The sequence below is a fragment of the Pseudomonas sp. QS1027 genome, from assembly GCF_002814235.1.
GTDB lineage: Bacteria > Pseudomonadota > Gammaproteobacteria > Pseudomonadales > Pseudomonadaceae > Aquipseudomonas.
This window is the reverse complement of record NZ_PHSU01000008.1, coordinates 228,507-285,461: the sequence shown is the minus strand read 5'-3', so window position 1 is coordinate 285,461 and position 56,955 is coordinate 228,507. Positions and strand designations below refer to the sequence as shown.

The 56,955-nt window shown below is 59.5% G+C and carries 50 protein-coding genes and 3 pseudogenes; 23 read left to right on the top strand and 30 right to left on the bottom strand.

What is annotated here, in order from left to right:
• Positions 1-48: 48 nt before the first annotated feature.
• The gene (locus tag CWE01_RS09730; protein ID WP_100940308.1) at positions 49-1,569 is read right to left on the bottom strand and encodes an aldehyde dehydrogenase family protein; all 1,521 of its coding nucleotides are present in this window, start codon (positions 1,567-1,569) and stop codon (positions 49-51) included.
• A gap of 350 nt (positions 1,570-1,919) precedes the next feature.
• Here CWE01_RS09730 and CWE01_RS09725 point away from each other — a divergent pair, with 350 nt between their 5' ends.
• Positions 1,920-2,585: a response regulator transcription factor gene (locus CWE01_RS09725; RefSeq protein ID WP_100940307.1), complete on the top strand. Its 666-nt coding sequence runs from the start codon at positions 1,920-1,922 to the stop codon at positions 2,583-2,585.
• 5 nt (positions 2,586-2,590) lie between these two features.
• Here the strand turns inward: CWE01_RS09725 and nahK are convergent, their stop codons facing one another.
• Both nahK and nosP read right to left on the bottom strand, forming a co-directional pair.
• Positions 2,591-5,233: a hybrid sensor histidine kinase/response regulator NahK/ErcS' gene (nahK, locus tag CWE01_RS09720; protein ID WP_100940306.1), complete on the bottom strand. Its 2,643-nt coding sequence runs from the start codon at positions 5,231-5,233 to the stop codon at positions 2,591-2,593.
• Positions 5,163-6,326 (bottom strand): nitric oxide-sensing protein NosP, encoded by a 1,164-nt coding sequence (nosP, locus tag CWE01_RS09715; RefSeq protein ID WP_100940305.1) that lies wholly within the window; start codon positions 6,324-6,326, stop codon positions 5,163-5,165. The genes nahK and nosP overlap by 71 nt, the downstream gene beginning before the upstream one ends.
• 248 nt (positions 6,327-6,574) lie before the next feature.
• On the opposite strand from nosP, the gene yiaY reads away from it, so the two are divergent.
• On the top strand, positions 6,575-7,723 hold the full coding sequence (gene yiaY, locus CWE01_RS09710) for an L-threonine dehydrogenase (RefSeq protein WP_100940304.1): 1,149 nt from the start codon (positions 6,575-6,577) through the stop codon (positions 7,721-7,723).
• Positions 7,724-7,784: 61 nt separating this feature from the next.
• On the opposite strand, the gene CWE01_RS09705 is transcribed toward yiaY, so the two are convergent.
• The 3 genes from CWE01_RS09705 to nspC all read right to left on the bottom strand — a co-directional run bounded on the left by CWE01_RS09705 (position 7,785) and on the right by nspC (position 11,585).
• Positions 7,785-8,969: a sugar transporter gene (locus tag CWE01_RS09705; protein WP_100940303.1), complete on the bottom strand. Its 1,185-nt coding sequence runs from the start codon at positions 8,967-8,969 to the stop codon at positions 7,785-7,787.
• A 246-nt stretch (positions 8,970-9,215) separates the two neighbouring features.
• The gene (locus tag CWE01_RS09700; protein ID WP_100940302.1) at positions 9,216-10,460 is read right to left on the bottom strand and encodes a saccharopine dehydrogenase family protein; all 1,245 of its coding nucleotides are present in this window, start codon (positions 10,458-10,460) and stop codon (positions 9,216-9,218) included.
• Between the two features lie 27 nt (positions 10,461-10,487).
• On the bottom strand, positions 10,488-11,585 hold the full coding sequence (nspC, locus tag CWE01_RS09695) for a carboxynorspermidine decarboxylase (protein WP_100940301.1): 1,098 nt from the start codon (positions 11,583-11,585) through the stop codon (positions 10,488-10,490).
• Between the two features lie 341 nt (positions 11,586-11,926).
• On the opposite strand from nspC, the gene CWE01_RS09690 reads away from it, so the two are divergent.
• Positions 11,927-12,250, top strand: coding sequence for a low molecular weight protein tyrosine phosphatase family protein (locus CWE01_RS09690; RefSeq protein ID WP_256579335.1), 324 nt, complete (start codon positions 11,927-11,929; stop codon positions 12,248-12,250).
• A gap of 112 nt (positions 12,251-12,362) precedes the next feature.
• Here CWE01_RS09690 and CWE01_RS09685 read toward each other — a convergent pair whose 3' ends face one another.
• Both CWE01_RS09685 and CWE01_RS33555 read right to left on the bottom strand, forming a co-directional pair.
• Positions 12,363-13,496, bottom strand: a complete 1,134-nt coding sequence (locus CWE01_RS09685; protein WP_100940299.1) for an alpha/beta hydrolase — start codon at positions 13,494-13,496, stop codon at positions 12,363-12,365.
• A 182-nt stretch (positions 13,497-13,678) separates the two neighbouring features.
• Positions 13,679-13,783 (bottom strand): annotated as a pseudogene (locus CWE01_RS33555) (TetR/AcrR family transcriptional regulator); the annotation flags it as partial.
• Between CWE01_RS33555 and CWE01_RS09675 the strand changes: the two are divergent.
• Positions 13,774-14,610: pseudogene (locus CWE01_RS09675) on the top strand (AraC family transcriptional regulator); the annotation flags it as partial. The pseudogenes CWE01_RS33555 and CWE01_RS09675 overlap by 10 nt on opposite strands.
• 44 nt (positions 14,611-14,654) lie before the next feature.
• Here CWE01_RS09675 and CWE01_RS09670 read toward each other — a convergent pair.
• From CWE01_RS09670 to CWE01_RS09655, 4 genes are all read right to left on the bottom strand, one after another.
• Positions 14,655-14,831, bottom strand: a complete 177-nt coding sequence (locus CWE01_RS09670; RefSeq protein ID WP_100940298.1) for a DUF2474 domain-containing protein — start codon at positions 14,829-14,831, stop codon at positions 14,655-14,657.
• Positions 14,818-15,834 (bottom strand): cytochrome d ubiquinol oxidase subunit II, encoded by a 1,017-nt coding sequence (gene cydB, locus CWE01_RS09665; protein ID WP_100940297.1) that lies wholly within the window; start codon positions 15,832-15,834, stop codon positions 14,818-14,820. Before cydB ends, CWE01_RS09670 begins: the two co-directional genes overlap by 14 nt.
• Positions 15,835-15,849: 15 nt before the next feature.
• Entirely contained in the window at positions 15,850-17,271 is a 1,422-nt protein-coding gene (locus CWE01_RS09660) for a cytochrome ubiquinol oxidase subunit I (protein WP_100940296.1), read from the bottom strand.
• Between the two features lie 93 nt (positions 17,272-17,364).
• Positions 17,365-19,689, bottom strand: a complete 2,325-nt coding sequence (locus CWE01_RS09655) for an FdhF/YdeP family oxidoreductase (RefSeq protein ID WP_100940295.1) — start codon at positions 19,687-19,689, stop codon at positions 17,365-17,367.
• 415 nt (positions 19,690-20,104) lie between these two features.
• On the opposite strand from CWE01_RS09655, the gene moaA reads away from it, so the two are divergent.
• The 5 genes from moaA to moaE are packed head-to-tail and all read left to right on the top strand — an operon-like array spanning position 20,105 to position 23,253.
• The gene (gene moaA, locus CWE01_RS09650) at positions 20,105-21,103 is read left to right on the top strand and encodes a GTP 3',8-cyclase MoaA (RefSeq protein WP_100940294.1); all 999 of its coding nucleotides are present in this window, start codon (positions 20,105-20,107) and stop codon (positions 21,101-21,103) included.
• A gap of 38 nt (positions 21,104-21,141) precedes the next feature.
• Positions 21,142-22,041 (top strand): bestrophin family protein, encoded by a 900-nt coding sequence (locus CWE01_RS09645; protein ID WP_100940293.1) that lies wholly within the window; start codon positions 21,142-21,144, stop codon positions 22,039-22,041.
• A 13-nt stretch (positions 22,042-22,054) separates the two neighbouring features.
• Complete coding sequence (gene moaC, locus CWE01_RS09640; protein WP_100940292.1) at positions 22,055-22,549, top strand: cyclic pyranopterin monophosphate synthase MoaC; 495 nt, start codon at positions 22,055-22,057, stop codon at positions 22,547-22,549.
• Positions 22,546-22,797: a MoaD/ThiS family protein gene (locus tag CWE01_RS09635; RefSeq protein WP_100940291.1), complete on the top strand. Its 252-nt coding sequence runs from the start codon at positions 22,546-22,548 to the stop codon at positions 22,795-22,797. Before moaC ends, CWE01_RS09635 begins: the two co-directional genes overlap by 4 nt.
• A 3-nt stretch (positions 22,798-22,800) precedes the next feature.
• Entirely contained in the window at positions 22,801-23,253 is a 453-nt protein-coding gene (moaE, locus tag CWE01_RS09630) for a molybdopterin synthase catalytic subunit MoaE (protein WP_100940322.1), read from the top strand.
• A gap of 35 nt (positions 23,254-23,288) precedes the next feature.
• On the opposite strand, the gene glp is transcribed toward moaE, so the two are convergent.
• Both glp and moaB read right to left on the bottom strand, forming a co-directional pair.
• Positions 23,289-24,494, bottom strand: a complete 1,206-nt coding sequence (glp, locus tag CWE01_RS09625; RefSeq protein WP_100940290.1) for a gephyrin-like molybdotransferase Glp — start codon at positions 24,492-24,494, stop codon at positions 23,289-23,291.
• Positions 24,491-25,030 (bottom strand): molybdenum cofactor biosynthesis protein B, encoded by a 540-nt coding sequence (gene moaB, locus CWE01_RS09620; protein WP_100940289.1) that lies wholly within the window; start codon positions 25,028-25,030, stop codon positions 24,491-24,493. Before moaB ends, glp begins: the two co-directional genes overlap by 4 nt.
• A gap of 352 nt (positions 25,031-25,382) precedes the next feature.
• On the opposite strand from moaB, the gene CWE01_RS09615 reads away from it, so the two are divergent.
• Positions 25,383-26,279, top strand: a complete 897-nt coding sequence (locus CWE01_RS09615; RefSeq protein ID WP_100940288.1) for a LysR family transcriptional regulator — start codon at positions 25,383-25,385, stop codon at positions 26,277-26,279.
• On the opposite strand, the gene CWE01_RS09610 is transcribed toward CWE01_RS09615, so the two are convergent.
• Complete coding sequence (locus CWE01_RS09610) at positions 26,276-29,170, bottom strand: EAL domain-containing protein (RefSeq protein ID WP_100940287.1); 2,895 nt, start codon at positions 29,168-29,170, stop codon at positions 26,276-26,278. The genes CWE01_RS09615 and CWE01_RS09610 overlap by 4 nt on opposite strands.
• Positions 29,171-29,472: 302 nt before the next feature.
• On the opposite strand from CWE01_RS09610, the gene CWE01_RS09605 reads away from it, so the two are divergent.
• Positions 29,473-30,177, top strand: a complete 705-nt coding sequence (locus CWE01_RS09605; protein WP_100940286.1) for a hypothetical protein — start codon at positions 29,473-29,475, stop codon at positions 30,175-30,177.
• A gap of 92 nt (positions 30,178-30,269) precedes the next feature.
• Here CWE01_RS09605 and CWE01_RS09600 read toward each other — a convergent pair whose 3' ends face one another.
• Complete coding sequence (locus CWE01_RS09600) at positions 30,270-30,980, bottom strand: helix-turn-helix transcriptional regulator (protein WP_100940285.1); 711 nt, start codon at positions 30,978-30,980, stop codon at positions 30,270-30,272.
• A 131-nt stretch (positions 30,981-31,111) separates the two neighbouring features.
• Between CWE01_RS09600 and CWE01_RS09595 the strand changes: the two genes are divergently transcribed.
• Complete coding sequence (locus CWE01_RS09595; protein ID WP_218274279.1) at positions 31,112-32,599, top strand: MFS transporter; 1,488 nt, start codon at positions 31,112-31,114, stop codon at positions 32,597-32,599.
• 13 nt (positions 32,600-32,612) lie between these two features.
• On the opposite strand, the gene CWE01_RS09590 is transcribed toward CWE01_RS09595, so the two are convergent.
• Together CWE01_RS09590 and CWE01_RS09585 are read right to left on the bottom strand one after the other, a co-directional pair.
• Positions 32,613-33,011 (bottom strand): putative quinol monooxygenase, encoded by a 399-nt coding sequence (locus CWE01_RS09590; RefSeq protein WP_100940284.1) that lies wholly within the window; start codon positions 33,009-33,011, stop codon positions 32,613-32,615.
• Between the two features lie 134 nt (positions 33,012-33,145).
• A complete protein-coding gene (locus CWE01_RS09585; protein ID WP_100940283.1) occupies positions 33,146-33,583 on the bottom strand; it encodes a hypothetical protein in 438 nt (145 codons plus the stop codon).
• Positions 33,584-33,888: 305 nt separating this feature from the next.
• Here CWE01_RS09585 and CWE01_RS09580 point away from each other — a divergent pair, with 305 nt between their 5' ends.
• The 5 genes from CWE01_RS09580 to CWE01_RS09560 all read left to right on the top strand — a co-directional run bounded on the left by CWE01_RS09580 (position 33,889) and on the right by CWE01_RS09560 (position 39,440).
• Positions 33,889-34,524, top strand: a complete 636-nt coding sequence (locus CWE01_RS09580) for a 4Fe-4S dicluster domain-containing protein (protein WP_100940282.1) — start codon at positions 33,889-33,891, stop codon at positions 34,522-34,524.
• Between the two features lie 10 nt (positions 34,525-34,534).
• Entirely contained in the window at positions 34,535-36,193 is a 1,659-nt protein-coding gene (locus CWE01_RS09575) for an FAD-binding protein (RefSeq protein WP_100940281.1), read from the top strand.
• Between the two features lie 10 nt (positions 36,194-36,203).
• Positions 36,204-37,454 (top strand): NADH-quinone oxidoreductase subunit F, encoded by a 1,251-nt coding sequence (locus CWE01_RS09570; RefSeq protein WP_100940280.1) that lies wholly within the window; start codon positions 36,204-36,206, stop codon positions 37,452-37,454.
• Between the two features lie 57 nt (positions 37,455-37,511).
• A complete protein-coding gene (locus tag CWE01_RS09565) occupies positions 37,512-38,963 on the top strand; it encodes an anion permease (RefSeq protein ID WP_100940279.1) in 1,452 nt (483 codons plus the stop codon).
• 78 nt (positions 38,964-39,041) lie between these two features.
• Positions 39,042-39,440, top strand: a complete 399-nt coding sequence (locus tag CWE01_RS09560) for a hypothetical protein (protein ID WP_256579333.1) — start codon at positions 39,042-39,044, stop codon at positions 39,438-39,440.
• A 79-nt stretch (positions 39,441-39,519) separates the two neighbouring features.
• Here CWE01_RS09560 and CWE01_RS09555 read toward each other — a convergent pair whose 3' ends face one another.
• Complete coding sequence (locus CWE01_RS09555; RefSeq protein ID WP_100940278.1) at positions 39,520-39,717, bottom strand: DUF1737 domain-containing protein; 198 nt, start codon at positions 39,715-39,717, stop codon at positions 39,520-39,522.
• 273 nt (positions 39,718-39,990) lie between these two features.
• Between CWE01_RS09555 and CWE01_RS09550 the strand changes: the two genes are divergently transcribed.
• Complete coding sequence (locus CWE01_RS09550) at positions 39,991-40,587, top strand: flavodoxin family protein (RefSeq protein WP_100940277.1); 597 nt, start codon at positions 39,991-39,993, stop codon at positions 40,585-40,587.
• Between the two features lie 45 nt (positions 40,588-40,632).
• Here the strand turns inward: CWE01_RS09550 and CWE01_RS09545 are convergent, their stop codons facing one another.
• On the bottom strand, positions 40,633-41,538 hold the full coding sequence (locus CWE01_RS09545) for a LysR family transcriptional regulator (protein ID WP_100940276.1): 906 nt from the start codon (positions 41,536-41,538) through the stop codon (positions 40,633-40,635).
• Positions 41,539-41,694: 156 nt separating this feature from the next.
• Here CWE01_RS09545 and CWE01_RS09540 point away from each other — a divergent pair, with 156 nt between their 5' ends.
• A complete protein-coding gene (locus CWE01_RS09540; protein ID WP_256346880.1) occupies positions 41,695-42,078 on the top strand; it encodes a DoxX family protein in 384 nt (127 codons plus the stop codon).
• A 45-nt stretch (positions 42,079-42,123) separates the two neighbouring features.
• On the top strand, positions 42,124-42,996 hold the full coding sequence (locus tag CWE01_RS09535; protein ID WP_100940274.1) for an NmrA family NAD(P)-binding protein: 873 nt from the start codon (positions 42,124-42,126) through the stop codon (positions 42,994-42,996).
• 147 nt (positions 42,997-43,143) lie between these two features.
• On the opposite strand, the gene CWE01_RS09530 is transcribed toward CWE01_RS09535, so the two are convergent.
• The 7 genes from CWE01_RS09530 to CWE01_RS09500 form a co-directional block, all read right to left on the bottom strand.
• Positions 43,144-44,367 (bottom strand): MFS transporter, encoded by a 1,224-nt coding sequence (locus CWE01_RS09530; protein ID WP_100940273.1) that lies wholly within the window; start codon positions 44,365-44,367, stop codon positions 43,144-43,146.
• Positions 44,368-44,411: 44 nt separating this feature from the next.
• The gene (locus CWE01_RS09525; protein ID WP_100940272.1) at positions 44,412-45,695 is read right to left on the bottom strand and encodes an ATP-grasp domain-containing protein; all 1,284 of its coding nucleotides are present in this window, start codon (positions 45,693-45,695) and stop codon (positions 44,412-44,414) included.
• 13 nt (positions 45,696-45,708) lie between these two features.
• Entirely contained in the window at positions 45,709-46,959 is a 1,251-nt protein-coding gene (locus CWE01_RS09520) for a hypothetical protein (RefSeq protein WP_100940271.1), read from the bottom strand.
• Positions 46,959-48,002: an iron-containing redox enzyme family protein gene (locus CWE01_RS09515; protein ID WP_100940270.1), complete on the bottom strand. Its 1,044-nt coding sequence runs from the start codon at positions 48,000-48,002 to the stop codon at positions 46,959-46,961. The genes CWE01_RS09520 and CWE01_RS09515 overlap by 1 nt, the downstream gene beginning before the upstream one ends.
• Complete coding sequence (locus CWE01_RS09510; protein WP_100940269.1) at positions 47,999-49,411, bottom strand: homocitrate synthase; 1,413 nt, start codon at positions 49,409-49,411, stop codon at positions 47,999-48,001. Before CWE01_RS09510 ends, CWE01_RS09515 begins: the two co-directional genes overlap by 4 nt.
• Positions 49,408-50,433: a PLP-dependent cysteine synthase family protein gene (locus tag CWE01_RS09505; RefSeq protein WP_100940268.1), complete on the bottom strand. Its 1,026-nt coding sequence runs from the start codon at positions 50,431-50,433 to the stop codon at positions 49,408-49,410. The genes CWE01_RS09510 and CWE01_RS09505 overlap by 4 nt, the downstream gene beginning before the upstream one ends.
• Positions 50,434-51,220: 787 nt before the next feature.
• On the bottom strand, positions 51,221-51,679 hold the full coding sequence (locus CWE01_RS09500) for a metallophosphoesterase family protein (RefSeq protein WP_100940320.1): 459 nt from the start codon (positions 51,677-51,679) through the stop codon (positions 51,221-51,223).
• A gap of 708 nt (positions 51,680-52,387) precedes the next feature.
• Between CWE01_RS09500 and CWE01_RS09495 the strand changes: the two genes are divergently transcribed.
• Complete coding sequence (locus CWE01_RS09495; protein WP_100940267.1) at positions 52,388-52,705, top strand: hypothetical protein; 318 nt, start codon at positions 52,388-52,390, stop codon at positions 52,703-52,705.
• A 681-nt stretch (positions 52,706-53,386) separates the two neighbouring features.
• On the opposite strand, the gene CWE01_RS09490 is transcribed toward CWE01_RS09495, so the two are convergent.
• Positions 53,387-54,289 (bottom strand): LysR family transcriptional regulator, encoded by a 903-nt coding sequence (locus CWE01_RS09490; RefSeq protein WP_100940266.1) that lies wholly within the window; start codon positions 54,287-54,289, stop codon positions 53,387-53,389.
• Positions 54,290-54,408: 119 nt separating this feature from the next.
• On the opposite strand from CWE01_RS09490, the gene CWE01_RS09485 reads away from it, so the two are divergent.
• Both CWE01_RS09485 and CWE01_RS09480 read left to right on the top strand, forming a co-directional pair.
• Positions 54,409-55,017, top strand: coding sequence for an FMN-dependent NADH-azoreductase (locus CWE01_RS09485; protein ID WP_100940265.1), 609 nt, complete (start codon positions 54,409-54,411; stop codon positions 55,015-55,017).
• Positions 55,018-55,053: 36 nt separating this feature from the next.
• Complete coding sequence (locus CWE01_RS09480) at positions 55,054-55,641, top strand: NADPH-dependent F420 reductase (protein ID WP_100940264.1); 588 nt, start codon at positions 55,054-55,056, stop codon at positions 55,639-55,641.
• A gap of 16 nt (positions 55,642-55,657) precedes the next feature.
• Here CWE01_RS09480 and CWE01_RS33845 read toward each other — a convergent pair.
• Positions 55,658-56,221, bottom strand: a pseudogene (locus CWE01_RS33845) (diguanylate cyclase); the annotation flags it as partial.
• Entirely contained in the window at positions 56,191-56,928 is a 738-nt protein-coding gene (locus tag CWE01_RS09470; RefSeq protein ID WP_100940263.1) for an ABC transporter substrate-binding protein, read from the bottom strand. The pseudogene CWE01_RS33845 and the gene CWE01_RS09470, both read right to left, overlap by 31 nt.
• Positions 56,929-56,955 lie beyond the last annotated feature (27 nt).

Genomic DNA, 56,955 nt, shown 5'->3' with positions numbered 1-56,955 from the left:
GCCTGGTTCCTGCCGTTTCAAACGTTTGCCGGTGAAAGGCTCACCGCCTCAAAAGAAGCCCAGCGGATTGATGTCGTAGCTGACCAGCAGGTTTTTGGTCTGCTGGTAGTGGTCGAGCATCATTTTGTGGTTTTCACGGCCGACACCGGACTTCTTGTAGCCACCGAACGCGGCATGCGCCGGGTACAGGTGATAGCAGTTGGTCCAGACACGACCGGCCTTGATCGCCCGCCCCATGCGGTAGGCACGGTTGATGTCACGGGTCCAGAGACCGGCGCCCAGGCCAAATTCGCTGTCGTTGGCAATCGCCAGGGCTTCCGCTTCGTCCTTGAAGGTGGTCACGCCCACGACCGGGCCGAAGATCTCCTCCTGGAACACGCGCATTTTGTTGTTGCCTTTGAGCAGCGTCGGCTGGATGTAGTAGCCGGTGGACAGATCGCCTTCCAGGTGCTCCGCCGCGCCGCCGGTCAACAGCACCGCCCCCTCCTCCTGAGCAATCTTCAGGTACGAAAGAATCTTGTCGTATTGCTGCTCCGACGCCTGGGCACCGACCATGGTCTCGGTGTCCAGGGGATCGCCACGTTTGATCTTGGCGATCTTCTTCAACACCACGGCCATGAACGCGTCGTAGATCGATTCCTGGATCAACGCCCGCGATGGGCAGGTGCAGACTTCACCCTGGTTGAAAAACGCCAGCACCAGGCCTTCAGCGGCCTTCTCGATAAACTGTGGTTCGGCCTGCATGATGTCTTCGAAGAAAATATTCGGCGACTTGCCACCCAGCTCCACCGTGCTCGGAATGATGTTCTCGGCCGCACATTTCATGATGTGCGAGCCCACCGGAGTGGAGCCGGTGAACGCGATCTTGGCGATACGCTTGCTGGTGGCCAGGGCCTCACCGGCTTCGCGGCCAAAGCCATGGACGATATTCAAGACACCCGGAGGCAGCAGGTCGTTGATCAGCTCGGCGAAGATCATGATCGACAGCGGCGTTTGTTCGGCCGGTTTCAGCACGACGCAGTTGCCCGCCGCCAACGCAGGCGCCAGTTTCCAGGCCGCCATCAGCAGCGGGAAGTTCCACGGAATGATTTGCCCCACCACACCCAGCGGCTCATGAAAATGGTAAGCCGTGGTCAGTTCGTTGATTTCGGCGGCGCCGCCTTCCTGGGCACGAATGCAACCGGCGAAATAACGGAAATGGTCGGCCGCCAGCGGAACATCGGCATTCAGGGTTTCGCGCACGGCCTTGCCGTTGTCCCAGGTTTCGGCGACGGCCAGCACTTCAAGATGCTGTTCAATGCGGTCGGCGATGTTCAACAGGACCCGCGAGCGATCCTGTGCCGAGGTCTTGCCCCAGGCATCGGCAGCGCCATGGGCGGCGTCCAGCGCGAGTTCGATATCCGCGGCGGTGGAACGAGGGAACTCGGCAATCACTTCACCGTTGATCGGCGAGGTATTGGTGAAGTATTCACCATTGACCGGCGCGATAAACTCACCGCCGATGTAATTGCCGTAGCGTGGCTTGAAAGAAACAACAGCGCCTGGGGTGCCGGGTTGCGCGTAAATCATGGTGGAGGCCTCTTTGCGGGTCGTTGTCTGTGGGTCGCACACGCGATGAACAGAGGTTAGAGAGCCCGCGCCACCAAACGAATGCGCCCTTGGCAGGGGTCACCTTGTCATTTAGTCGTAATTTGGCCCCCCGGAAAAACCGCAAACGCGCAACACCTCGTACTTTAGTAGGGGTTTACCTGACTATCGTCGCATTCACAAAGCCTGGGCAGTGGCATGTAATGCCGCCACTACAAGAACGGAATCGCCCTTATGCCGCAGCCCCCGCACCTCATGCCCTGACCCCTTTCCCTGAACAACCGATATGCCCCGCCGCCACACCGCCATCAACAATAAATAGGTGAAAGGCCATGTACAAAATTCTAATTGCCGATGATCACCCGCTGTTTCGTGAAGCCATCGCCAATGTGATCAGCGACGGTTTTCCAGGCAGCGAAGTGCTGGAAACCGCCGACCTGGAGAGCGCGCTGGCACTGACCCTGCGCCATGACGACCTCGACCTGATTCTGCTCGATCTGAATATGCCGGGCATGTACGGCCTCAATGGCCTGATCACGCTGCGCAACGAGGCGCCCACGATCCCGGTGGTGATTGTGTCCGCCGAGCAGGACAAGCAGATTGTGCTGCAAGCCATTATGTATGGTGCGGTGGGCTTTATTACCAAGTCTTCGCCACGGGTGCAGATGACTGAAGCCATCGAGCAGATCCTCAACGGCAATGTCTATCTGCCTTCGGACATCATCCACGCACAAAAGACCGACACGCGGCGCAGCATGAACAGCGCACCCGGCTTTGCACCTGAGTTACTGCAGTCCCTGACCCGCAAGCAATTGCTGGTCCTGGAGCGGATGACCAAGGGCGAGTCGAACAAGCAGATCGCCTACACCCTGGAAATCGCCGAAACCACCGTCAAGGCTCATGTCTCGGCCATCCTGCGCAAACTCAAGGTGCATAACCGGGTCCAGGCAATTCTCAGCGCCGGCGATATCGATTTCAGCGCCTACCTGCGACGCTGATTTGATCAACCTGCCGACGGGTTGCCCAGCAGATGGCTGATCGCAGTTTTGAGTTTCATCGGCCGCACCGGTTTGTGCATCAAGGTGTGGCCCAACTCACGCATTTGCAGCTTCAGTTCGTTGCTGTAGTTGGCCGTGATCATCAGCGCCGGCAAAGGTAGGCCACGTCGGGCGTTGATCGTGGCCACCACATCGACACCGTTCTGGTCATGGTCCAGGTGATAATCGGCAATCAACAGGTCGGCGTCGCACTGAGAGTGCTCCACCTGCCGCGCCAGGTCCTGCTCGGACAGCGCGGTGACAACCTGACAGCCCCAGCTTTCCAGCAGCGTGCGCATCCCCGCGCAAATCGTTGCGTCATTGTCCAGTACCCAGATCCGTGCCCCACGCAACCGCTCGAGCATGGGCTCAGTCATGGATAACTGGATCTGTGGCTTGGGCGCGCAGAGGGTTATCGGCACCTCGACAGCGAACATCGAGCCCTTGCCGGGGGTCGAGCGGACGCTGATCTTGTGCCCGAGTATTCCGGCGATCTTTTCGACAATGGCCAACCCGAGGCCCAACCCGCGATCCTGATGGGGCCGTTGCACGTCGCCACGTTTGAACTCCTGGAAAATCTCCTCCAGCTTGTTCTCGGCTATCCCGATACCGGTGTCCCAGACCTCGATGGACAGGTGATGGCGATGGCGGCGACAACCCAGTACCACGCGACCCTGGGTGGTGTATCGGATGGCGTTGCTCAGCAGGTTGCGCAGAATCCGCGCCAGCAACTGGATATCACTACGCACAAGCGCCGAGCAGGGCACGAACGCCAGGCGCAAGCCCTCGCTGCTGGCCGCTTGCGCGAACTCGACCGCCAGGTTTTCCAGCAGTTCGCTCAGGGCAAACGGCGCGATATCGGCCTTGATCACCCCGGCATCCAGCTTGGAGATGTCGACCAGCGTCCCGAGCAGATTCTCCACGTCTTCCAGCGAATTACTGACATTACGCACCAGCGTTGCGTTGGCCTCCGGCTCGCGGCGCTCCAACAAGGCACTGGTAAACAGGCGGGCAGCGTTGAGCGGCTGAAGCAGATCATGGCTGACGGCAGCCAGAAACTTGGTTTTCGACAGGTTGGCCTGCTCGGCTTCGAGCTTGGCTTCACGCAGGCGCGACTCGACCCGACTGCGCTCGTCGATCTCGCGCAGTAGCTGGCTGTTCAGGGTGGTCAGTTCGGTCGTGCGTTCGCGGACGCGCTGTTCAAGGTTCTGATAAGCCTGGTGCAGCGCTTCGGCGGTACGGCGGCGTTCGGTGATATCGCGGATCAACACAAAAATGCCGACCACTTCACCATTGGCCAACCGATTGGGCACATAGGAGCGCAGCATGTAGCGCTCCTGATTGTTGATGTTGATTTCGGGGCATTCGAAGGTCACGCTTTCCCCCGCCAGGGCCCGCTCGACATAGGTTTCCAGGCGCTGGTAATGCTCTTCGCTGTGGACCTCGCGCAGGCTCTGTCCGAGCATCACGCCACGCGGCCAGCAGTACCACTGTTCATAGACCTTGTTGGTGAACTCATAGACCAGATCGGCGTTCAGGTAAGCAATGAGCGCCGGTACATGGTCGGTGATCAGGCGAATCCAGCGCTCGCTCTCGCTGAGGGTTTCAGCGTGCTGGTAGCGTTCGGTGATGTCCGTGAAGGTGTTGACGAAACCGCCGGTGGGTAATGGATGGGTACGAATTTCCAGCACCCGCCCATCGTCCAGCCGTTGCTCCCGCTCATGGATCACCCGGCCGTTGGCGTCGCGGCTGGCCGGCGTCAACAGACCCAGTTCACTGTCGGCGATCACCTCGGAAAAAAGCCTGTGGGGGGCAACCGGGGCCAGCCCGCTCAGCTCCAGAAAACGACGATTCCACAGCTCCAGGATCCCCTCGGCGTTGACCATCGCGACCCCCTGGGACAGGTTGTCGACGGCCCGTTGCAGCAGGTGCGACTTCTGCGCAACGGCTTGCTCGCGGCGCATGGTTTCGCTGAGTTTGACTTCGGTGATGTCGGTAAACAGGATCACCCGGCCACCCTCGCGCGTCGGCCGCTCGCTGACCTGCAACCAGCGGCCATCATTCAGGCGATACAGCAGGTGCTCGTCGGCGCTCTGACGTGGCTCTTCAATAAACAGCCCGGTACTGGTCATCAGGCGCTTGACCTCCGTCAAGCGCATGCCGCCGATGATCCGTACCCGGCTGTTGGCCCAAAACGCCTTGAAGCGGCTGTTGAACAGCACGATGCGCTGGTCCTCATCGAACAGCACGAACGCATCGGAAATACTTTCAATGGCATCGACCAGATGTTGATGGGCCGTTTCCGCCCGCAGGCGCGCATCACTGAGAAGATTATTGCTGGCCTTGAGTTCGGCCATGGCCTGGTTCAACGCATCGGTACGCTCCCTGACCTGCTCGGCCAGTACCACCGAGTGCTGAAAGGCCGCATAGGAATCATTGCCACGCGCGGTGCCGGACTCGACCCGTTCAATCAGCGCCGTATTGATCCGCCGCAGCTTCTGGTTATCCCGCTGCAGTTGTTCGATCTGCCCAAGCAGCTCAGCGGGAGATGACTGCACGGCTGCGTCCGATGGCGACACCGGTGAAGGTCTGGTTGATGTGCATGCCATTGAACTGCTCTCCGTAGGTGTTGAAACCTATCACCCGCTGCTCGCGCAGGAAGGCGCCGATCTGCTGGACACTGCCGTCGTCTTCCAGCTCCAGGCGCCGTAGAAAACAGTCGCAGCCGATGGTCAGCAGCAACGACCCCAAACGCTCCTGCAAGCCGTCGAACAGCGTCTGCAGGTTCGGCAGCAAGGGGCCAGGCGTCATGGCCGTGAGTACGATGCCGTTCTCCACCGCACAGTAAAAGCTCAAGCTCAGGTCATGATTGACCTGTTGAATGGCCCTGACGTAGTACTGATCGTTGATACGAACAGCCAGCGGGTGAGCGGCAAAAATCTGGTGATTGAGCTCCGCCACGGGCACCCCGATGAGCTGCGCATATTCCTCGGCCGCAGGCTCGGCATTGAGCTCGTAAACCCGGCGCGTGCCACTGTCGGCGCGCGTGACCACCAGCTTTTCCCCACGCGGCAAAATGTGGTGCGTCGTGAACACTTCGAAGTCCAGCCAGGTATTGACCAACAGCACCACGGCCGCACCGCTGTGGAATTCGCCGCCGAAGTACACATGGGTATGGGTCAGGTAGTTATCGTCTCCGGCAGAACCGCCGAAGTGAGGGATATCGCCCAGGGCTGCGCTCAGCGCGGCCAGGACCATTTCCTCGCGGCTGGACAGGCCGTCGAGCAGGGTCAGGGCGAAACTGTTGCCCTTGATCGGCGCCAGGGTGTTGCTGCGACAGCCGCCGACCAGTCTCTCGACCATTTGCTGGGCGTCGATCAGGCTGAAACGCTCCAGTTCGTCGATCAGCTCCGCGGCAATGGAGAAATGCCGATGATCAAACCCCACGGCGGTCACGCCGCCCCGGCCATAGCCCTCGGGGGTAATTTCCCCCGCGCTGGTACAGCCCACCACGTGAATGCCGCCAAAGCTCTGCTGCAATGCGCCGCCCAAGGCCCGCAAATCGTATTCGACCGAACAAAAGAACAGCACAAACCCCAAATGCGGGTGCAATAGCTGCCGCGCCAGTTCCTGTGCCACCTCTTGCGCCCCGGTTGCCATCGACATCGCGCTGACGACGCCGTCGGTTTGGGTGTGTTGCATAGTCGCCTCCCGCCAAGTGCGCTGTCCGATTCTTCAGTCTACGAAGACTGGGACGGGGCCCATATCCTACTTGGGTAGGGGGTCCCCCCCTGCGGCAGGATGAAACCGTGAGCCACTACGACCAAAGACCCCCATGGTGCGGACTAAAGGACCATTTAACCGTCACGCCCTCGCTCCTAGGATGAGGCCATCTTGATAAGTGCACCGCCGGCCGTCAGGGCCAATAATCACAATAACGAGGGCAAGTCATGAGCAGCACGTTCTTCATTCCGTCCGTAAACATGATGGGCATTGGCAGTCTCGATGAGGCCATGGTCGCCATTCGCAAATATGGTTTCCGCCACGCGCTGATCGTCACCGACGCCGGGCTGGCAAAAGCGGGAGTCGCGGACAAGGTCGCCAAACTGCTGGCGACGCAGGACATCCAGGCGACGATCTTTGATGGGGCCAAGCCGAATCCGACCGTGAGCAACGTCGAAAACGGTCTGGCGCAACTCAAGCTCAGCGGCGCCGACTTCATCATCTCCCTGGGCGGCGGCTCTCCCCATGACTGCGCCAAGGGCATCGCCTTGTGTGCCGCCAATGGTGGACATATCAGCGACTACGAAGGCGTCGATCAGTCCGCCAAGCCACAGATGCCACTGATTGCCATCAACACCACGGCGGGCACCGCCAGTGAGATGACCCGTTTTTGCATCATCACCGACGAAACCCGCCACGTAAAAATGGCCATCGTCGACCGTAACGTGACGCCACTGCTGTCGGTCAACGATCCCTCATTGATGGCCGCCATGCCCAAGGGCCTGACCGCCGCCACCGGCATGGACGCCTTGACCCACGCCATCGAGGCTTACGTTTCGACCGCAGCCACGCCCATCACCGATGCCTGCGCGCTCAAGGCCGTGGAATTGATTTCTGCCAACCTGCGCAACGCGGTTGCCAATGGCGGCGACATGCAAGCACGGGAAAATATGGCCTACGCGCAATTCCTGGCCGGGATGGCGTTCAACAATGCCTCCCTTGGCTACGTGCACGCCATGGCCCACCAACTGGGCGGCTTCTATGACCTGCCGCACGGTGTCTGCAATGCGATATTGCTGCCCCACGTCGAGAGCTTCAACGCCAGCATTTGCCCGGCGCGCCTGACGGACGTCGCCAAGGCGATGGGCCTCGATACCCAACACCTTGACCACGAGCAAGGCGCGGCAGCGGCCATTGCCGGCATCCGTAAGTTGTCGTTGGACGTGGGCATTCCAGGTGGTTTGACTGAACTGGGTGTCAAGGCGCAGGACATCCCGACACTGGCGGCCAATGCCATGAAAGACGCCTGCGGCTTCACCAACCCCCGCACTGCGGAACAGGCGCAGATCGAAGAGATTTTCCACGCAGCGATGTGATTGCGACACGATGAGCGCCAGGAACCTGACCGGGCTACTGGCGCTCAAGTTCGATCAGGACTCAGCTGCCCGCCCCTGCCCGGCCTGCGCGATAAACCGAGAGACCGTAGAACGCCAGCGCCAGGCCCGCCAACACGCCCCCGACCACGCCGACATAGGCAAAGCCGAGTTGCCGTCCCACCCAACTGCCCACCAGTGCCCCGCCACCGATACCGATGTTGTAGATCCCCGAGAACAGCGCCATGGCCACATCGGTTGCGTCCGGCGCCAGCACCAGCACCTTCGACTGCAGCGACAGCCCGAAGCACATGATCGCCATGCCCCAGAACACGCTGAGCACCCCCAGCGTCGAAACCTCACCGCTCAACGGCAACAGCAACGCCAGGCACAGCACCAGCAACGCCGTGGCCGCCAGCAAAAAGCGCTGCGGGTATTGCCGATTGAATCGACTGAACAGCAGCGACCCGAAAATCCCCGCGCCCCCGAACAGCAGCAGGATAAGCGTCACCACCTCGCCGCTCATGCCGGCCACGGTTTTGATGAACGGTTCGATATAGCTATAGGCCGTGAACTGAGCCGTGATCACCGCCGCCGTCAGGCCGTAGACCGCCACCAGTGCGGGGCGCTTGAACAGTATGGGCAGGCTTCTCAGGGAGCCCGAGTTCTGGCTCGGCAGCAGCGGCAGGGTTCTGCCAAGCCAGAGCACCAGCGCACCGGCCATCAACGCAATCACCAGAAAGGTGGTCCGCCAGCCCATGGCTTCGCCAAGCAATCGGCCCAGGGGAATCCCCAGCACCAGGGCCATGGACGTCCCGGTCGCCAGCAGCCCCAGCGCCTGCACCTGCTTGCCCGCCGGCGCCACCCGCACCGCGAGGGACGCGGTGATGGACCAGAACAGCGCATGGGACAAGGCGATGCCGATCCGGCTCACCAGCAGGACGCCAAAGCTTGCGGCCAGGCTGGACAGCACATGGCTGACAATGAACAGGCCGAACAACACCATCAACAGCTTGCGCCGCTCGATGTTACGGGTGAGCAGCATCACGGGCAGCGAGGTCAGGGAGACCACCCAGGCATAGATCGTCAGCATCAGCCCGACCTGCGCGCTCGACAGGTCGAAGCTGTCGCCGATGGCACTCAACAGGCCGACTGGCACGAATTCGGTGGTGTTGAAGACAAAGGCGGCCAACGCCAGTGCAATGACCGGTTGCCAATTGTCGGTGTTTTCAGTTGCGGGGGTACTCATTTAAAAATCCGTCATGCGCTATCGAAGACCCGCTGGCTGGCGGTTCAGGGCCGGGAAAGCCAAAAGAAAAACCGGTCGAGGTGAAATGGATGCTGAAACGATGCAAGTATCGCTCCTTGGAGGAGATTCATCGCTGAAAGTTGCCGACCTTATCGAGCGCGATATACGCACAAACAAGAACGCCGCTCAAAGAGCGGCGTTCTTGCGCATGGAACGGGGAACGAGACTCACACTAGCGTGGAGGTCTCAGGCCTTGCTGTTCCAGGGGCGGTCTCCATGTTCGTCCTTGATGCGGGTCGGCAGGCCCATCACGTCCAGTGCCTTGAGGAACGCCTCAGCCGGCAGCTCCTCGACGTTGGCCATGCGCTGCACGTCCCACTCGCCGCGAGCGACCAGCAAGGCGGCCGCCACCGGTGGCACGCCGGCGGTATAGGAAATACCCTGGCTGTCGGTCTCGGCGTAGGCTTGCTCGTGGTCCGCCACGTTGTAGATGAACACCTCACGCGGCTGGCCATCCTTGGTGCCCTTGACCAGATCGCCAATGCAGGTCTTGCCGGTATAACCCGGCGCCAGCGAGCTTGGATCGGGGAGCACGGCCTTGACCACTTTCAGCGGCACCACTTCCAGGCCTTCGGCGGTCTTGACCGGTTGCTCGGAGAGCAGGCCAAGGTTCCTGAGCACTGTGAACACATTGATGTAGTGCTCGCCAAAGCTCATCCAGAAACGCACGTTGGGCACGCCGAGGTTCTTCGACAAAGAGTGCACTTCATCGTGGCCGGTCAGGTACAGGTTCTGCGCCCCGACCACTGGCAGGTCGTCGGTACGTTTGACTTCGAACATGGTGTTGCTGGTCCACTGGCTGTTCTGCCAGCTCCACACCTGTCCGGTGAATTCGCGGAAATTGATTTCCGGGTCGAAATTGGTGGCGAAATATTTGCCATGGGAACCGGCATTGACATCAAGAATGTCGATCGAATCAATGCTGTCGAAATACTGCTGCTGCGCCAACGCGGCATAGGCGTTGACCACACCCGGGTCGAAGCCCACACCGAGAATGGCAGTGATGTTCTTCTGCTTGCATTCCTCGAGGTGCTTCCACTCGTAGTTGCCATACCAGGGCGGCGTCTCGCAGACTTTGCCCGGCTCTTCATGAATGGCGGTGTCCAGATAGGCCACGCCGGTATCGATGCAGGCACGCAGCACCGACATGTTCAGGAAGGACGAGCCGACGTTGATGACGATCTGCGATTCGGTTTCGCGGATCAACGCCTTCGTCGCTTCGACATCCAGGGCGTTCAGCGAGAAGGCCTGGATATCGGCGGGCACTTTGAGGCTGCCCTTGGCCTTGACGCTGTCGATGATGGCCTGGCATTTGGAGATGTTGCGCGACGCGATAGCAATACGACAGAGTTCGTCGTTGTGCTGCGCGCACTTGTGGGCCACCACCTTGGCGACACCTCCTGCACCAATGATAAGTACGTTCTTCTTCAATTATCGATTTCTCTTTTTTCTGCCAGCTTAGGAAAGGCTGGACATGTAGTCGTTGTAACCAAACTCACGAACCACCTCGACACTTCCGTCGAGTTGCTTCACCACGATGGACGGCATTTTCAGGCCGTTGAACCAGTTTTTCTTGACCATTGTGTAACCAGCTGCGTCAACAAACGACAGCCGATCGCCGATGGTCAACGGACGATCAAATTGATACTCGCCGAAGATGTCTCCGGCCAGGCAGGATTTGCCGCACACCATGAAGGTGTGTTCGCCCTCGCTGGGGGCCAGCTTGGCATTCAAGCGATAGATCAACAGATCAAGCATGTGGGCTTCGATGGAGCTGTCCACGACTGCCAGGTGCTTGCCGTTGTAGAGGGTGTCGAGCACGGTGACTTCCAGCGAGGCGCTCTGGGTGATGGCCGCTTCGCCCGGCTCCAGGTAAACCTGCACGCCGTATTTTTCCGAGAAGGCCTTGAGGCGCGCGCAAAAAGCGTCAAGCGCGTAGCCTTCACCGGTGAAATGGATACCGCCGCCGAGGCTGACCCACTCGACCTTGTGCAACAGGTGGCCGAAGCGCTCTTCGATGGTGCACAGCATCTGGTCGAACAGGTCGAAATCGCCGTTCTCGCAGTTATTGTGGAACATGAAGCCGGAGATCTGCTCGATGACCTGCTCGATCTTGGCCGGGTCCCACTCGCCCAGGCGGCTGAACGGCCGTGCCGGGTCGGCCAGCAGGTAATCAGAGCTGCTCACCTGCGGGTTGACCCGCAGACCGCGCACCTTGCCGTCGGATGCCTCGGTGTAGCGCTGCAGTTGGCTGATGGAGTTGAAGATGATCTTGTCGCAGTTGTCGAGCATCTCCTCGATCTCGTCGTCGGCCCAGGCCACGCTGTAGGCGTGGGTCTCGCCGGCAAACTTCTGCCGACCGAGCTTGAGTTCGTAGAGCGAGGACGACGTGGTGCCATCCATGTATTGCTGCATCAGGTCAAACACCGACCAGGTGGCAAAGCACTTGAGCGCCAGCAGGGCCTTGGCCCCGGACTGTTCGCGCACGTAGGCGATTTTCTGCAGGTTCACCAGCAGCTTTTGTTTGTCGATGAGGTAGTACGGCGTCTTGATCATTTCAAGGCCTCCGACATGGCCAGTCAAAAAAGGATGCGCATTGTGCCTTCACTGACCGCAGATCGAAAGAGCAGAACGCTCAAGTTGCTGAGTCGGGCGGAACTGGACCCAGGGGAATGCTGAATATTCCTACACTGACAATGGAGCCAAATTTGTAGTCCCCTTCCCCGCTCCGTACCTACGCCATGGACGTCCCGATCACCAGGCAGCCCTGGCGCCACAAGCCATTCAGTACCCTCGCAACAGCCTGTAAGCTGTACAACGTACGCCGACATTGGCGCCAGGAACTGACACTCGGTCTGAACGCCGCGTGGATATTGATGCCAAGGAGAGTGCCCAGGGTGAATGTACTGTTTATCTGCGGTAAAAATCGGCTCCGTAGCCCGACTGCCGAGCAGGTGTTTGCTTCCTGGCCTGGCGTGGAAACGTCATCGGCCGGTGTTGGCAATGACGCGGATGTCCTTGTGGATGCCGAGCTGCTGGACTGGGCCGATCTGATCTTTGTCATGGAGCCCGTCCATCGCAGAAAGCTCACGGCCCGATTCCGTTCTGAGCTGGCCAGCAAACGCGTGGTATGTCTCGACATCCCGGATGACTTTGACTACATGGCGCCTGAGCTGGTCGAACTGTTGCAGGCCAGGGTACGCCGCTTTCTACCCGCCTGATGATCGGCTGGCTGGAGCGACGGCGACGATGGCCTGCTGGTCGATTTGGGTAGCCGGGGCCACCCACTGCGGGTTACGGGTCACCGGCGAGAGCCATTGGCCCCGCCCAAGACTACTTCAACCGCCCCGCCCCAAGCAGCCAACCTGGCGCGCCTTTCTGCAGCCATTCGGTGGCCGCAGGATTGTGTTTGACGCGGCTATCCAGAAACGCCACGCCAATGGCCTGAATCGCGGCAACCTGCTTGGGATCCGGGGCCGGCTCGCCCGCTACCGGGCTATGGAAATCGCCGCCGGGTTTGGCGCCGTGTTTGTGCCCTCGACTTTTGGGGGCATCACCGGACGGTTCGCTGCCCTTGTCGGCCTTTTTCACCGGCCGGTGGAACAACTCGGTACCGGACAAGGTTTTGTGCGTCGCCTTGTTCAGCTCCAACTGAACACTACCAGCCGCCGTCACCGACTCGCCCAACACCTGTCGCTGGCGATAGGAACTGACCCAGTTGAACGGATCTTCATCCTCCTGACCGGTCATCGACAGTACGGGCGCCGAGATCTGGGCGAACACCTCTGACCGGGCGCCGGCTTCCACATAAGGGCTGAGCAGCAACACCGCCTTGGGCTGAATCGCAACGCCCGACGTAGCGCCAGGCTCCAGCGCCCCGGCCAGGGCCTCAGCGGTCTGCGCCCCCAAATCAAAGCCGGCCACCACGACCTGGTTCCAGTCGATGGCCGCCAGTTGCGCGTCGCCTTTCGCCGCCCGTGCCCGAACCTCTGTCAGGACTTTCTGCACGGTGGACAGCCTGTCGCGTAAGGCCGCGGCGTTGTAGTGACTGCTCGCCACCCCACGGAAATCGCCATCCAACGCCTGCGCCGACGCAAAAATCGACTGATCATAGGCGTGCCCCTGAACAGACAGCACCGCATAACCGGCTTGCGCCCACGCCTTGCGCCACTCCGCTCCGCCCGAGGCCGACTCGCCCAACCCCGGCAAGTAGATAATCAGCGGCACGCGCTCATGGGTAGCCGGCGCCAACCACGCCACATCCACCGATTGCTGATCGAGTTGCCAGATGGCGTCCCAGCCGGCTGTTTCGTTGTGGGCCGGTTGATAGGCGGTGGCCAGGTCTTTATTGACCTGCTCGGTGAATTCAATACGCGGGTCTGGCGGATCGCCCGCACAACCCGAGATCAATCCCAGGCTGCCCACTAAGGCGCCCACCGCTAGCCAGTACCGAGGTTGAAGGTTCATTCGATTCACAAAGTCGTCAAGATCAAGATGGCTAGCAGCGTAACCGACCCTCTGGCGAACGAGGCGCAAGGGCAGGTAAAGAATGGGTAAAGGGTGATATCAGACTTACCCCGCATACACCGTCAGTCATGCACACCAAATGGCGTGCACCTTTCCACGGGGAAGGTGACGCGCCAAACCGGTTATGTCGGAATGAGTCCCGCCTCTCGGTAGCTCTGAACCAGTTCGTCGAACAACCCGATATCCAAAGCGCCAGCAACCGCGGTGTAAATGGCACGGGCACGCCTACTTCCACTTCATCGCCACCGGCACCGCCGTCCTGCTTGCGGGGGACGGCACCTGGTACGAGTTGTCGGCCGGCAACGCCGTGTTCATCGCCCAAGGTGAAGCCCATCAGCTTCTCTCAAGCCTGGGCGTACCCGCCCAGGATATCGGCAACTTCGACTCGGCCCCTCTCGGCGACACAGTCTGCGCCGTGGATGCGTCCCTTGGTGTCGATGCCAGCCCCAGCGCCATTCTCTTCAGCGGCTGCATGGAGTTTGAGCTCGGCAGCCTGCAAGGTCTCGGCGGGTTGATGCCGGATCTGATGCTGATTGATGCCAGGGGGCAGCGTTACCCGGGGCTTATGCCCATTCTTGCGTCCATGGAGCGCGAAGTCCGCTCCGCACGCGTTGGCTTCGCAGGCATCCTCGCTCGCCTCGCCGACGTAGTGGCGGCGATGATCGTGCGCGGCTGGGTGGAATGCGCCTGCGGCAACGCCTCTGGCCTGGTGGCCGCGTTGCGCGACCCCAGGCTGGCCCGGGCGCTCCTGGCCTTGCACCGAGAACCGGCACGTGACTGGACCGTGGCGGAGCTGGCGGCACAATGCAATACCTCCCGCTCGGTCTTCGCGGAACGCTTCCAGGCCACTATCGGCATCCCTCCGCTACGCTATGCCACGGAACTGCGGATGCGCCTCGCCAGCCAATGGTTGAGCCTGGAGCGATTGCCTATCGAAGTCGTGGCGCAGCGTCTGGGCTACACCTCCCAGGCGGCCTTCAGCCGTGCTTTCAAGCGCATCACCGGCCAGCCACCCGGTGCCAGCCGGCAAGTGGTTCGTTCCAGCGCCTCCTGAAATTCCCGGCGCGAAAGATCGCGCCGGGGCCTCGCGGCCTGAAATCAGTGACTGGTCATTCCGGCCATGTGCATCATGAATCGGAACAGGCCGGCCACCACACCCAGTGCAATCACGCTGCCGAACCAAATGGAGATCAGCCAAAGCACCTGCCGGAACCAAGGGGTAGCTTCGTTTTGTGCAGCCGACACTTCAGTGTTTTCGCTATCAATGGTAGCCATCGCCTATCCTCACTTTTCCACGGAACACGTAATAGCTCCAGCAGGTGTACATCAAGATGATCGGCAGGATGAACAACGTGCCGATCAAGATGAACAACTGGCTTGTAGGGGGCGAAGCCGCCTCCCACAGGCTGATGGACGGTGGAACGATGTTCGGCCAGATACTGAACGCCAATCCGATATAACCCAGGAACACCAGCGCCAGGGTGCACACGAAGGGCCAATGGGAGTGATACTGGCGTAACGCGCGCAGCAGCCCGAACAGCGCCAGCACACCCAGGACCAACAACCCGCCAAACACCACGATGTGCGCGTGGGTAAACCAGCGTGTCGCAATCTCGGGATGCAGCCATGGCGTCCACACGCAGAGCACCGCGACGACTGCCGTCAGCACAAACGCCAGCGGCCGGGTGTAGTGACGCATACGTGACTCCAGCATGCCTTCGGTCTTGACCAGCAACCAGGTACTACCGAGCAACGCGTAGGCAACAATCAAACCAAACCCACAGAACAAGGGGAACGGTGCCAGCCAATCCAGGGTGCCGCCGGCAAACTGCCGATTGACGACGGGAATACCTGCGATGTACGCGCCGATCACGATGCCTTGGCAAAACGTCGCCAGCAGTGAGCCGACGATAAAGGCCATGTCCCAGATATGACGTTTTTCAGGACTGGCCTTGAAGCGGAACTCAAACGCCACACCGCGAAAAATCAACCCGGCCAACATGAACATCAGTGGCAGGTACAACGCCTCCAGAATCACCGAGTAAGCCAGTGGAAACGCACCGTAAAGCGCTGCTCCACCGAGGATCAGCCAGGTTTCATTGCCGTCCCATACTGGCGCGACGGTGTTCATCATCACATCCCGTTCCTGCGCATCCGGGATTAACGGAAACAGGATGCCCAACCCCAGGTCAAATCCATCCATGATCACGTACATCATCACCCCGAAGGCAATGATGACGCCCCAGATCAACGACAAATCGATGCCTTGAATACCCATGTTCAATCCCCTTGCTCAGTTGACGTGATCGCTGGACGCAAGCGTCTCGGCGACGGCGGACAGGGGGCGGCGTGGCGTACGCTCCTGGCCAGGACCACCTTGCGGCGGATGCTCGTGATGCGGTTGGGGCCCCTTGCGTACCAGTTTCATCATGTAACCGATGCCCACGGCGAACACCGAGAAGTAGATCAACACAAACAAGGCCAGCGAAATGCTCAGTTGCGTGACGGTGTGATTGGACGCGGCATCGGCCGTGCGCAGCAGCCCGTAGACCACCCAAGGCTGGCGACCGACTTCGGTGGTGATCCAGCCCGCCAGCATCGCGATCAGGCCGGTCGGGCCCATGAACAACACCAGGCGCAGGAACATCCGATTGTGGTACAGCGCGCCATTGCGGCGTAACGCAAGCCCCAGCACCCCCGTAAGGATCATCAACATGCCCAGCCCGGCCATGATCCGGAAGCTGAAGAAAATGATCGTCGCGTTGGGGCGGTCCTCCCTGGGGAAGCTCTTGAGCGCAGGGATCTGTTTATCCAGGCTGTGGGTCAGGATCAGACTGCCCAGGTACGGGATTTCGATGGCGTAGCGGGTCTTCTCGGCCTGCATGTCCGGGATGCCGAACAACACCAGCGGCGTCGGCTCGTTACCGACGTTTTCCCAATGCCCCTCCATGGCGGCTATTTTCGCCGGTTGATGTTCCAGGGTATTCAGACCATGGGCGTCACCGACCACCGCCTGGATCGGCGCCACGATCAACGCCATCCACAACGCCATCGAGAGCATCTTGCGGATGTGTGGCGTGTCGTTTTTACGCAGCAGATGCCAGGCCGCCGACGACCCGACAAAGAACGCCGTGGCCACAAACGCCGCGATGGCCATGTGTGCCAGGCGAAACGGGAACGACGGGTTGAAGACGATGGCCAGCCAGTCCATCGGCATGATCCGCCCATCGACGATCGAGAAGCCCTGCGGCGTCTGCATCCAGCTGTTGGACGCCAGGATCCAGAAGGTCGAGATCAACGTACCGAGGGCGACCATTACCGTGGCAAAGAAGTGCAGCCCTCGTCCGACCCGGTTCCAACCGAACAACATGACCCCGAGAAAGCCTGCCTCAAGGAAAAATGCCGTCAACACCTCATACGTGAGCAGCGGTCCGGTGATACTCCCGGCGAAGTCAGAGAAACGGCTCCAGTTGGTGCCGAACTCGTAGGCCATGACCAGCCCGGAGACCACGCCCATGCCGAAGTTGACGGCAAAAATCTTCGACCAGAAGTGATACAGGTCCTTGTACACCGCGTTGTTGCTTTTCAGCCACAGGCCTTCGAGCACCGCCAGGAAACTGGCCAGCCCGATGGTGATGGCGGGGAATAGGATGTGAAACGAGACCGTAAACGCGAATTGAATGCGCGCCAGGTCCAACGCCCCCGGATTTAACATGACGATACCCTCAGAGTGTGTCGCGGCTCGCAGCGAACAGATGCCCGATGATCAGGAAAAACCGGGGCGACAATCACGCCGCCCCGGCCCGGTTCAAGCGCCAAAGGACGGGATCAGGTTGCTGACCGGTGCCGGCTCAAGGCGAATCGCGATGAACTTCGAGGTCGGCGTAAAGGTGCGGTCGCCGTAGCTTTCCAGCGGCACCAGTGGGTTGGTTTCCGGGTAATAAGCCGCGGCCTGGCCCGGTGGAATGTCGTAGGCGATCAAGGTAAAACCGCTGACGCGACGCTCACGCCCATCGCCCCACAGCGAGACCATGTCGACCTTTTGCCCCGGCTCGTAACCGAGTTTGCGAATGTCCTGCTCATTGACGAACACCACATCGCGCATGCCGTAGACGCCACGATAACGGTCATCAAGCCCGTACAACGTGGTGTTGTACTGATCGTGGGAGCGCATGGTCTGCAGGATCAGGTCCGGTTTCACGGCCAGGTTGCGCACGCCTTCGCTGACCAGGTGTGCCGGCAACACGCTCGGGGCAAATTGCGCTTTGCCGGTGGTGGTTTTCCAGATGCGCCGGGCGGCGTTGTTGCCCAGGTGAAAGCCGCCGGGGTGCAGCAGTTTTTTATTGAAGTCCTTGAAGCCGGGAATGGTGTCGGCAATCAGGTCACGGATGCGACTGTAATCGGCAACCGCCCACAGCCAGTCGATTGGGTGTTTGCCCAGCGTCGCGTTGGCGATCCCGGCAATGATCGCCGGCTCCGAACGCATCAACGGCGATTTGGGTTTCAGTTGGCCATGGGAAATGTGCACCATGCTGAAGGTGTCCTCCACTGTCACACCTTGCGGCCCTTGCTCCTGCATATCGATGTCGGTACGCCCCAGGCACGGCAAAATCAGGGCCTCACGACCGGTAACCAAATGGCTGCGATTGAGCTTGGTGGCGATGTGGACAGTCAGATCGCAGTTGCGCAGAGCGTCGTGGGTGCGCGGGCTGTCGGGCGTCGCTTGGGCGAAGTTGCCGCCCAGGCCGATGAACACTTTCGAGCGCCCCTCCTCCATCGCCGCAATCGCCATCACCGTGTTGTGACCGTGGCGACGCGAAACCTTGAAGTCAAAGCGTGCTTCCAGTGCGTCAATCAACTCCGGCGGGGCCAGTTCGTTGATACCCATGGTGCGGTCGCCCTGTACGTTACTGTGCCCACGCACCGGCGACAGCCCTGCCCCCGGCCGGCCGATATTGCCGCGCAACAACTGCACGTTGATGATTTCCTGCACGGTCACGACCGAGTGAGTGTGCTGGGTCACGCCCATCGCCCAGCACATGATGACCCGCTTGGCACGACGGTACATGCGTGCGGCAAGTTCGATGTCTTCCAGCGTCAGGCCGGACTGTTCAACGATGTGCTCCCATGACGTGGCATCCAGTTCCGCCAGATAAGCGTCCAGGCCCGAGGTGTGCTCAGCGATAAACGCACGGTCGAACACCGCCTCGCCATGGTCCAGCAGCGCTTCGCGCTCCCACTGCAACAGAAACTTGGCGATGCCGCGGAAAGCGGCCATGTCGCCGCCCAGTGCCGGGCGAAAGTAGGCAGACGAGGTCGGCTCAGAGCCATTGGTGAGCATTTCCAGCGGATGCTGCGGGTGCTGGAAGCGCTCCAGGCCACGCTCTTTCAGGGGGTTGAAACAGATCACCTGTGCGCCCCGCTTCACCGCTTCGCGCAATGGCTCGAGCATCCGCGGGTGGTTGGTGCCTGGGTTCTGGCCAATGACGAAAATCGCATCGGCTTCTTCCAGGTCATCGAACGTCACCGTGCCTTTGCCAACACCGACGCTGTCGTCCATGCCCAGGCCACTCGCTTCGTGGCACATGTTCGAGCAGTCGGGGAAGTTATTGGTACCGTAGGCGCGAACGAACAGCTGATAAAGATAAGCAGCCTCGTTGCTGGCCCGGCCCGAGGTGTAGAACTCGGCCTGGTCGGGCGAAGTCAGTGCGTTCAGGTGTTTGGCGATCAGGGCAAAGGCATCGTCCCAACTGGTTTCGACATAACGATCAGCCACAGCGTCATAGCGCATCGGATGGGTCAGGCGCCCTTGGTATTCAAGCCAATAGTCACTTTGCGCCGCAAGCGACGACACGCTGTATTTGTTGAAAAACGCCGGGTTGACCAGCCGCCCGGTGGCTTCCCAGTTGACTGCTTTGGCGCCGTTCTCGCAAAACTTGACCATGCCGTTTTCCGGCGACTCGCCCCAGGCACAACCCGGGCAATCGAAGCCGCCATTCTGGTTGGTCTTGAGCATCGCTCGAATATTCTTGAACGCGTTTTCACTGCCAAACCAGTTCCTGGTGACCGCAATCAGCGCCCCCCAACCCGCGGCGGCTCCCTTGTACGGTTTATAACGTTCAACTTCGCTCATGGTATTTCTCCAAGACTTTGCACGCAGGCAGCGGCCTGACTTAAAGTCATTGTTAACGGCTGTTTTTATGCGCACATCCATGCGCACGGAGTTAACGCCCACAACGGATTTATTCACGCAGGGCCAACGAATGGGCCCAATTCAGGATGACGAATCCAGCCTATTCGGTGTGTGCCACACCTGTCTAATCACTCTTAATGACCGCCCCATCGAAACAATCTATCAAGATAAAAAAACCTTAAAAATCAACACAGTGAAAATTTAACACGCCCTTAAACAAGGCACATTTTCGCCCCATAGATTGGGTCGATCACCCGGTTGTTAATAGTGATTAGACGACGACTAAAAACAACTTTAGCCTCAACTCAACAAGGCCCTCATATAACAGTGGACCTGTCCGCTGCTGGAGGCTGTGATGACCGATCGTATATTGATGGACCGTTTCTCTCGCCCGGTCGACTATCTCAGAATGTCGGTCACCGACCGGTGCGACTTCCGTTGTGTTTATTGCATGGCCGAAGACATGGAGTTCTTGCCACGTCAACGCATTCTGACGCTGGAAGAGCTCTATCAAATGGCACAGAGCTTTGTGACCCTGGGCACTCGAAAGATCCGTCTGACCGGTGGCGAACCGTTGATTCGCCCAGGCGTGGTCGACCTGTGCAAGCGCATTGCGGCGCTGCCGGGTCTACGCGAGTTATGCATGACCACCAACGGTTCGCAGCTCGGCAAGTTGGCGGCACCGCTGTTCGATGCAGGGCTCAAGCGCCTGAATATCAGCCTCGACAGCCTTGACCCCGATCGCTTCCGCGAACTGACGCGTACCGGTGATCTGGCCAAAGTCATCGCGGGCATCGACGCGGCCAATGCCGCCGGCTTTCAACACACCAAACTCAACTGCGTCGTCATGAAAGGCCGCAACGATCACGAGATCAACGACCTCGTGGCATTCGCGATTGAGCGCGGGGTGGACATTTCCTTCATCGAAGAAATGCCGCTGGGTGTCATCAGCGAGCACAGCCGTGCCGAAGCCTTCTATTCCAGTACGCAAGTACGTGAGCGGATTGCCGAACGCTACACCCTCATCGACTCCGCGGAGTCGACCCAGGGCCCTTCGCGCTATTGGCGCCTGGCAGAGGCGCCGCACATTCGCCTGGGATTCATCTCGCCCCACAGCCATAACTTCTGCGGGACCTGCAATCGCGTTCGACTGACCGTCGAGGGCCGTCTCCTGCTGTGTCTGGGCAATGAGCATTCGGTCGACTTGAAGGACGTACTGCGCCGTCACCCGGGCGAACCGCAGCGGCTGGAACAGGCGATTACCGAAGCGATGAAAATCAAACCGTACCGACACAACTTCGAACTCAATGACGAGGTGCAAGTGGTGCGTTTCATGAACATGACCGGCGGATAGCCTGCCCGGTCTCATTATTTTTCATAAGGTTGTTTTCCATGATCGTCAGAGCCAAACCCAACCTGATCAATGTGTTGATTTCACTCAAGGGTTCTGTGGCCAAGCGGATTGCGCTGCGAAGCCTTCTGGTGGCACTGCTGGCTTCGGCGATTGTGCTGGTCGAAACCCTCCACCCCGCGTACTTCTCGAAGGTCAACGCCACGCCCTTTACGCTGCTGGGCTTGTCACTGTCGATCTTCATGAGTTTTCGCAACAACGCCTGTTACGACCGCTGGTACGAAGGGCGCAAGGCGCTCGGGGCGATGGTGATGGATATACGGGGGATGATTCGGGAAACTCAAGTCATCAAGGACACCCGCCAGCGCAGCGAGATCCTGCGCAACCTCTGTGGATTCGCCCATGCGCTCAACGCCAGGCTTCGCCTGGAAGACGAACTGAGCGTGGCCGAGCCCTGGCTGGACCGATTGCCCTCTTTCAACGCACTCAATATCCCGGAAAGTGTTCTGTGTCGAGTCAGCCAACAATGCTCGACACTCGTCGAATCAGGGGGCATCAGCGAATGGCGCTATATGTTGATGGCCGGACATTTGAGCAGCCTGACCACGACACAGACGATTTGCGAGCGGATCAAAAGCACGCCGCTGCCCTTCCCCTACACACTCCTGCTGCACCGAACAAGTTACATGTTCTGCATCTTGTTGCCCTTTGCAATGGCCGAGCCACTGGGTTGGCTGACACCCGTTTTCACCGCGATCGTGAGTTACACGTTTTTCGGACTGGACGCGATTGGCGACGAACTGGAGGACCCCTTTGGCCACGACGAAAACGACCTGCCGACCAATGCCATCGTGCGCAACATTGAACGTGAAGTACTGGGTGCCACCGGCGCCACGGAACTCCCTCCCGTACTCCAACCCATCGACTTTGTACTGAACTGATCCGAGGACCACCATGAACGCATTCGAACACACGCTGACGCACCTGGACGCCGAAGGCAGGGCCAGCATGGTCGACGTCACGGATAAAGACCCGAGCAACCGTGAGGCACAGGCACAAGCCTGGGTACGCATGTTGCCGTCCACCTTGAAGCTGATCCAGCAAAATGGCCATCCCAAGGGTGATGTGTTTGCAGTCGCCCGCATCGCCGGGATCATGGCGGCGAAGAAAACCCATGAACTGATCCCGTTATGCCACCCATTGATGCTGAGTTCGATTCACGTCGAGCTGAGCGCCGAGGAGCCCGACAGCGTAAAAATCGTCAGCACCTGCCGGCTCAACGGCAGAACCGGCGTCGAACTGGAAGCCCTGACGGCGGCCAGTGTGGCGGCACTGACGATCTATGACATGTGCAAAGCCGTCGACCGGGGAATGGTCATTGAACGTGTCCAGTTGCTCAGAAAACAGGGCGGAAAATCGGGTACCTTTGTCGCCGGTGACGCCCAATGATCCTGATCAACTACTTTGCCCGCTATCGGGAACAACTCGGCATCGAAGGCGAAAAAATCGCGCTGGACGGGTCCTTGAAAACCATTGACGACGTCAGGAAGCGACTGGGCGCCAGAGGCGCGATTTGGCGGGAAGTGCTCGGCGAAACCAGCCTCATGTGCGCGCTGAACCAGGAATTGTGTACGCCCGCAGCGCCGATAGAAGACTTCGATGAAATCGCTTTCTTCCCCCAAGTGACCGGGGGTTGAGTGATGGCTGTTCAGGTTCAGACCGAATTGTTTGATCTGGGTGAACTGACCCACGGCTTGCACGCCGAAGACCCTGGCATCGGTGCCGTGGCCACCTTCGTGGGCTATGTGCGTGATCGTAATCAAGGGGATAAGGTCAACCACTTGTACCTTGAGCATTACCCGGGAATGACCGAGCGCTCATTGCAACTGATCGTCGATCAGGCCCATGAACGCTGGCCGCTGCAACGGGTGACCCTCGTCCACCGCGTGGGGCTGTTGAAGGTCGGCGAGCCCATTGTCTTTGTCGGCGTTGCCAGCGAACATCGCCACGCCGCCTTCGATGCCTGCGCGTTTCTAATGGACTACCTGAAAACCCGCGCGCCTTTCTGGAAGCGTGAACACACCCCGTCCGGTGAGCGCTGGGTAGAGGGAAGAGAGAGCGATCGGCGGGCGGCGAATCGCTGGGATGCATGAAATCCCCCCAACCCGGTTGGGGGGAATGCAGCGCATCAGAACAAGCCGCAGAAGGGAATAAACCGTGCCGTATCACCGACCTGCAGCGTACAACCCTCGTGGATTTCGACCAGCCCGTCGGCCCAGGAGGCACCCAGCAACACACCTGAACTCTGGTTCGGATACAGCACCGCCCGCCCCTCCTCCAGTTTGGTCCGCAGGTATTCCCGACGGTTTCCTGCTTTCGGCCAGTCAAAACCGACGTTGACCGGAAAGCTCAAGGGCGTGACGTCTTCGACACCCTGGATGCGTAACAGGTAAGCCCGGGCCAGTAGCCCGAAAGTCACCAGCGCCGACGTCGGATTGCCTGGCAGACCGATGACCGGCACGGTGCCAAAGTACCCCACCGTCAGGGGTTTACCCGGCTTGATCGAGAGTTTCCAGAATAACGGTCTGCCGCATTCGCGCAGCACCTCGCCGAGGCAATCGGCATCACCGGCGGACACGCCACCGGTGGTCAGGATCAAGTCCGCGGCCTGTTGCAGCTGCTCGAGCTTGAGCCGCGTGTGCCGCGGCTGGTCGGGAAGAATGCCGCCATCGATGACCTCACAGCCCAAGGCGCTCAACCAGTGGCTGAGCAAGGTGCGATTACTGTTATAGATACAGCCGGGTTCAAGCGGCGTTCCCGGCTCGGCCAGTTCGTCGCCCGTGGACAGCAGCGCGACCCGTGGACGCCGTACCACCGGCACATGGGTGCAGCCCTGCGCCGCCGCGATGGCCAGCTCGAACGGCCCGAGTCGTTTGCCGGCCTGCAGCAACACCTGCCCGGCACGGTTCTCCTGGCCTTGCGGACGAATATTCTGGCCAACGCTCAGCGGCTGTTTGAAACGGACGCGACCGTCCTCCATCAGCTCGACGTTCTCCTGCATCTCGACGCTGTTGGCCCCCTCGGGTACCGGCGCTCCGGTGAAGATTCGAGCGCAGGTACCCGCGAGCAATGCCTGCGGCGCCTGGCCGGCAAAAATACGCTGCGACACGGCTAGCGGCTGGCCGTTCCAGTCGTCGATATTCAAGGCGTAACCGTCCATGGCACTGTTCGGCCAGGGAGGCAGGTCCAGTGTCGCCACCAGATCATTGGCCAGCACCCGTTGCCGGGCTTCACTCAATGCGACCGGCTCGCTTTCTTGCAGACGTTGCTCCTGGGCCATGGCCAGCAGCGAGGCAATGGCCTCCTCCACCGGTATCAGAGGTGACTGGCTCATCCCCGCGTCCCGCAGAGGGGCACCGACTTGAGGTGTGGCACGAAATTGCACGGCCTGTGGCGCGCATCCAGTTGCTCGGCGAGGATGCCTTCCCAGGCGGTCCGGCAGGCACCGGTCGAGCCCGGCAGGCAACACACCAGCGTACCGTTGGCGAGCCCGGCCAAAGCGCGACTCTGTACCGTGGACGTGCCGATATCGAGAATGGAAATCGCCCGGAACAACTCACCGAAACCATCGATTTGCTTATCCAGCAAACAGCTCACGGCCTCAGGCGTACTGTCGCGGCCCGTGAAGCCGGTGCCCCCGGTAATCAACACCACCTGAATCTGCTCGTCGGCAATCCAGGTAGCGACCTGGGCGCGGATCTTATACAGATCATCTTTGAGCAGGTTGCGCTCACTCAGGCTGTGCCCTGCTTCCAGCAATCGACTGACCAGCAATTGCCCGGAGGTATCATTGGCATATTCCCGCGTATCGCTGACGGTCAATACGGCAATATTCAAGGGTACAAACAATGCATCCGATTTCACGTTCATGTCATTCTCCGGCAGGCCATCATCAAAACAATTGCCAGAGGCTAAGGCGCTAAAACAATGACTGTCTAATCGTTACGGCTGACCGAGTTATCGAGTGCCTCTATCAATGATTTTTCCCCGGGTCATTTCGCCGCTGATTGAGTCAATCGATCAGCCATTCAATGCTTGTGATTGGACACACGGACAGGACAGTGAGATTGTCTGCGCACCCCACAGGCTGGCCATCGGCGTCCATCGGATAACGCCCACGGCATTGCTTCAAAGGGCCGGACCAGGATTACCGAAATCATCCCTGCGTTCTGCACAGCGGCCTCAATACTGACCTCTTATTTACTCCTCAGCAGGTGCCATCGTGGACATCAAGCAACTCAAATTCCTGATCGCGCTGGAGCAGACTCGACACTTCGGGCAGGCTGCCGCGCGCTGCCACATTACCCAGCCGACGCTGTCCATGCGTTTGCGCAATCTTGAGGATGAACTGGGCCTGGAACTGGTCACCCGGGGCCAGCGCTTCGAAGGGTTCACCCAGGCCGGCGAACGCGTGCTGGCCTGGGCCAAAACCTTGCTCGCCGCCCATGACGGGTTGTTCGCCGAAGCGGCCGCCTGTCGCGGTCAGTTGGTCGGCAACTTGCGCCTGGGCCTGGTGCCGCTCAGCGGCTTCAGTCCGATCAGCTACATCCAGGGTCTGTCCCAGACCTTCCCGGAGCTCAAGTTCAGTTTGTCCTCCATGAGTTCGGACCAGATCATCGAAGCGCTGGGCACCAATCAACTGGACCTGGGCGTGTGTTATCTCGACCACGTAAACCCCAATTACCTGGAGTTTTTCGAACTGGGCGAGACCCGCGTCGGCCTACTTTACGACACGCGCCATTTCCATTTCGAAGGCACGGAAATGAGTTGGGAAGACGCCGCCGAGCTGCCCCTGGGGATGATCAGCAATGGCATGCACTATCGAAAATCCATTGACCTGAGTTTCCGCAGCCGCGGCCTCGACCCACAGCCAATACTCGAAAGCGATTCGACGTATCAGTTGTTCCAGGCGATCCACGAAGGTTTTTGTTGTTCGATCATGCCGCTGGACAGTGGCCTGGAGAATCCGATCGAGAACCTGGCCTTTATCAACCTGCCGGATGCCAGCGTCCTTGCGCCTCTGGGCCTGGTGATGCGTAAAACCGAACCGCGCTCGGCCATCGCTGAAAAGTGTTTTGCCGAAGCCAAGAAACTGTATGCCACCAAGAGCTCGATCTAGCGTGCAGCGGGCGTGTTCATGAACGCCTCCAAGCCCATGGGCTTGGCAAAATAATAACCCTGGGCCTGCCCCGCGCCCATTTCCCGCAGCAATTCGAGCGTCGCGGCGTCCTCGACCCCTTCGGCCACCACACTCAGGTCCAGGGATTCGGCCATCCGCACAATCGCCCGGACAATCGCACGACTGCGGGCACTGCTGGTCAGCTCGAGGATAAACGACTTGTCGATCTTCAAGCCGCTGAAACGGTATTGATGCACGTAGCTCAGGGATGAAAAGCCCGCGCCGAAATCATCGAGCACCACCGACATGCCGTTGTCGGCCAGTTGCTGCATGGTGCGTTGAGCCATCGCCGGTTCAGCCACCAGGGCACCTTCGGTCAGCTCCAGGCAGATCCGTGACGGCGAGACCTGGTGCCGCGCCAGTAGCGCAAGCACATCGCTGGCGAAGTCCGGGCGCGTCATGCTGTAGCTGGAGCAGTTGACGTGCACCGGCGGCCAGTTGGCGTGCTGGGGTTGGGCGAGGATCACGGCAATGCTGGTCAGCATGTACAGGTCCAGTCGACCGATCAGGCGCAATCCCTCGAAGTCCGGCAGGAACTCGCCCGGCGCGACCACCCGGCCGCCCGGCTGATGCCAGCGGACCAGCGCTTCAAGGGCCATCAATTCGCCGCTTTCGACGCTGACAATCGGCTGGAAATACGGCAGCAGTTCGTCGGTGCGCTTGAGGGCATTGCGCAAGGCCCCTTCACGCTCAACCTGATCCGAGACTTCGCGGCGCACTTCCTGGTTGAACACCGCGTAGCTGTCGCGCCCGGCGCTCTTGACCCGGTACATCGCCGCATCGGCATCGCGCAGCAGGTCGGCCGGCTCCTGATGGAACTGACTGTCGGCGCTGACAATACCGATACTGCAGGACGAAAAGACTTCATGGCCATTGATGAAAAACGGCAGGTCAAACGCCACCAGGATCCGTTCGGCGATGTCGATCACCACGTCCAGCGGCGCCTCGGGCGCGAGCACCGAAAACTCATCGCCGCCCAGGCGCGCCAGCATGTCGGTGTCGCGCAGGCAACCGCGCAAGCGGTCGGCGGCCTGCATCAGCAACAGGTCGCCAAAATGATGGCCGAGGCTGTCATTGACCATCTTGAAACGGTCAAGGTCGATGAACATCACCGCCAGGTGCCCGCCTTCGCTATCGAACTGCGACCAGGCCTGGTTGAGGCGCTGTTGCAGGTAGGTACGGTTCGCCAGCCCGGTCAGCGCATCGTGGGAGTTTTCGTGTTGCAGCTTGGCATTGGCATGATCGAGTTCGCGGGTGCGGTTCTGCACCCGGGCTTCCAGCATGAGGTTGGCGGCGTGGATGGCTTCGGCGGCCGTGCGGCGCGACAGCGCGGTGTCGATGTGCCGCGACACGAAGGTCAGCAGTTCCTGGTCACGCAGGGTGTAGCGCACCTGCGAGGTATAACTTTGTACGGCCAGCACGCCCCGCACCACCTCGCCGTCGAACAATGGAATGCCCAGCCAGGAATAGGCCCGGACAGACTCATGGGCCCTTTCGGTTTCGCCGCTCACCGACAATCGCTCGGACTCACCGGCGTCGATCAGGCAAGGTCGGCGCTGGCGGATAACGTACTCGGTCAAGCCCCGACGCCCACGCCGTGCCCCCGGGCGGGTGGTCAGTCGCTCATCGACATAGTACGGAAAGGTCACTTCGCCGGTCGCGTCGTCGAACAGCGCAATGTAGAAGTTCTGCGCGAACAGCAGTTCGCCGACGATGCCATGCAGGGTTTGAAACAACTCGGCCATGTCGCCAGGCCGGCTCGACAGTTCGGCAATCTGGAACAATGCGCTCTGCAGATGTTCGGCGCGCTCCCGGTCGACCACCTCCTGCCTCAAGGCCTCGTTGAGCGCCGACAGCTCCTGGGTACGGCGCATCACCGTCTCTTCCAGGTCCGCCCGGTGCAGGATCCGATCCAACGCCATGGCCACGTGGCGGGCCACCACCAGAAACAGCGCACGGTCTTCGGCGCTGTAGATACGGGCAACGTCGTAGACCTGCATCGCCAGCATGCCAAACACCTCATCCGAGGCATTTTTCAGCGGAGCGCCCATCCAGAACTCGGGACGCTCACCCACACAGTGGAAACGGCCCCCGGCCTGTGCCGCGAGAATGCCGGCGGAGTCGATCAGCAGCGGCTGGCCGGTGGTCAACACCTGGCCGGTCAAGGACAGGTGCGCAGGGTCAAGGTATTCGTAGTTCTCGGCCTCCAGGGCATCCACGTCGATAATGTCGACGTAGTACGGGTAGTCGATCTTGCCACTGGGCGGGTCATACAGCGCGAGGTAGAAGTTCTCGGCGTCGATCAGGCTGGCCAGCAACTGGTGCACCCCCACCAGAAACACCGAGCGGTCGCGGGTCGAACTGGCCAGGTAGGTAATCTCATACAACACACGCTGAGTGATCTGCGCACGGGCCAGGGTATTGGTCTGTACCTCAATGCCCAGGCGCCGGGCAAACTCGGCGAGCGCCGGTTCCGCGGCATCCTCGGCGGGCGCGAGCAGCCAACCCAGCACGCTTTCGCCTCGGCCGGTCGGCCAGCGGTGCAACTGGCGGGTCAGGCAAAAGGCTTCAAAGGCTTCATTGGCAATGCTTGAGGGCCACTCCAGCGACGGATCGCCCTGCCCGACCCGGTGCATTTGTTCGCCGGCGCGGTAAACCACCCAGGCGCGGGTATGGGCCCAGCTGCGCGCTGAGTCCAGCAAGTGCTCGATCCTGTCCTCGTTGCCAACGCAGGCCATGCCAACCGTACTCGGGGTCCCTTGAAGTTGAGAGGCGACAACATCGCAATCGTTCGATTGCAGCGGGGAGTCGGTCAATGGACGAACACTCATCAGCGCTCCCTGAGCCCAGAATTGAAGACACTCACAGACTGATTACTAGCAATGTGCCTCCCAAGTAAAGCCTATAGCGTTTTTTTCAAACGTTTATTCGCTTGGGTGCCAACTGTGGCTGAAGCGCCGCCAGATTAGTGGCATACTGCCTCTATTGGCTCGTGATGAGAATGGCCGTCCGGCAGAGCGTTCCCAAATCGACCAATAGCGCTCTACCCGGGGTGGTTCATCCCCCCTGCAACACATCCGAAGTCCCTCCAACGCTCTTCCATTTCCCCTGATAACAGACAACAGGACGTCTTATGCACGCGTTGAAAACCCTGCTCGTAACCTGCGCGCTCGCCATTGCCGGTTGCGCCAGCCAGCCTTCGTTGCCCCCGCCGGTCTTTCCGGGACTCGAGCAGTCCGACAAAATCACTGTCCAGGATTTGCGCCCACATAGCGAGGGTGAAAAAGAAATCTTCAGCCTTCTGATCACCAGCGATGCCTATGCCATTTATCGTATGGCGGACGGCTCGACCAAACCAACAGGCGTGCGCTTGCTGGCCCACCGTGCCTATGAGAAGTTTCCGCAGTTGAGCAGCCAACCGACGATCAAGGTGCTGCACTTTGTGACCTACGCCAACCTGCAGTCGCAACTGCGCAAGAACGCGCTGCTGGCCGGGTTCACCGGCCCGATCGGTGTTGCGCTCATGGCGGATAAGGAGTTCCCGGCTGGAGACGTGCTGACCACTCGCATCGACAGCACGCTGCTGGAAAAAACCGCGGGCGATGAGGAATACACCCGTGCGTATTTCAGTGCAGAGGAAAATCCGAAAAAGTCGCCGGTGAATCTCATCTATATCGATACGGAAATGCTTGGGCAACGGGTGACCACTCGCTGCCTGGTTCCGCCCGTGGCCTCCAAGCCGCACCTGTTCCTGGTGGAGGCGATGGATATGTGCATTGCCAATCATCTGGCGTTGTATGGCAGCGGTGGCCCGCAGAAGGAGACGGCCGCGAAGTGATTGGGTAAGCGCTTTGGGTTGATTGCGCAAAAAGGGGGACGTATTTGCTCTAAGTGAATACGTCCCCTTTTCGCCTATGCGCCCGTTTTGGTCTAGGCAACGCGCGCGATCGATTTCTCATCAATATCCAGCTGCGCCTTCAGCCCCGCCCAGCCTTTGGGCGTGATCTGAATAGCGCGAGACGATTTTGAGCGCCGTAGCCAATCATTGGCACAGAGAAGGTTCATGAGTTGAGCCCCGAGAGGGCCAGCAAGATGATGTTCGCGCTCTGTCCAGTCGAGGCATTGGCGAGCAAGGCCGCGCCGACCAGGATTGAGCTGTGCAACATCCAATCCCATGCCGCCAAACCATTCGACGCCAGCTGGCGTGACGTCGAACTGCTTTTGCGCAACGGCGATGAGAAAGCCCCGCTCTTGCAGGGCGTTCGTCACGGCCACGCCGATACGGCCGGCCAAATGGTCGTAGCAACAGCGAGCGAACTGAAGGCTCTGGGCCTCGCGGCTGGGCGGCTTTCGGCGCCCCATCTCCACTGGACTGATGGCGGCGAGCGTTTCTATTGCCAGGGCTACGTGAGAGCCGGCCAGACGATAGTAACGGTGTCGTCCTTGCGCTTCGACCACGAGAAGGCCTCCAGCCAAGAGTTTGCCCAAGTGCGAGCTCGCCGTTTGTGCGGTCACACCGGCCACAAATGCCAGTTCCCCGGCGGGCCGCGCACGTCCGTCGAGCAAGCTCATGAGGATGGCAGCGCGCGCCGGATCGGCGATCAGGAAAGCGGCGCAAGCGATATTCGGTAGCGGACCCATGCCTCGATCTCCAAGGGGAACCCAGCCACCATAGCATGAGAAATTGTTCATATGCTTCGATCACTGTCGAAGCATAAGGCCGCAAGCTGACGATAGAGTGAGGGTCGGAAAACTCACGATGGGAGCCGACGATGACCGAAAACACCGATGCCGAAATCGACCATGGCAATGGACGGTGGCACGAGACGATCCCGGGCCGCGATCTCGATGGCCTTCACGAGCGCAGCAACGTCATGCAACGTCGGGTCCTGGCGGCAACCAGCGTCAGCTACGTGGTCGTCCTCCTGGACACCTCGATCATCAATGTCGCGCTGGAGCGTATTTCCGTGTCGCTGGGGACGGACATCGGGGGGCTGCAATGGGTGATGAACGCCTATACCCTGGCGTTCGCCTGCCTGCTCCTGACGGGCGGCACGCTGGGCGACCGCTGGGGGGCGCGGAATCTCTATCTCGGCGGTTTGGCGGTGTTCACGTTCGCCTCGGCGGCGTGCGGCATGGCAGGCGACTTGCCAAGTCTGATCGCCTTCCGTGTCTTGCAGGGAGTGGGCGCGGCCATGCTGGTGCCCTGCTCCCTGAAACTCATCAATCATAGTTGCCCCGACCCGGAACAACGGGCGCGCGCGATCGGCGTGTGGGTCGGTTGCGGCGGGGTCGCCATGGCGGCCGGCCCTTTGGTCGGCGGCGTGCTGATTCACCTGCTCGATTGGCGCAGCATCTTCTTTGTGAACGTACCGATCGGGTTGGCCGGCATATGGATGACGTGGCGGATCGCACGTGATGACAAATCATCGCGAGGCCACCGTTTCGACCCCGTTGGACAATTGACTGCTATCGTCGCGCTGGGTGCGCTGATCAGTGTGCTTATCGAAGGCCGGACGCTTGGCTGGGGCTCCCCGCTCATCATGGCCGGTATCGCCATCACCGTTGCGAGCGGGGTGACCTTCCTCGTAGTCGAAGCGCGAAGTGCCCACCCCATGCTGCCGCTATCGTTCTTCAAGAACGGCATCTTCGTCGGATCGACCTGCGTTTCCATGGCTTCGGCCTTCGTGTTCTACGGCCTTCTCTTTGTCGTCAGCCTCTACTATCAGCAGGCACGGGGCTATTTGCCCCTGTGGGCAGGCTTCGCCTTCCTGCCGATGACGGCGATGGTTGCCATCGGAAGCATCATCTCCAATCGCATAGTGAAGATTTGCGGCATGCGCGGGTCCATGTGTGCGGCTTTCGGTTTGTACGCCGCGGGTGCGCTCGGCATGCTGTCAGCCGGCCCGACGTCACCGTACGGGCTCGCTCTCGGGCCGATGCTGGCGATCGGCCTCGCTTCTGGCTTCGTTTCACCGGCAGCAACGGCCCCGGCCTTGGGCACCGTCGAGAAACATCGGGCTGGCGTAGCAGCCGCTGTACTCAATTCAGCTCGACAAACGGGAGCTGCACTGGGCGTCGCTCTCTTCGGCACGTTGATCGCCGCGCTTCAATCGTTCGAGGCCGGCATGCATGCCGTGTTATGGACGGCAGCCGCAGTATCGCTCATCGCCGGATTTGTCTGGTGGTTCACCGTAAAACCAGGGGAAATCAAAAAGCCCCATCGCCGCGAAGCACTCGATCCTGGCAACGTACGATGATCGCCAGGCCGGCTTAGTCGGCGGTGGTGCGGATAAAGCCGGAAACACGGCTAAGGACCGTATTGTTGGTGACCGGCCAACCCGGTCTTTCGGGGTCCGGCTTGAAGTACTGGCTGTACCCCTTCAGGAAAGCCTGGAAAATTGGGCCATTGACGTGGCGGCTGAATGCGACGTCGTCCTTGTAGATTTCCAGGAAGATGACTTCATTCTGTCCCGCCAGTGGAATCAGCGGCGGCGGCGGTTCGACCGGGTTGTTACTGGCGTCGAGTGGCCCAGGTGCCTGCAGATGAACCAGGTACATCAAGGTGTCAGGTTCCATCGCCTTGACTTTGTTAGCCAAGCTGTCCAACTCGTCCTTCAAGTGTGTCGGGCAGCCATCCAGCAGTTCCCAACGGGAAATCAACGTGATCATGGTTTTTTCCTTTTCAGCCAGACTGCGGGCTCGACCCATTCGAACATACTCACGGATGAGGCGATTGACAGGAAGGGCACCCCAGGGTGCTCTTCACCCTCAATCGATCATCCAACAGTGTTGTGGCAGAGCCCTCAACGCGCCCGTGACATTCGTTTGTCTACAGCCGAGGCGGAGCGATCTTTTGCACCGAATGGGCCTTGAGGGGACAGTCCCTGGAGAACATACAGGTACGTCTCCTCGGCCTGGGTGTCGAGAATACTCACCAGTCCACCGATGTAGCTGCCGCTGTAGAGGAAGCCATCGAAGTTGTAGGTCAGGGTAAGGTCGATCTGCGCCTCGTCGGTTTTACCCGAGGCTGTCACGGTAATGCCAGCTTGCTCCTGCACGGGCGCGCTGGTTCCAACGAACGGGATGGGTTCCGGGTAAAACCCCTGAAGTGTCAGCACGCCGTTGAGTGAAGCGGGAGATGAAGTGTCCAGCGTCAGGGTACCGCTTTGCCAGACTTGCAGCCCACCGGATCCGGCATTCGCTTCGAACAGGCCGACCGAGAACGTGTAGTGGGTCATCATGGGCGCTCCTGCAGCAGTCTCTCGACGATGTTGAAGCTGCTGGAAACGGTGAAATTGCACGTGAGATTTGAGCTGGAAGACATGATTCACTCCTTGAAATCACTGCGGGGGATGACCATGAGAACGCCGTGGCCAAAAGGCAGTGTAGTAGCAATTTGCCTCGCGAGGGAGTCCCCCTCCCGCCCTGCTGAATCCGATCGACAGGGGCGTGCTCGGTTTTATTGAGCCGCATCAGTTTCCCTCCGGCCGGGATGTTTTAGGCTGCTCTTGAGCCCCAGTCGTTTGCGGGGCATTCAGGAGTTTTTATGCCAACATCCCCGGTTCAGGTCACCATCAATGGAGCACTGATCGAAACCAGCGCCCTGCGTTCGGTCCTGGAAGCCGTTATCGACTCGGGACAACCGCTTATCGACGCTGTCGGCTGCATGGGCCAAGGCGTCTGTGGTTCGTGCCGGGTGCTGGTCCGGCGTGCCGGCGAACGTGAGGTCAGCACCGCCCTGGCCTGCGAAACCCGGGTCGAGCAGGGTTTGCAGATCAGCTTCCTCGACCATCTGCCCATGAACCGCCACCACACCTACAACCTCCACGACTGGGACGACACCTGGAACATCTCGGAGCGCATTACCGCCACCTTTCCCGAAGCCAGTCATTGCCGGCACTGCGGCGGTTGCGACCGCGCCTGCCCCAAGGGCCTGGACGTACAGAAAGGCGTCAACCTGGCCGCCGTCGGGGATCTGTCGGCGAGCCAGGTATTCGACGAATGCATCATGTGCAACCTGTGCACCATCGCCTGCCCCGAGCATATTTCACCGAACCATCTGGGCCTCTACATACGCCGGATGTCAGCGTCCGTCGGCTTTCGGCCGGCGGACCTGATGCAGCGCCTGGGCCAGATCAACCGCGGCGTGATGAACGTCGACCCCAACGTGACGCTGGAATAAGGAACACAACATGCCCGGTATTCCTTATCCGCAAGCCCTGGCCCAACTACGCGCCAGCGCTTGCGAGCCCGCCACTGAAGCCTTCGATAAACAGGCACTGCTGCATGCCTACCACCCGGACTATCGGGTGGGGGCCAATACGCCGCTGCAGGTGGGCGTGAATCGTGGGGACCATTGCCCGCGCGAACTGACGGACCGCCTGCACAGCAACGCGCAAATTGATGACGCGGCCTTGGCCGGTGCCCCGGTGGTCAATACCGGCGTGCTGATTATCGGCGGCGGCGGTGCCGGTTGCGCGGCGGCGCTGACCGCTGTGGAGCACGGTGCCCATGTCATCCTCGCGACCAAGCTGCGCCTGGGCGACAGCAATACGGTGATGGCCGAGGGCGGCATACAGGCTGCCGTCGGCGAGGACGACAGCCCCCAGATTCACTTTGAAGACACCCTGCGCGCCGGCCACCTCTGTGCCGATCGAACGCTGGCGGCGCGCCTCGCCCAGTCGGGGCCGGAGAGTATCCGCTGGCTGATCGAGCGCGGCATGCACTTCGATCTCGCCGAGGGTGGCCTGATCGGTGGCAAGCTGCTGCGCAAGAAACCCGGCGGTGCCAGCCGTGCGCGCATCCTCTCGTTCAAGGACTACACGGGTCTGGAGATGATGCGCGTGCTGCGCGAGGCGGTGGAGCTGGAAGAGCGGGTGAGCGTGTGGAACCGCTGCCCGCTGGTCGAGCTACTCTGCGACGAAAGCGGCACCTGCGTGGGCGGCGTACTCTACAACCTGGAACGGCACAGTTTCATCCTCGTGCGCGCCAGCCGCGTGATCCTCGCCACGGGCGGCGCCGGGCGCCTGCACCTGAATGGCTTCCCCACTTCCAACCATTATGGCGCCACCGCCGACGGCTTGATCCTGGCCTATCGTCTTGGCGCTCGCCTGCGCGAAATCGACTCCTTCCAGTATCACCCCACCGGTTTGGCTTGGCCGTCGCATCGTGTCGGCGGGCTGGTTTCCGAAGCCGCGCGCTCGGCAGGCGCCTATCTGGTGAACGGCCTGGGGCAGCGTTTTATCCCCGAGCTGCAAACCCGCGATGTCGTGTCCGCGGCGATCCTCAAGGAATGCTCCGAAGGCCGTGGCGTCGAGCGTGACGGGCAACTGGGCGTCTTGCTCGATACCCCCGGGCTGGAGCGCCGCCATCCGGGGATTCTCAAGGAACGCCTGGTGAGCCTGGGGCATGTCGCGGCCCAGTGCGGTATCGATCCGGCCGTGGAGCCGCTGATCGTCCGGCCGACCCTGCATTATCAAAACGGTGGCGTGGCCATCAACGAGAACGGCGAAACCTCGGTACGCGGGCTGTACTGCGTCGGCGAAATCAGCGGCGGCATCCATGGCCGCAATCGCATGATGGGCAACGCCCTGGCAGAGATTATCACCTTCGGACGCAGGGCTGGAGAGCACGCGGCCCACACCGCCGACCCCACACCCGCGCCGAAGGTCGGCCTGTCCCACGTGTACGACTGGCAACGCCAGTTGATCGCCGCCGGCTTGCCGCTGGACGTCTACGGCCCCGAGCTGTTCCCCGGGTACGGCAACTTCGACCTGCGCCGGCACAGCGCCGTGCCCCACCGGGCCAAGGGCGCACTGCCGACCACTCATGCCGACTCGCTGCCTTACTGAGATGCCTGAGATGAAGACTCAACTCGTATTACTCGCCCCCGCCGTACAAGTGGGGGCCGACCTCGATGCCTGGTTCGCCCAGGGCGGCGGTGAAGGCTTGCGCGCCGCACTCAACCATCCGAGCGGCATCCTCCCGACCCTGGCCGAAGCAGACCTGCGCGGCCTGGGTGGCGCCGGTTTCCCCACCCATCGCAAGTGGGCCGCCGTGGCGGAGCAGCCCGCGGAGCTGGAAAAGTATGTCCTGTGCAACGGTAACGAGGATGAGCCAGGCACCTTCAAGGATCGCGAGCTACTGGAAAAGTCGCCGCACCAGGTGATCGAGGGCGCGCTGATTGCCGCGCTGGCCACACGGGCCAATCACGTTTATCTCTACGTCAACCCGCACCAGCACAGCGCGGTGGCCGTTGTGCGTCAGGCCGTCGAGCAATGGCGGGGCTGCGCCCTCCTGGCCGAAGTCGCCCGGCAGCAGAATCGCCCGATCGACCTTGCAGTGGTGGAAAGCTCGGGCCTGTATATCGGCGGCGAAGAAACCGCCGTGATCGCCAGTGTCGAAGGTGGCTTTCCTTTCCCCCGGCAAAAACCGCCCTATCCCGCGCAAAGTGGCGTGCATGGCCAGCCGACGCTGATCAACAACATCGAAACCCTGGCCCATGTTGCCCACATCCTGCGCCATGGCGCCGCCTGGTACCGAGACCTGGGCTTGGGCAACGCCTGCGGGACCAAGCTCTACTCGCTCTCCGGGGACGTACTCAGGCCTGGCCTGTACGAGCTACCGATGGGCACCTCGTTGCGCACGCTGATTTTCGAGCACGGCGGTGGCATGTTGTGCGAGCGCGCCTTCAAGGCGGTATTCACCGGTGGCCCTTCCAATACCCTGCTGGGCGCGGAGGATCTGGATGTCCCCCTGGACTTCGATACGCTCAAGGCCCGTGGTTCAAGCCTGGGGACCGGGGCCATGATCGTGATTTCGGAAGGCACCAGCATCGTGCGCAAGGTGGCAGAGTACGTCGACTTCTTTGCGGCGGGTTCCTGCGGCCAGTGCCCGCCGTGTAAAGCCGGGACCTATCAACTCTCGCGGTTGCTGCGGCGAATCGATACCGGTATGGGCCTGCCCAATGACCTGCAGGCACTGGAGAGTCTCTGCCATCTGCTTCCGGGCAGCGGCCGCTGTGGCCTGATCGATGGTGCGGCAACGGTGGTGCTCAGCTCCCTGAAGCAATTTCGCAACGAATACGCCGCTCAAGTCATTGCCGTGGGTTGATGACGTCCAATCACCCGTCACTCATATTCAGTCCCCGGTATTATCAGGAATTCGATAGTGCGTAATCTCTGGACATTTCTACTGCCTCCTTGCGTTGCGCTGGTGCTCGCACTCCTGCCGGCACCGGCAGGATTGGCCCCCCATGCCTGGTATTTTTTCGCCCTGTTCGCCGGGGTGGTCGTAGGCCTTATTTTCGAACCGCTGCCGGGCGCCGTGATTGGCCTGATCGGGGTCGCGGTTGCGGCGGTGTTGGCCCCCTGGGTGCTGTTCAGTCCGGAACAACTGGCCAGCGCCAGCTTCAAGGTGCCCGCGGAGGCCTTGAAATGGGGCCTGTCGGGCTTCGCGAACAACACCGTCTGGTTGATCTTCAGCGCCTTCATGTTTGCCCTGGGCTATGAGAAAACCGGGCTGGGACGGCGGATTGCGTTGCTGCTGGTCAAGCGCATGGGCCGCAAGACCCTGACCCTGGGCTATGCCGTCATGCTCGCGGACCTGGTGCTGGCGCCCTTTACCCCGTCCAACACCGCTCGCAGTGGCGGGACCATCTACCCGGTGATTCGCAACCTGCCCGGACTCTACGACTCCAAACCGAACGACCCCAGCGCGCGGCGCATCGGTTCCTATCTGATGTGGGTTGCCATCGCGTCCACCTGTGTCACCAGCTCGCTGTTCATGACCGCACTGGCGCCCAACCTGCTGGCATCGGCCCTGATCGAAAAAATCGCCGGCGTGCATATTTCCTGGGGCCAGTGGTTTATCGCCGCGGCGCCGGTGGGCCTGCTGTTACTGGCAGTGCTGCCCTTGCTGGCGTACTGGCTGTATCCGCCGCAGATCAAGAGCAACGAAGAAGTGCCGGCCTGGGCGGCCCGTGAACTCACCGATCTGGGCCCACTGTCAGGCCGCGAAAAGATCCTCTTGGCGTTGGTGGCGAGCGCGCTCGGGCTGTGGATATTCGCGGGGGAGTCGCTCGACCCGGCCCTGGTGGGCATCCTCGTCATCGTGTTGATGCTTCTGACCAATGTCATCACTTGGGATGACGCACTGGGCAACAAGGCCGCCTGGAACACCTTCGCCTGGTTCGCCACGCTGGTGGCCCTGGCCGACGGGCTGACACGGGTGGGCTTTGTGCCGTGGTTTGGTCAATTCGTCGCGGCGCACCTGAATGGATTTTCTCCAACCGTTGCCATGGTGCTGCTGGTGGTGGTGTTTTATCTGGCCCATTACCTGTTCGCCAGCTCCACTGCCCACACCACCGCGCTGTTGCCGGTGATGCTGGCGGCCGGGATGGGGGTGAGCGGCATCGATCTGCAAGCCTTCGCGCTGCTTCTGGGCACTTCGCTGGGGCTGATGGGCATTATTACGCCCTATGGCACGGGGCCGAGCCCGGTCTACTACGGCAGTGGTTATCTGCCCAGTGCCGATTACTGGCGCCTGGGCTCTATCTTCGGCGGGTTGTTTCTCATTCTGCTGCTGGGCCTGGGTGCGCCCTGGATTCTTGCGCTGTCCTAGCGTCGTATAGCTAGCGTTGCCCTGCTTCTGGAACTGCCCCAACAGAAATTGCACCTGAGCCCACTTGAGTATGAACCGGTGAAAGGTGCGGTACTGGCCAATCTGTTTTTTGAGGCCAGCACCCGCACACGCCTGAGTTTCAGCTCGGCCTTCGCCCGCCTCGGTGGATCGGTGTGCGACACCACCGGATTTACCTTTTCCTCAATGGCCAAGGGCGAGTCGATCCATGACACCAGCCGAGTGATAAGCGGCTACGCCGATGCCATTGTCGTGCGCCATCCAGAACAGGGACCGGTAGCCGAGTTTGCCCGAGCGACTCACGTGCCGGTGATCAATGCCGGCGACGGGCCAGGTGAGCACCCCAGCCAGGCATTGCTCGATCTCTACACAATCCAACGCGAATTGTTACGCGAGGTGGGATGGCGGGTGCCGGTGTACTTGGGCCCGGAGGAAGAAGTGCCCTATCGCGACCAATGACCTGCAAACAGTGAAGGGAATCGTGAGTCCTCGGATTGCAGGGAAAGCAGGCCGTCCCACAGCAAGAGATAGTCACTGACTATTTGGTGGAGTTAGCGCCTGCGGGCCAGACTATTGCCTGCGCAACGATCACCTGCTGCCCATTGAAAGTGAGTGCAGGAGAGCCATGCAGCACGTACCCCATGCTCAAGGCGTCACTGACGCGGTGGCAAAAGGCGGCATCATCGTGGCCTGTCAGTACTCGATAAATGGGAAGACCATCTGGGGGTAGGCTCATCGATCAATTTCCTTCGATAATCGGTGGAGTTTTCCTGGCACACGGGCGCGTGTCAGGTCAAGGTAGTCTGGATACGACGCCCTGGTTTTCAGCCGAACGCGTGAAGCTCTTTATTTCCGCAACATGGGCAAAGATCAAAAGCACAAGAAGGCTTGGCATTGTTCACCAGAGAGATAACAGACTGTTCGATCTACCGTCATTTATAACGCATTTTCGACCCAGTAGAGTGCCTCCCATGTCGTCCACCAGCACGAATCACACAGGGAAGCACTCATGAATCCACACACCACTTCGATTAAAACAGCCATCGTCTACCACTCGGGCTATGGCCATACCGCGCGTATGGCAACTGCCATCGCTGAAGGCGCCGGCCCTGGTGCTGTGCTCGTTGCAATCGACGCCGAGGGCAATATCGCCGAGGAGGCCTGGCAAGTTCTTGCTGGCGCAGATGCGATCCTGCTTGGTTCACCGACCTACATGGGAGGCCCTAGCTGGCAGTTCAAGAAATTCGCGGACGCCTCCTCGAAGATCTGGTTTGAGGGCGGATGGCAAAACAAGATCTTTGGCGGCTTCACCAACAGCGCCAGCATCAACGGCGACAAGCTCAATACTCTTGAATACTTCTTCCTGCTCTGCGGGCAGCACGCTGGCATCTGGGTGGGTATGGATATCAAGCCGGCTAACGTCAAAGCTTCGAAGCGCGATGACCTTAACCGTATGGGCTCCTATATCGCGCCAATGGCGCAGACACCTGCCGATGCGTCCCCTGAAGAGATGTCGTCAGGCGACCTGGAGACGGCGCGCCTCTATGGTGCGCGTGTCGCTTTGATTGCCGGATACATGCGATCCGGAAAATCTCAGAGTGCCTGAAGTCTCAGCCCCTCCGGCTGGGGACGGACAAAGAGGTTCGTCTCGCTATTCCAGATACGGCGTCAGCACATCTTCGACCCATTGCATGAATACGCGGACCCGGCGCGACAGATTGCTCCGATGTGCGACGACGAGGGACACGGCGAGCGCCCGGCGACGCAAATCGGGGAGGATCTCCACAAGCGCTCCACTCTCCAAGTATTGACCAATCCCCAGGAGTGGCGCCTGAATCAGGCCAAGGCCGGCGAGTGCTGCGGCCTCGTAGGTCTGCGCGCTGTTGACGTGTAGCGCACCTGGCAACTGAAGCGTCGCGTAGCTGTCGCCGTCCGGATACTCCCAGCCGTAGGGTCTTGCACCCAACATCGTCGAAAAATGAATGGTCCGATGTCCCTGACGCTGGAGATCGTCCAGCGATCGAGGGACGCCATAGCGCGCCAGATAGGCGGGACTGGCAGCGTTGGCCATGCGCAACTGGCCCAGTGGACGGGCAATCAGCGTCTCGTCCCCTATAGGTCCAAGCCGCAATACACAGTCGAACCCTTCTTGAACCAGATCGACTTGCCGATCCGTGCTCGACACCTCCAACTGCAACTCGGGATAAGCGGCCATGAAGGCCGGCAGGGCCGGCACGATGGTCGCGCGCGCCACCTCGGTCGGAAAATCGACCCGTAAACGCCCGCGAAGTGTCACGTGATCGCTGGCGAACATCGAGTGCAGGTCATCGACTTCAGCGAGCAGATCCCGGGCACGGGCATGAAAGGCCCGTCCATCCTCCGTCAACTGCACGCTGCGCGTCGTCCGGTGCAGGAGCCTGGCACCCATCTCTTCTTCAAGCTTGCGGACCGCCGTTGAGGCCCTGCCCTTTTGGATGCCCAGGCTCTCGGCCGCGCGGGTGAAGCTGCCCATTTCCGCCACCGTGATGAATATGAGGAGGGGTTCGAGATTCTGCATTTTCGTGCCTCGGTATTGTTCACCGCAGAGAGAACAGTGCGTTCACTTTGTCAGTGCTTATAACACTCAAGAGACACAGTAAGCTCCGAAACTGGAAACCCCATCGGAGAACAACCCGTGTCCGAAACTATGAATCCGCATCAGGTGCCTGAAACCATGGCCTCCCATCGCACCCTGTGGGCCGGTCGGATAATGAGCGCGCTTGTCGTTATCGCGCTGGTGGCAGACGGCACCCTTCAGCTTTTCGCGCCGACACAGATCGCGGGCCTGTTGCAGGAAACCGGGTTCGCCATGGACCTGACCCGCGTGGTGGGTCCGATCCTGCTCGCCTGCGCCATCCTTTACGCCATCCCGGCCACCGCCGTCCTCGGCGCGATCCTGGTGACGGGCTTTCTGGGAGGTGCCATCTGCGCCCATGTCCGCATGGGTGAGCTGGGGTCGCCGCCGGAAATCATTTCCCTGCTTCTGGGCACGATGACATGGGGCGGCCTCTACGCACGCGATCCCCGTATCCGGGCCCTTCTGCCCCTCATCCGTTAAACCAACAGGGGCAGTGTCCTGCCCCTCAAAACCAGGAGAAAACGCATGTTTTTAGTGATGGGTATCACGGGAAAAGTAGGCGGCGCAACGGCAGAACATTTGCTGGCGCACGGCAAGAAAGTACGCGCGCTCGTCCGCAATCGTGAGAAAGCGTCAAGCTGGGCTGACCAGGGCGTGGAACTGGTGGACGGTGATTGGAATGATTCGACCGCCATCGAACGGGCGCTCAAAGGCGTCGAAGGTGCGTTTGTCATGCTGCCGGCGGTCTGGGCGCCCTCGCCCGACTTCAAGGAAGCCAAGGGCGTGATTGCGAACTATGTCGAGGCACTCACTAAGGCAGCGCCGCCGCGGGTGGTAGCGCTGTCGTCGATGGGTGCGAACAGGACCAGCGGGCTTGGAATGATCACGGCCTTGTCGCTATTGGAGCAAGGTTTTCGCGACCTGATATCGCCCATCGCCTTTGTGCGCGCAGGTGGTTTCTTCGAAAACTTCCTCTACGGCTTACAGGTCGCCCGGGGCGGAACGCTACCGGTCTACTACAACCCGACAAACCGGAAATCGACCATGGTCGCGACGAAGGACATCGGTGCACAGGTCGCCACCCTGTTGACTGGGCCCGCGTGGCCAGGGCAGCGCGTCGTCGAGCTGGGTTCGATGGTCAGCGCGGATGAAGTCGCGGCGCAATTGGGTGAAGTCCTGAATCTCGACGTGACAGCCTTTGCAGTCCCTCGTGCAGGGTGGGCACAAGCGTTCGAGCAATTCGGCATTCCGAAGGGCCATACCGGACCGGCCGAAGCCATGTTTGAGGCGGTGAATGCAGGATGGATGGACATTGGCGTCGAGGGTACGGAGCACGTAGCGGGTAAGACGTCCGCACGCGAGGTGTTCGAGGCGGCACAGAACGCCGCCAAGGCGTAAGCTCGGGACGGACCAGGCGAGACGCAGGCTGCCCGCGTCTGCGTGGGACACGTCGCAGGAAGCGCTTAGGCTTTTCTGACAACAGGACAGACGCCGCCCCCGCTTCTGCGGCGTCTTTATCCGCGAGAGGGTCGACGCCTCGTGTCCTTATTGATTGGAAGGTTGATAGTGCATGCGTTTCCTGACACCACTCTGCACCAGCAATATCAGTGCGCTCAGCAACAGCGAGCCAATACCGACCAGATAGCCAACCTGCTGGAATGGAATAAGATCCGCCAGCCCGCCGGAGAGCAACGCACACACGATCAGCAAGCCCGAGCCAAACGCATTGGTCCCGGCCGTGATCGTGACGATGTCGTCGGAGGAGCTCAACTGGATCAAGCGTGACTGGGCCGCGGTAAAGGACACTTCGAACAGGAAGATGAAGAGAAAGTAAGCCACCAGCAATTGAACGCTATTGTGGACCAGTGTCGTCAAGACCAGGCAGATGGCGGTCAGGGTATTGGCCAGCAAGCCAAAGCTTTTCCAGCGCACCAGACTCGGCAGCAACGACACGGCCAGCGCCCCGAGGATGATTCCCAAGGCGCTGACAATCTGCAGTTGCATGACGGCCGAGTCGGGCAGCCCGAGCACTCTGATCGGCAAGATAGTCCGAGCGGCGTTGTGGAACCCCTGGAACACGCCCGTCGCTATGCACAGGTAGCCAAACGCGGCAAACAGTTGCGGCTCTTTGGTCACGATTGCCAGGTTCGACATCAGCACGCCACGGCGTTTGGCATTGTCTTGCCTGGCCGTCAGGACGTACGGCAATCCGGCATAACACAGCGCCGAGAACGCGAAAGTCGCGGCGCTAATCGCGGCCACGGCCAACAGCGAGAAGGTGCCGACCAGCAGGCTACCGATGACCCCGCCCAGCACGCCCCCCAGGTAGTAAGAGAGGTTGAAGGTCGAGGACGCCAATTCAAGTTGCCGGCCTTCGAACAGTTTCTTGATGAACACCACGCGACTGGTTTTGGTGATTGCTTCCACAAATCCCCTGAACAGGAAGCAGACCAGGACCGGGGTCATCCAGCCTTGCGCCAACAGTACGCCAATCAGCAGCGACAGCAGGCCGTTGATGATGTCACTGCTGATCACCGCCTTGCGCAGCCCGACCCTCTCGCAAATCAATCGGATCAGCGACGCCAGGGCCACCGGCAGGATCCATTGGAAGGCGAACACGGAGGTCGCGCCGAGCCCTGAGTGGTGGACTCGAATGATGTAGGACGATACAGACAGCAATAAAATGAACGTACCGGTGGAGCTGACCAGGGTCGCCAGCCAGAGCAATATAAAACGTCGATCTCTTGCCAGCGTCAGCCAGTCTTGCATGATTTCACCTGGGGTCAATGGATGGGGAGCTGAAACGAGCGGGTTCAATCACTGATTGGCACCAGCTTCACGCCGAGTATCTGTTCAACCGCAGCGTGTTTGAGCGCAACCTTTTCCACCACTTCGGCGTAGCTGTTGCCGCTCACTCGGATAACGCCATAGGTACTGAAGTTGCCCTCCATGTGTTGCAGGAATTGCCCCGCCTTGATATTTGCCACACCGGAATGCAACTGTGCCCGTATCGGGCTGAACCAGTCTTCGGGAAGGTCTTCACGCACCGTGCAATCCTGCTCGGCGGCAATGAACGAGTGGCTCGAATAGGTCTGGCTGGCAAGACGGCCCAGGCCCAATCGCTCTCCCGTGTGAATACGCACCAGCAGCTCAAACAGGTTCACCCCCGTGGAGGCGTTGATCAGGTCGGGAATCGCGCCACCCGCAATGCGTGGATTGACCTCGACCAGTCTTGGGCCGTTGGCGGTGTAAATAAACTCGACATGGAAGATGCCCAGGTCCAGCCCCAGGGCTTTGACAATGGCAATGGCGTAATCGGCGGCGACCTGATACTCGTCATCGGAGAGGCCTGAAGGCATGGTCGAGCCCATTTCAAGCACAGGGTTGCGTCGACCGGTCTTGCGACGAAGGATGGCCAAGGGCATCCATTCGTCGTGGGCACTGACCGCCACCTCAATGGAAAACAAAGGGCCAACGGCGACCTCCTCGACCACGAAGATGTCGTCTATTTCCGCTCGCATGGCTTCATCCAGCGCCGCAAGCGACTGGTTGTACTGCTCGAAGTAGGCGATCAAGGCTGGCTCGTTCGCAATGATCTTCACCATCATCTTGGCCAGTCCGGTGCTCGGCTTGACGACAACCGGATAGCCGATTGCAAGTGCAGCCTGTCGGGCCTCTTCGAACCCGCTGACACGTCTGAACTGCACGGATGGCAAGTCGGCTTGCTGGATCAGATCACGGCATCGGGCTTTGTCCCGCGCATTCATCACGCCTTCGACACTCGTCGCTTTCAACCCCAGCCTGGCCGCCGCCGTCGTGGCCGGCAATACACAAGGATGAAACACGGTCAACACCGCATCGATCGGTTCGACAGCCATGCACTCGATAAGGGCGCGCTCGCAGTCGTCAGCGGACTGGGTGGAAGGCGCCGAATAGATAGCGTCGACACTGTCCCTTACCGTGGCGAGTTCGGCCGGCGTCAGCAACCAGTCAAAATTGCCCGAGGTCACCAGTGAGACCTTGTGACCCAGTCGCTTGGCGGCTTCGATCGCCTGGATGCCAGGGCGGGTTGTTTCAATGAAAACTACGTGAGCCATGGGTTCTGATCCTTTAGGTTGTCGAGATGTCCATCACGTTGCGGGCCGTCACGCGGCGCTGGGACAAGGCTTCGAGAATTTGCTGGCCGCGTGCGGCGTATTGCCCGGTTGGCGTCAGGCTGTTGTCATCGTAGGGATAGGGATTCATGCCCATGACGAACAAAGGCAAGATTTGTCCATTCGCCAGCTTCAATCGGCCATCCGGCGTGGTGTCGACAATCGGGCCGTCCGTCAGCATGGAGGTCTGGATGCCATTGATGACCAAGGGGACGCAGTTGCTTTCATAACCGAGGGCCTGAATGACCACGTCGGCTTCATCCAGCCACGGTCGGGCACTCTTCAGGCAATCCACTCTTGTCTGGGTAAACCTCGGCAGGGCCGCTGTCGCAATACGCTCAAACGTCTCGCGGGCCGCATGCCGGAGTCCCGAATAGCGAAAGAGGTTACCGGTTTGCGGGCAGACGTCGGTCTGCACATTCGGCCGCTGTTCAAGCGCGGTGTGGGTACTGTTCCGATACGCGTCGATATTGGCGTAAAACAGCTTCGTACCGCTGCGTTGCAAAATTCGCACTTCACTAGTGGGCGCCAGCGCGCCCTCCTGCCTTAGACGGTTGGCAATGGCATAAGCACTGTGCGAGCCGCCCGTAATGACGATTTTTTGCGGTTGCGCCGACCACTGGGCCGGCACTCCGTGTTCAATGATTTGCCGTGACAGTTGGGTCTTACCCTGCCAGGGCAATAGATCTGCGTGCAGGCATTCCCGAATACCCAGCGCCAGGGCGGCGAATCGGGTATGGATTCGTCGCCCGTCTTCCAGCACTGCCGCCACGCTGTCGCCTTCCACTTCGATCTTGACGACGGCTTGCCCCGTCCAGATGCGTGCGGGGCCGACAGCCTGTTTGATGGCCGCTCCGAAGGGTCGCAAGGCCGACGCGAGCAATGAAAGAGCAAAGCTGCCTTCAGTCGCATGCAGCGCCCGGACATGCGGGTGCGCGAGCTGTTGCCCGTAGACCCCCTCAGGATCGACCCAGCCAAAAAAATCGTGGCCATAGGAGTTGGAATCGATGCGGTAACGATCGAAGCTTCCAGGACCCAGGGTGGTTGAAGCATCGACCACCCCGACCCGATACCGCAGTAAATCCGCGTTGGCCGTCAACAAACCGGTCCCGCGCAGGCCACAACCGATCAGGAGAACGTCCAAGGCATCGGCGCAAGAACCCGGCTCATAACGAGCCGGGGTTTGCGAAGCGGCATCAAACTGCATCAGTGAGCAGGCTCGGAGCTGGAAAGGGTCGGCAACCAGGCCGCCATGTGGTCGCAAACCTGCGCCGCATGTTCAAGTCGACGCGCCATCCCAAACGCAATCGCAGGAATGAAAGACGGGTCTTTCTTGATCAGCGGCTTGACCACTTCGTTCATCCAGCCGGCAGCGTGTTCGACGTCGACGACGGTATGAATGATCAGGTAGCGCATGTCATCGTCGGACAAGCCGACTCGGCGCCAGCCCTCGATCTGCTGATCCAGACGGCCCGGGACCATCAGTTCGGTGGCCAGCATCATGCCGATGGCCTGTGGCAACAAGGCGCGGTTAAAGGCCGTGTGAAAGTACATGTTTGCCAGGCGCAGCTCTTCTACGCAAAACCGTTCAATTTCCAGCAAATGCACATCTTCACAAACGCCCAGCGACTTGATCATCTCGACGCGAAGCTGACGATGCATTTCGCCGGTATCGCCACAGCCCATTTCGTCCCAGAAATTTTTCGAGAACTCGGTTTTTGCGTCGCCATAAACACCCGGCAGCATTTTCGCCAGGATATCCCCGAAGTGGACATCGAACGGTGTTTCCTGAACGAGGAACTCGGTCAGTTGCTGGCGAGTGGCGTTCTCACGCAGGAAGCCGAACAGCGGGTGGAACAAATTCGAGCGATGTGTTTCGCAGTGTTGATTCGCCCAGCTCTCAAAGTGCTCAGCCTGCGGCAGATCGCCGAAGAAGTTGGCGTATTTCTCAACCTCGGACTCATTCCATGACTGTTCCAGCGTTTGTCGCAGTTGAACGAACAGGTAGTGGTCAACGTCTTTCCAGTGCGCCTCCCACGGTGCAACGATAGAGCCGGCATACAAGGCGTAGAGCACACGATGAACACTGAGCTCGGCCTGTTCGCGGGTCGCGGAGTTATCGTCAAAAGCCTCGCTTGCCGTTTTCTGTGCCAGAGAGAGCAGCGACTCCCACTCGTCTTTCGGGGCGTGGCCATGAATGACTTGAAAGCGGCTCCAAAGGTCCTGCGCAGTCTTGTTTGCAATGCTCATAGCGTTTCACTTTCCTTAGTCATGGGGGCGAGGTTCTCTTGCAGCCAAACGGCAAGATCCTGTTCGGTAAAAAACGACTGCTGCAGGACGTTCTGGTATTTCTCGATGCAGCCCCGCAGTTGCGTATGGGCTGTGGCACTGCGTCGACGCCATTCGGCTTCGATCAGGGGATACAGTCGGTCCGCCAGCTCGGGGGTAGCCTCGAGGTCATGCTCGAGCAGCAGATCGGTTTGCCGCAGGAACCTGAGCAGTCCATCGCGCCCACTGCGTACCCCGAACATGCGGACCAGGCTTGAGCCGATCTCGCTCGGGTCCAGGATGTCGAAGATCGTCGGGGCACTGTTGAGCAGCTCTGTGCGAATCCCGCTCTGGATGCTGTGGGTGATGACCCCCGTGATGGCCTGCGCAGGGTTTTCCATCAGGCCGTATAGCCGTTCAGTCAGTCGGCTCAAAGCAAACAAGGACTGATAATCAAAGCCGGACAGCTCCACGCCATACAACTTCTTCAAGGCAACAGCGACTTCAGCCAAGGGCGGATGGCCCGCGCGGTTGGCAAAGCCACCCACCGAGACATCGACGCCCTGCAACCCGAGGGACAGCCCCATCAGGGCATTGGCGGTAGCCATGCCGAAATCGTCATGAAAATGCCCATAGAACCGAATGGCAGGAAAGCGTTCGACCAGTTCGCCGACAAATCCCTGTACCTGATGCGGCAGGCAGGTGCCCGCGGTATCAACGAGCCGAATCTGGCCAACGCCATGGCGAGCCACGAGATCGACGGTGTTGATCAAGTGTGAATGGCACGCCCTGAACGTATCCAGCAGCCCGACCATCACGCCGCCGCCCTGGTAGCGCGACAAGGTGGGGAGAAACTCGTCCAGCCAGGCCAGATTCAGCTCGCGCCGGGTATCGACGCTGTGGGAACTCCAGAGGGTTGAGTCAAAGCCTGCGGCTGGATCCTTGCGCAGGATCGTCGGAAACAGATGCTGGATCTGCTGATCGGATACCGAATGGATCGCTATCAGCCACACCGTTTTGAGCGGCATGCCGCCCTCAGCCAGCTCATTGAGTACCGTCAACGATTGCTCGAAAGTGATGCCCACGTGGGAGATCACCATGAAGCGCGCATCCGCGGCAATGCGGCCGGCCTGCTGGCGGGCTACCAGTTGGCGGAGCAGTTCAATGTTATGGGGGACGTCCGGAAACATGCCCACAACAAGCGTTCTTACGCCGGTGCGGATAATGGCTTCGGCGAGGTCGCACTTGTCTTCAATGGAAGGAGGAACGGTGGCACGCTCGGCGCCTTCGCGCAGTGACTCGTCCATGAGATCGATAGTGCTTTTGAACGAAAACTTAACGTCCGGAATTACCTGACTGGCGATACTTTCATTGGCAAGTTTATTCATCATGCGGGCACCGCCTGAGTATCTTCCAGCTCTATCACTGCCTCACGTGCCTGTACGGTAAAACCATTGGCAAGCATCCACTGGTCATCCATAAACTTGCTCAGGTACATGTTGCCCGAGTCAGGCAGTATGACCACGATATTCTTTCCCGGGTAACGATGAGCCACGCGCAACGCCACACTCATTGCGCTGCCGCTGGATCCACCACAGAAAATGCCTTCTTCTCGAACAAGACGCCTGGCTATTTCAAATGATTCGGCATCATTGACCTGAACGATGTCATCGATCACGCTGAAATCGATCGCCTTGACCAAATAGTCTTCGCCGATACCTTCCACTTTATAAACCGATGTCTGACTCATCTTCCCGAAGTGGAAGTAGTCATGAAAAACACTGCCAATCGGATCAGCCCCAATCACCTGGATCGCCGGGTTCTTTTCCTTGAGGTAGCGCCCGACACCGGTAATGGTTCCGCCCGTGCCCATGCCACAGACTAAAACATCAATATCGCCTTCAGTCTGTTCCCATAGTTCGGGACCGGTGGTGCGATAGTGGGCTTCAGCATTGAGCGGGTTATTGTATTGGTCAGGGTAGATTGAATCTGGCGTGCGTTCGGCAATATCGCGGGCCATGCTGTAGTAACTGCGAGGGTCATCCGCTTCGACGGCGGTAGGCGCGACGACAACTTCGGTGCCGAACGCCCGCATCCTGGCGATTTTTTCCCCGCTCATCTTGTCCGGAATGGTCACAATGCAACGCAACCCTCGCGCCGCCGCAGCCATGCTCAGTGCTGCGCCAGTATTGCCTGAGGAGTTCTCCACCAGGACGGATCGCGCGTTCAGACTGCCCGCCGAGTCCATTTCCTCGAGAAGAAACTTGACCATGCGGTCTTTAATGCTGCCACCTGGATTCAGGTATTCGAGTTTTGCAAAAATCGTCGCACTGCCTGGAGCAGGGAGTACCTTTTGCAGTTGCACGATAGGGGTATTGCCGACGGCGTCAAGTACGGATTTCAGGGCTTTCACGGTTAGTCCCTTATTTGTGTAGGCTGCACCCAAGTATCAGCGCGATACCGGAGTGTTGATTTGGGCAGTCAGTAACCTGTGTAGAGGGTATTGCTCTTGTTATTGTTTTAGTGCGCACACAAATGCACGCCAAATAAGGGCGATAAGTGTGGCAGCTGGGTGCAATGAGACAGCAGTGCCCTCCCCGCATTTATGTATGTCGAGTACAGGGCCTTGCATGATGCCGATAAGGATCAGCCAGCTTTAACTGTCAGTGGCTACGCCACTTAAAGCCTGGGCTGAATGATAAATCACGAAACGTAAAAGACGGTACGGCGACGCATGAAAGCGGCCGTTGATCAGGTAGGGAAGTGTCATCATCGAGTTCAGCAATGAGCTGAATGAAAGCTGCTCTAATGTACATCCTTGTTCCTCCGCACGATTGCGTGACGAGCTATACCTGCTTTTCCCTTGCAGTCTTTTGTTTGGAGCGTTATCAGCCTGTGACCGTCTGATAACCCTGAAAACTTTTGTAATACTACAAGCCGGCGTTCAGATCTGTCTATAACGATTTCTAAAAATATTTGACGCTGTGTCCCCCCCTGTAACTACCCAGCAATACCCTTGATGTCTGAACACTCTCAACTCAGAAACAATTCTCATTCAGTGATATTCCTGGCTGAAACGTCGCCTTCGCGAGCAAACCCGCCTACCCCGTTTTCTGACTTTTTTGATGATCCGTAAAAATGCCTGGCCTGTCGAAAAGCCAGGGCGCTGAAAGGCTTTTGGGTTTCACCTGGATGGCGAGTCATTCCAGAAGCGAAACCAGGTGAGGCTCGATGGCGGTATCAAACACCTCCAGCAGCGCCAGCGTCACCGGAAGCTTGAAACGCCGCGGGCCCGCGCTCCCAGGGTTGAGATACAAGGTTTCGCCACGCCATTGAATGAGAGGTTTGTGCGAATGGCCGGTGATCACCAGCTTTGTGCCCTCATCAAGCATGGCTGGAACATCGGCGATGTCATGCACGAGCAAGGTCCGCCATCCGCCCAGGTCGAGCCGCAGAAAGTCCGGCAGATGGTCTGCCCAGGGCACGCCCTGGTCGTTGTTTCCGCGCACAACGAACAGCGGAGCGATAGCGGCCAGATGCTCAAGCACCTCTGGCTTACCGATATCGCCGGCGTGGATGATTTTTTCGCAGCCCTTCAGGGCAGCCAGTGCCTCAGGACGGAGAAGGCCGTGGGTATCGGAAATCACTCCGACTTTCATGCAGGGCACCGCGAAGGGCTGGAAGTGGATAGCCAGTGTAGCCGCAAGTGTCTCGGGCAGAGCAATGAAGGCGAACTGCATGGCGCCCCCGAAGGCGAAAGCAGCAGCTAGCCAGTGATCGAGGACGGCACCGCCCTCTACGATGTGTATGAGGTTTTTGAAGGTCATTTCACGCAACTTGAATGAGCAAGTGGCTCATGCCGCATACCGGGCCCGACTAAAAAACAGCGCACACCCGTTACCGATGGCATAGATCGAAGCGATGCCCAGATCGAAGCCGGCAATGAAAGATGGCAGCAGAAAAATGCTCGCATGCCCGCATGCTTTCATTTCAGAAAATGACGAAATGGAGGTTTTTGATGCCATTCAGATGTCAGCGTGACATGGTTTATGTCTCTGCCGGCATTCTGCCCCTAACCCCCCACTACAGACGGGCCAAAGATGGTAACAAGGCCTCAAAAGCTGATCCGTGTTTCGCTATTCAGTCGTCGAGGCTTTCAGCCAGAAGGGCTACTAACGCCCTGTGGCTGCGGCTGTTGATCACGTTGCAGTCCGCCTTCTTCCTCACGCCTCGGGTGAGGTATGCAGACTTCAGTATACTGAGAGGCCCCTTTATCCAAGTCAGTGGGTTGCAATGCCGAGCCGCAAACGCAGATCACTCGCATCGTCTTTTAGCTGGGCCTCGCTGGTCCCGGCGGAGCGACGCACATGAGGACAGCCACCTCCCTCACCGCTCGTGAGGTTTACCAGGTGCTCAAAGAGGTCGCTCTGGGTGTACGCACCCTGCGTCGACTGAGCGCGCAGTCCTGGAGCGAGATCCATACCGGACCTATGCCCGTTGAGGTCGATAGCTGGACGCTTACGCTTTTCAATGACTGTGACATCCTGGATTACTGTGATGATGCGTCGTGCCCTGCTGGAAGAACAGGAACGCTTGAAGATTGGCAGCGTTACGGAACCAATCCAGTTGATCTACTGAGCGCTTGGGAACATCGGCAGTTAGAGCTCATGCTCGCCAATCTTTGATACCCCATCCCCCTTCTTCGTCATCCGAAATGCTACTGGTTAAAGCGCTAGTTCTTCCAGGCTGGAAGCCTGGGTATCAGGCCTATGTAGTGCTTGCCTGAAGGATCACCTGTCAGAAAAACACCCGATCAAAAGGGAAAAGCACGCGTCAGTTGTGAGGAAGCTGCTTTCTCTAGGAATGCTCCAAAATTCACTCGGCTTTCCAGCAGAGAACAGATCATCTGCACGCGTCACACGAAGTATCGCCCTACAACCACCCGGGAAATGGCTGACTATCTCAGTCAATGGATTTAGCTCGACTATTAGATCGGGATGACGGCTGGCAACAGCCTATTCCCAGGCGGTGTTGTCTTCAAGACCACCGTGTACTGACGGCTCATTGATCGGTTGAGGTACGCCCATACTTTACAAGTGTGAGCGCGTCAATGGACCGCCCTACAAAACCAAAGCCGCTGTCAATGGCTCAGGAGACCGAAGTGAGAGATCCAGCATCAAAATATGATCTGACATCTACTGAAAATCTCTTGAATCGAAACATCTCAAATCAGGGTGATAAGTTAAACGCCTCGATCAGAGAGCTGCGTACGTCTATTAAAGAACAGAACGAGAGCATAGCCACTCTCAGCAGTGAGCGTTTGTGGGACGCGGCAAGAACGCAGCAAGCCACCGCTGCTTTTCCAACTACCCGTAGGCGTAAGCTTTCTTGATACGGTCGATCAGCCATCGGCCCGCAGGTCCAGGAAGCGCCGTTGCAGGATGCACGGCGGATATTCCCAACTTCACGCCCTCCCTCGGTACGCCTTCGACATCAAGAACGACCAGTGTGCCAGCAGCTATGTCCTGCTCAACCATGTGAAGCGGCATGCTGCCCCATCCAACCCCATCCTTGAGAAACGCGTATTTGGTTGATAGATCTGCCAGACGCCAAGTCAACGGTGAGAGCACACCGAAGTCCTGCCCGATCATTAACTCAGAACGATCAGTCAGAACGAGCTGAATGTGTTTCGCCAGTTCATGCCTTGGCGTTTTTCCAGCCCAAGAGGCCAGCGGATGATCATGAGCCGCAACCATGACGAGCGAGACCTCGCCAATGCGCTCGCTGGATAACGATGCAAAGGAGACAGGCAGAGCCCCCAAAATACCTAAGCTGCACCGTCCGTCCAATATTGGCTGATAAGCCGCACCCAAGGCCTCAACGAAGATTTTCAAGGGGGTAAGCGGGAACCGGCGGGCAAACTCTTTCGCGACGGCGGTTATCGCCGATGTCGGGAAGAACACGTCCATGACCACGGACAGCTCCGGCTCTATCCCCGAGGCCATGAGCTTCGCACGGGCCTTCAACGTATCGACGCCTGACACGATGCTCCGCGCATCCGCCAACAAGAGCACACCTTCTGGAGTGAGCTTGGGAAATCGACCTGAGCGGTCAAACAGGACAACACCCATTTGGTTTTCCAGGCCGCCCACCCATCCACTCACCGCTGACTGCACCCGGTTGAGCTTCCTGGCCGCAGCGGAAAAGCTGCCCTCATCGACTGCGGCGATGAATGTTCTGAGCTGATCCAGTGACACCCCATCGAGCATAACGCCTCCAACCATCCCGAAAACAGATACTTCACATCTCAATATACCGTCTTTTCAGATCCAACCCAGCGGCAGATCATTCCCACACGCCTCCCCCTACACCTCGAAGGTCAGTCACCATGCAACTCCTCCATCTTGATTCCAGCCTGCTGGGCACTCATTCAGTTAGCCGCCACCTGTCCTCTGACATCGTTGCCCGTTTGGTAAAGCTGCAGCCTGAAATCCGCGTGATTTATCGTGATCTCGCAGACGACCCGGCCTTGCACCTTTCGGGAGCCCACCTGGCGGCATGGCAAGGTGTCGACAGCAAGGACAAGGTGTTGATTGACGATCTGTTCAAAGGCACCGCCTACATGGATGAGTTACTGGGGGCCGATATCGTTGTGATTGGCGCGCCCATGTACAACCTGTCGATACCAACCCCCCTGAAAGCCTGGATTGACCGGATTGCGGTGGCGGGCAAAACGTTCCGTTACACGGCCACTGGGCCAGAAGGTTTGCTGAAGAACAAGCGAGCGTTCATTGCCTCCGCTCGTGGCGGTGTTTATTCAGCGGGAAGCCCTGCTGCCGCGCTGGAGCATCACGAGAGCTACTTGATTGGACTCTTGAGTTTTCTGGGCATCACCGACACGACCATCGTTCGTGCAGAAGGGGTTGCGTTCAGCCCCGAGGCGAAAGAAGAGGCCGTTACTCAAGCACGAAAAGCCATTGCTGCCATCACGGCCTGACATTCCGACGCACTGCCATCTTTTGAGGAACTCACCATGACTTACTCCATCATTGGTTCCGGAAAACTCGGAACAGCCCTTGCACGCCAATTTGCCCGAAATGGTATCGAGTTCGGACTGGCCAACACCCGTGGCCCCGACACGCTCACAGCGCTTGCCCAAGAACTGGGCAAGACGATGATTGCGCAGTCCCTCCAGGAAGCGCTCAAGGCCGACATTGTCATCCTCGCCATCCCGTTCAAAGCGCACCGGGAGATCGGGCTCTCGATTGCCGACTGGAAGAACAGAATCGTGATCGATGCAATGAACACCTACGGGGTTTCGCCGGAGGAGCTCGGCGATAGAGAGTCGACTGACATCGTGGCTTCGGCGTTTGTCGGCGCACGAGTGGTCAAAACCTTCAATCAGTTGCCAGCAGCGCTGCTGGCTAAACACCCTGAAGAAAATGGCGGGCGCCGAGTGATGTTTCTGTGGGGGCGTGACCACGATGCCAACACCCATGTCGTCGATTTGGTAGGACAGCTCGGGTTCGCAACGATCAATCTCGGGATGATCGAACAAGGCAGCAAGCTGCTAAGCCTGGGCGGCCCGCTTATCCTTCAGAACATCATTAAGCACCCCTGACTGAATCGGTTCGAATGGAGGTAAACGACGCGGTGCCGACTGATCGATCGACTAGATACTTTGCATGGATGGGCGACTTGGAAAAGTTGCGCCCCACGTCCTGCTCGCGGAAAGGATAGCGAACCAGCAACGTACCGTCGGTATGGGACAAACCGATAGCGCCCTCCAGCCCTACGTCGATCTTTCCAAACAACCGCAGGAAGTTTTCAACCCCAAGGTGACCGACACTACGCCGGCAAATTCACCGCGAGGATCATTGAAACGCCGGCTGATGGTGATCCCCCATTCCTGATTGGATCGGCTCATGATTGGCGGACCAATAAAGATCTCACGGGATAGATCGTCACGGTGATGAATGAAATAGGCACGATCAGTGCTGTTCCCCCCGGCTGGAGTCGGCCGGTTGGAGGACATCAACCAGCGCCCCTGATTATCGTATTTGGCGGACGATGCCTTCGGAATAAGTAGCAAGCGTCTGGGTAAGGTTCAAGCCATGGACGTTCACTTCCTCCCGTGCTCGATCTCGAGAAGCCAACACCTCCCAGACAGTCAGTGATGCCAGGGAGCAACCGATAACCAACGCTGCTTCAACTGTTGTAGGCGTCCATCACGGCTCATCTCTTCGAACGCCTTCTGCCAGCGGGCAACCAGGTGAGCGTCCGTCTGCGGGGAGAATGCGATATAGGCGCCCTGTGTCATCAGTGGCAATTGGTAGTGCAGTTCGCCAGGCTCAAGCCCGACCTCATGAGCCAGCGTGGCAATGGTGAGCGTATCCGCGACGATCAGATCTGCCCGTCCCAGGCGTAGCAATCTCATCATCTGCTCTGGGGTTTCCACGCCATACAAATTGCTCATCCCCTGTTTTTTCAGGTAATTGTAAGCCAGCCATTTACGCGGCAGTGCGATCCGGCCGACGGCACTGGCCTCTTGCAGGCTATGTAACGGCTGTGTTTTTCCAGGTCCTGCATACAGCGCCGTTTCGACCTCAAGCAATGGACCTACCCATTGGTAGTGCGACTCGCGTTCGGCCGTACGCAGTACGGTAAAAACCGCAGTGTCTGAGCCTGTGCCCGCGACTTGCAAGGCCCGAAGCAACGGAGCCTGCTCAATATCCACATGATCGCCAGTTCCCTCTGCGAGGGTGCGCACCACATCAACGCCAAACCCCACCAGCTCGTTACCTTGCTGAAAATGCAGGGGAGGATGGTTATCGGTCAGCATGCGCAGATCAGTTGCGGTAGCCGAGTAGGCAAAGAAAAACAGCAAGCAGCCGAGCACCCTTCTCATGAAGCAACCTCAATGTAATGAAGCGCT

Bases quoted from the DNA above. Each gene is read 5' to 3' on its own strand.
- CWE01_RS09495 (WP_100940267.1), top strand. From the start codon at position 52,388: ATGAGGACAGCCACCTCCCTCACCGCTCGTGAGGTTTACCAGGTGCTC.
- CWE01_RS09730 (WP_100940308.1), bottom strand. From the start codon at position 1,569: ATGATTTACGCGCAACCCGGCACCCCAGGCGCTGTTGTTTCTTTCAAG.
- CWE01_RS09635 (WP_100940291.1), top strand. From the start codon at position 22,546: ATGATCCTGATCAACTACTTTGCCCGCTATCGGGAACAACTCGGCATC.
- CWE01_RS09525 (WP_100940272.1), bottom strand. From the start codon at position 45,695: ATGGCTCACGTAGTTTTCATTGAAACAACCCGCCCTGGCATCCAGGCG.
- CWE01_RS09580 (WP_100940282.1), top strand. From the start codon at position 33,889: ATGCCAACATCCCCGGTTCAGGTCACCATCAATGGAGCACTGATCGAA.
- CWE01_RS09470 (WP_100940263.1), bottom strand. From the start codon at position 56,928: ATGAGAAGGGTGCTCGGCTGCTTGCTGTTTTTCTTTGCCTACTCGGCT.
- CWE01_RS09610 (WP_100940287.1), bottom strand. From the start codon at position 29,170: ATGAGTGTTCGTCCATTGACCGACTCCCCGCTGCAATCGAACGATTGC.
- CWE01_RS09480 (WP_100940264.1), top strand. From the start codon at position 55,054: ATGACTTACTCCATCATTGGTTCCGGAAAACTCGGAACAGCCCTTGCA.
- CWE01_RS09535 (WP_100940274.1), top strand. From the start codon at position 42,124: ATGTTTTTAGTGATGGGTATCACGGGAAAAGTAGGCGGCGCAACGGCA.
- CWE01_RS09490 (WP_100940266.1), bottom strand. From the start codon at position 54,289: ATGCTCGATGGGGTGTCACTGGATCAGCTCAGAACATTCATCGCCGCA.
- CWE01_RS09520 (WP_100940271.1), bottom strand. From the start codon at position 46,959: ATGCAGTTTGATGCCGCTTCGCAAACCCCGGCTCGTTATGAGCCGGGT.
- CWE01_RS09670 (WP_100940298.1), bottom strand. From the start codon at position 14,831: ATGGCTACCATTGATAGCGAAAACACTGAAGTGTCGGCTGCACAAAAC.
- CWE01_RS09605 (WP_100940286.1), top strand. From the start codon at position 29,473: ATGCACGCGTTGAAAACCCTGCTCGTAACCTGCGCGCTCGCCATTGCC.
- CWE01_RS09660 (WP_100940296.1), bottom strand. From the start codon at position 17,271: ATGTTAAATCCGGGGGCGTTGGACCTGGCGCGCATTCAATTCGCGTTT.
- CWE01_RS09725 (WP_100940307.1), top strand. From the start codon at position 1,920: ATGTACAAAATTCTAATTGCCGATGATCACCCGCTGTTTCGTGAAGCC.
- yiaY (WP_100940304.1), top strand. From the start codon at position 6,575: ATGAGCAGCACGTTCTTCATTCCGTCCGTAAACATGATGGGCATTGGC.
- CWE01_RS09515 (WP_100940270.1), bottom strand. From the start codon at position 48,002: ATGAGCATTGCAAACAAGACTGCGCAGGACCTTTGGAGCCGCTTTCAA.
- nspC (WP_100940301.1), bottom strand. From the start codon at position 11,585: ATGATCAAGACGCCGTACTACCTCATCGACAAACAAAAGCTGCTGGTG.
- CWE01_RS09685 (WP_100940299.1), bottom strand. From the start codon at position 13,496: ATGAACCTTCAACCTCGGTACTGGCTAGCGGTGGGCGCCTTAGTGGGC.
- CWE01_RS09595 (WP_218274279.1), top strand. From the start codon at position 31,112: ATGACCGAAAACACCGATGCCGAAATCGACCATGGCAATGGACGGTGG.
- CWE01_RS09555 (WP_100940278.1), bottom strand. From the start codon at position 39,717: ATGAGCCTACCCCCAGATGGTCTTCCCATTTATCGAGTACTGACAGGC.
- moaE (WP_100940322.1), top strand. From the start codon at position 22,801: ATGGCTGTTCAGGTTCAGACCGAATTGTTTGATCTGGGTGAACTGACC.
- CWE01_RS09545 (WP_100940276.1), bottom strand. From the start codon at position 41,538: ATGCAGAATCTCGAACCCCTCCTCATATTCATCACGGTGGCGGAAATG.
- CWE01_RS09575 (WP_100940281.1), top strand. From the start codon at position 34,535: ATGCCCGGTATTCCTTATCCGCAAGCCCTGGCCCAACTACGCGCCAGC.
- CWE01_RS09655 (WP_100940295.1), bottom strand. From the start codon at position 19,689: ATGAGCGAAGTTGAACGTTATAAACCGTACAAGGGAGCCGCCGCGGGT.
- nahK (WP_100940306.1), bottom strand. From the start codon at position 5,233: ATGGCATGCACATCAACCAGACCTTCACCGGTGTCGCCATCGGACGCA.
- CWE01_RS09540 (WP_256346880.1), top strand. From the start codon at position 41,695: ATGGCCTCCCATCGCACCCTGTGGGCCGGTCGGATAATGAGCGCGCTT.
- CWE01_RS09510 (WP_100940269.1), bottom strand. From the start codon at position 49,411: ATGATGAATAAACTTGCCAATGAAAGTATCGCCAGTCAGGTAATTCCG.
- cydB (WP_100940297.1), bottom strand. From the start codon at position 15,834: ATGGGTATTCAAGGCATCGATTTGTCGTTGATCTGGGGCGTCATCATT.
- CWE01_RS09590 (WP_100940284.1), bottom strand. From the start codon at position 33,011: ATGATCACGTTGATTTCCCGTTGGGAACTGCTGGATGGCTGCCCGACA.
- CWE01_RS09530 (WP_100940273.1), bottom strand. From the start codon at position 44,367: ATGCAAGACTGGCTGACGCTGGCAAGAGATCGACGTTTTATATTGCTC.
- CWE01_RS09705 (WP_100940303.1), bottom strand. From the start codon at position 8,969: ATGAGTACCCCCGCAACTGAAAACACCGACAATTGGCAACCGGTCATT.
- nosP (WP_100940305.1), bottom strand. From the start codon at position 6,326: ATGCAACACACCCAAACCGACGGCGTCGTCAGCGCGATGTCGATGGCA.
- CWE01_RS09585 (WP_100940283.1), bottom strand. From the start codon at position 33,583: ATGATGACCCACTACACGTTCTCGGTCGGCCTGTTCGAAGCGAATGCC.
- CWE01_RS09485 (WP_100940265.1), top strand. From the start codon at position 54,409: ATGCAACTCCTCCATCTTGATTCCAGCCTGCTGGGCACTCATTCAGTT.
- glp (WP_100940290.1), bottom strand. From the start codon at position 24,494: ATGAGCCAGTCACCTCTGATACCGGTGGAGGAGGCCATTGCCTCGCTG.
- CWE01_RS09600 (WP_100940285.1), bottom strand. From the start codon at position 30,980: ATGGGTCCGCTACCGAATATCGCTTGCGCCGCTTTCCTGATCGCCGAT.
- CWE01_RS09645 (WP_100940293.1), top strand. From the start codon at position 21,142: ATGATCGTCAGAGCCAAACCCAACCTGATCAATGTGTTGATTTCACTC.
- moaA (WP_100940294.1), top strand. From the start codon at position 20,105: ATGACCGATCGTATATTGATGGACCGTTTCTCTCGCCCGGTCGACTAT.
- CWE01_RS09500 (WP_100940320.1), bottom strand. From the start codon at position 51,679: ATGAAAGTCGGAGTGATTTCCGATACCCACGGCCTTCTCCGTCCTGAG.
- moaC (WP_100940292.1), top strand. From the start codon at position 22,055: ATGAACGCATTCGAACACACGCTGACGCACCTGGACGCCGAAGGCAGG.
- CWE01_RS09570 (WP_100940280.1), top strand. From the start codon at position 36,204: ATGAAGACTCAACTCGTATTACTCGCCCCCGCCGTACAAGTGGGGGCC.
- moaB (WP_100940289.1), bottom strand. From the start codon at position 25,030: ATGAACGTGAAATCGGATGCATTGTTTGTACCCTTGAATATTGCCGTA.
- CWE01_RS09550 (WP_100940277.1), top strand. From the start codon at position 39,991: ATGAATCCACACACCACTTCGATTAAAACAGCCATCGTCTACCACTCG.